Source organism: Streptomyces eurocidicus (genome assembly GCF_002891295.1).
Taxonomy (GTDB): Bacteria; Actinomycetota; Actinomycetes; order Streptomycetales; family Streptomycetaceae; genus Streptomyces; species Streptomyces eurocidicus.
Map to the genome: position 1 here is coordinate 169,790 of NZ_LGUI01000008.1, position 57,671 is coordinate 227,460.

The 57,671-nt window shown below is 73.3% G+C and carries 44 protein-coding genes and 5 pseudogenes (2 of these 49 running past the window's edge); 35 read left to right on the top strand and 14 right to left on the bottom strand.

From position 1 onward, the window contains the following. Positions 1-518, top strand: partial view of a tRNA pseudouridine(38-40) synthase TruA gene (gene truA, locus AF335_RS22880; protein WP_102920309.1) — the 3' portion only. It extends 337 nt beyond the left edge of the window; only the last 518 of its 855 coding nucleotides appear in the window; the start codon falls outside the window, past its left edge; it ends in the stop codon at positions 516-518. Positions 519-723: 205 nt separating this feature from the next. Here truA and AF335_RS22885 read toward each other — a convergent pair whose 3' ends face one another. Both AF335_RS22885 and AF335_RS22890 read right to left on the bottom strand, forming a co-directional pair. Continuing rightward, positions 724-2,853 (bottom strand): glycosyltransferase family 4 protein, encoded by a 2,130-nt coding sequence (locus AF335_RS22885; protein ID WP_102920310.1) that lies wholly within the window; start codon positions 2,851-2,853, stop codon positions 724-726. A gap of 162 nt (positions 2,854-3,015) precedes the next feature. Next, positions 3,016-5,214, bottom strand: coding sequence for a glycosyltransferase (locus AF335_RS22890; protein WP_102920311.1), 2,199 nt, complete (start codon positions 5,212-5,214; stop codon positions 3,016-3,018). A gap of 140 nt (positions 5,215-5,354) precedes the next feature. On the opposite strand from AF335_RS22890, the gene AF335_RS22895 reads away from it, so the two are divergent. Continuing rightward, a complete protein-coding gene (locus AF335_RS22895) occupies positions 5,355-6,137 on the top strand; it encodes a hypothetical protein (RefSeq protein ID WP_146045605.1) in 783 nt (260 codons plus the stop codon). Between the two features lie 198 nt (positions 6,138-6,335). Here AF335_RS22895 and AF335_RS22900 read toward each other — a convergent pair whose 3' ends face one another. Beyond that, complete coding sequence (locus AF335_RS22900) at positions 6,336-7,271, bottom strand: hypothetical protein (RefSeq protein ID WP_228773401.1); 936 nt, start codon at positions 7,269-7,271, stop codon at positions 6,336-6,338. A gap of 56 nt (positions 7,272-7,327) precedes the next feature. Between AF335_RS22900 and AF335_RS22905 the strand changes: the two genes are divergently transcribed. From AF335_RS22905 to glmM, 4 genes are all read left to right on the top strand, one after another. Next, positions 7,328-8,947 carry an ABC-F family ATP-binding cassette domain-containing protein gene (locus AF335_RS22905; protein WP_102920314.1) on the top strand — a complete coding sequence of 540 codons (1,620 nt, stop codon included), beginning with the start codon at positions 7,328-7,330 and terminating at the stop codon, positions 8,945-8,947. A gap of 500 nt (positions 8,948-9,447) precedes the next feature. Then, a complete protein-coding gene (rplM, locus tag AF335_RS22910; RefSeq protein ID WP_087927586.1) occupies positions 9,448-9,894 on the top strand; it encodes a 50S ribosomal protein L13 in 447 nt (148 codons plus the stop codon). A gap of 43 nt (positions 9,895-9,937) precedes the next feature. Next, entirely contained in the window at positions 9,938-10,453 is a 516-nt protein-coding gene (gene rpsI / locus AF335_RS22915) for a 30S ribosomal protein S9 (RefSeq protein WP_102920315.1), read from the top strand. Positions 10,454-10,643: 190 nt separating this feature from the next. Next, positions 10,644-12,002 (top strand): phosphoglucosamine mutase, encoded by a 1,359-nt coding sequence (gene glmM / locus AF335_RS22920; RefSeq protein WP_102920316.1) that lies wholly within the window; start codon positions 10,644-10,646, stop codon positions 12,000-12,002. A gap of 101 nt (positions 12,003-12,103) precedes the next feature. Here glmM and coaA read toward each other — a convergent pair whose 3' ends face one another. Further along, a complete protein-coding gene (coaA, locus tag AF335_RS22925) occupies positions 12,104-13,099 on the bottom strand; it encodes a type I pantothenate kinase (protein ID WP_102920317.1) in 996 nt (331 codons plus the stop codon). Positions 13,100-13,290: 191 nt separating this feature from the next. Here coaA and AF335_RS36450 point away from each other — a divergent pair, with 191 nt between their 5' ends. From AF335_RS36450 to AF335_RS22970, 9 genes are all read left to right on the top strand, one after another. Continuing rightward, complete coding sequence (locus tag AF335_RS36450; RefSeq protein WP_170127785.1) at positions 13,291-13,605, top strand: hypothetical protein; 315 nt, start codon at positions 13,291-13,293, stop codon at positions 13,603-13,605. Positions 13,606-13,652: 47 nt separating this feature from the next. Beyond that, positions 13,653-15,500: a glutamine--fructose-6-phosphate transaminase (isomerizing) gene (gene glmS, locus AF335_RS22935; RefSeq protein WP_102920319.1), complete on the top strand. Its 1,848-nt coding sequence runs from the start codon at positions 13,653-13,655 to the stop codon at positions 15,498-15,500. Further along, the gene (locus AF335_RS22940) at positions 15,497-15,865 is read left to right on the top strand and encodes a holo-ACP synthase (protein ID WP_102920320.1); all 369 of its coding nucleotides are present in this window, start codon (positions 15,497-15,499) and stop codon (positions 15,863-15,865) included. The genes glmS and AF335_RS22940 overlap by 4 nt, the downstream gene beginning before the upstream one ends. A 110-nt stretch (positions 15,866-15,975) precedes the next feature. Further along, positions 15,976-17,160: a helix-turn-helix domain-containing protein gene (locus tag AF335_RS22945; protein WP_102920321.1), complete on the top strand. Its 1,185-nt coding sequence runs from the start codon at positions 15,976-15,978 to the stop codon at positions 17,158-17,160. 239 nt (positions 17,161-17,399) lie between these two features. Further along, a complete protein-coding gene (locus tag AF335_RS22950; RefSeq protein WP_170127787.1) occupies positions 17,400-18,653 on the top strand; it encodes a helix-turn-helix domain-containing protein in 1,254 nt (417 codons plus the stop codon). Positions 18,654-18,953: 300 nt separating this feature from the next. Beyond that, positions 18,954-19,409, top strand: coding sequence for an ATP-binding protein (locus AF335_RS22955; RefSeq protein WP_102920323.1), 456 nt, complete (start codon positions 18,954-18,956; stop codon positions 19,407-19,409). Then, positions 19,406-20,536 carry an ATP-grasp peptide maturase system methyltransferase gene (gene tgmC, locus AF335_RS22960; RefSeq protein WP_102920324.1) on the top strand — a complete coding sequence of 377 codons (1,131 nt, stop codon included), beginning with the start codon at positions 19,406-19,408 and terminating at the stop codon, positions 20,534-20,536. Before AF335_RS22955 ends, tgmC begins: the two co-directional genes overlap by 4 nt. A gap of 60 nt (positions 20,537-20,596) precedes the next feature. Then, complete coding sequence (locus tag AF335_RS22965) at positions 20,597-21,556, top strand: helix-turn-helix domain-containing protein (RefSeq protein ID WP_102920325.1); 960 nt, start codon at positions 20,597-20,599, stop codon at positions 21,554-21,556. A 167-nt stretch (positions 21,557-21,723) separates the two neighbouring features. After that, positions 21,724-24,351, top strand: a complete 2,628-nt coding sequence (locus AF335_RS22970) for a serine protease (RefSeq protein ID WP_102920326.1) — start codon at positions 21,724-21,726, stop codon at positions 24,349-24,351. A 160-nt stretch (positions 24,352-24,511) separates the two neighbouring features. On the opposite strand, the gene AF335_RS22975 is transcribed toward AF335_RS22970, so the two are convergent. Then, entirely contained in the window at positions 24,512-25,960 is a 1,449-nt protein-coding gene (locus AF335_RS22975; RefSeq protein ID WP_102920327.1) for an NAD(P)H-hydrate dehydratase, read from the bottom strand. Between the two features lie 123 nt (positions 25,961-26,083). Here AF335_RS22975 and alr point away from each other — a divergent pair, with 123 nt between their 5' ends. From alr to tsaE, 3 genes and pseudogenes are all read left to right on the top strand, one after another. Further along, entirely contained in the window at positions 26,084-27,229 is a 1,146-nt protein-coding gene (gene alr, locus AF335_RS22980) for an alanine racemase (RefSeq protein WP_102920328.1), read from the top strand. Between the two features lie 72 nt (positions 27,230-27,301). Then, a pseudogene (locus tag AF335_RS22985) lies at positions 27,302-28,515 on the top strand (alpha/beta fold hydrolase). Between the two features lie 20 nt (positions 28,516-28,535). Beyond that, positions 28,536-29,096, top strand: coding sequence for a tRNA (adenosine(37)-N6)-threonylcarbamoyltransferase complex ATPase subunit type 1 TsaE (gene tsaE, locus AF335_RS22990; RefSeq protein ID WP_102920329.1), 561 nt, complete (start codon positions 28,536-28,538; stop codon positions 29,094-29,096). 638 nt (positions 29,097-29,734) lie between these two features. Here the strand turns inward: tsaE and AF335_RS23000 are convergent. Next, positions 29,735-30,316: a hypothetical protein gene (locus AF335_RS23000; RefSeq protein ID WP_102920331.1), complete on the bottom strand. Its 582-nt coding sequence runs from the start codon at positions 30,314-30,316 to the stop codon at positions 29,735-29,737. Between the two features lie 129 nt (positions 30,317-30,445). Between AF335_RS23000 and tsaB the strand changes: the two genes are divergently transcribed. From tsaB to AF335_RS23025, 5 genes and pseudogenes are all read left to right on the top strand, one after another. Beyond that, positions 30,446-31,114, top strand: coding sequence for a tRNA (adenosine(37)-N6)-threonylcarbamoyltransferase complex dimerization subunit type 1 TsaB (gene tsaB / locus AF335_RS23005; RefSeq protein ID WP_102920332.1), 669 nt, complete (start codon positions 30,446-30,448; stop codon positions 31,112-31,114). A 23-nt stretch (positions 31,115-31,137) separates the two neighbouring features. After that, a pseudogene (locus AF335_RS35880) lies at positions 31,138-31,278 on the top strand (ribosomal-protein-alanine N-acetyltransferase RimI); the annotation flags it as partial. A 148-nt stretch (positions 31,279-31,426) separates the two neighbouring features. Further along, positions 31,427-31,756: pseudogene (gene rimI / locus AF335_RS23015) on the top strand (ribosomal protein S18-alanine N-acetyltransferase); the annotation flags it as partial. After that, complete coding sequence (gene tsaD, locus AF335_RS23020; protein WP_102920333.1) at positions 31,740-32,873, top strand: tRNA (adenosine(37)-N6)-threonylcarbamoyltransferase complex transferase subunit TsaD; 1,134 nt, start codon at positions 31,740-31,742, stop codon at positions 32,871-32,873. The pseudogene rimI and the gene tsaD, both read left to right, overlap by 17 nt. Then, the gene (locus AF335_RS23025) at positions 32,870-33,511 is read left to right on the top strand and encodes a hypothetical protein (protein ID WP_102920334.1); all 642 of its coding nucleotides are present in this window, start codon (positions 32,870-32,872) and stop codon (positions 33,509-33,511) included. The genes tsaD and AF335_RS23025 overlap by 4 nt, the downstream gene beginning before the upstream one ends. A 390-nt stretch (positions 33,512-33,901) precedes the next feature. Here AF335_RS23025 and AF335_RS23030 read toward each other — a convergent pair whose 3' ends face one another. After that, on the bottom strand, positions 33,902-35,125 hold the full coding sequence (locus tag AF335_RS23030; protein ID WP_102920335.1) for a THUMP-like domain-containing protein: 1,224 nt from the start codon (positions 35,123-35,125) through the stop codon (positions 33,902-33,904). 71 nt (positions 35,126-35,196) lie between these two features. Here AF335_RS23030 and AF335_RS23035 point away from each other — a divergent pair, with 71 nt between their 5' ends. The 3 genes from AF335_RS23035 to groL all read left to right on the top strand — a co-directional run bounded on the left by AF335_RS23035 (position 35,197) and on the right by groL (position 38,581). Beyond that, a complete protein-coding gene (locus AF335_RS23035) occupies positions 35,197-36,114 on the top strand; it encodes a polysaccharide deacetylase family protein (protein ID WP_102920336.1) in 918 nt (305 codons plus the stop codon). Positions 36,115-36,517: 403 nt separating this feature from the next. Next, positions 36,518-36,826 carry a co-chaperone GroES gene (gene groES / locus AF335_RS23040; protein ID WP_087927613.1) on the top strand — a complete coding sequence of 103 codons (309 nt, stop codon included), beginning with the start codon at positions 36,518-36,520 and terminating at the stop codon, positions 36,824-36,826. A gap of 132 nt (positions 36,827-36,958) precedes the next feature. Next, on the top strand, positions 36,959-38,581 hold the full coding sequence (gene groL, locus AF335_RS23045; protein WP_102920337.1) for a chaperonin GroEL: 1,623 nt from the start codon (positions 36,959-36,961) through the stop codon (positions 38,579-38,581). Positions 38,582-38,663: 82 nt separating this feature from the next. On the opposite strand, the gene AF335_RS23050 is transcribed toward groL, so the two are convergent. Both AF335_RS23050 and AF335_RS23055 read right to left on the bottom strand, forming a co-directional pair. Next, positions 38,664-39,437 carry an SDR family NAD(P)-dependent oxidoreductase gene (locus AF335_RS23050; protein ID WP_102920338.1) on the bottom strand — a complete coding sequence of 258 codons (774 nt, stop codon included), beginning with the start codon at positions 39,435-39,437 and terminating at the stop codon, positions 38,664-38,666. Positions 39,438-39,508: 71 nt separating this feature from the next. Beyond that, entirely contained in the window at positions 39,509-40,216 is a 708-nt protein-coding gene (locus AF335_RS23055) for an MOSC domain-containing protein (RefSeq protein ID WP_102920339.1), read from the bottom strand. A gap of 88 nt (positions 40,217-40,304) precedes the next feature. On the opposite strand from AF335_RS23055, the gene AF335_RS23060 reads away from it, so the two are divergent. After that, positions 40,305-41,210: a LysR family transcriptional regulator gene (locus AF335_RS23060; protein WP_102920340.1), complete on the top strand. Its 906-nt coding sequence runs from the start codon at positions 40,305-40,307 to the stop codon at positions 41,208-41,210. Between the two features lie 153 nt (positions 41,211-41,363). Here AF335_RS23060 and AF335_RS23065 read toward each other — a convergent pair whose 3' ends face one another. After that, positions 41,364-41,675 (bottom strand): WhiB family transcriptional regulator, encoded by a 312-nt coding sequence (locus AF335_RS23065; protein WP_087927618.1) that lies wholly within the window; start codon positions 41,673-41,675, stop codon positions 41,364-41,366. Between the two features lie 452 nt (positions 41,676-42,127). Between AF335_RS23065 and AF335_RS23070 the strand changes: the two genes are divergently transcribed. The 4 genes from AF335_RS23070 (at position 42,128) to AF335_RS23085 (ending at position 46,570) form a co-directional block, all read left to right on the top strand. Then, positions 42,128-42,739 (top strand): response regulator transcription factor, encoded by a 612-nt coding sequence (locus AF335_RS23070; protein WP_003948568.1) that lies wholly within the window; start codon positions 42,128-42,130, stop codon positions 42,737-42,739. A 287-nt stretch (positions 42,740-43,026) separates the two neighbouring features. Then, on the top strand, positions 43,027-43,629 hold the full coding sequence (locus tag AF335_RS23075) for a sigma-70 family RNA polymerase sigma factor (protein ID WP_087927619.1): 603 nt from the start codon (positions 43,027-43,029) through the stop codon (positions 43,627-43,629). A gap of 203 nt (positions 43,630-43,832) precedes the next feature. Then, positions 43,833-45,335 (top strand): IMP dehydrogenase, encoded by a 1,503-nt coding sequence (guaB, locus tag AF335_RS23080; RefSeq protein ID WP_102920341.1) that lies wholly within the window; start codon positions 43,833-43,835, stop codon positions 45,333-45,335. 107 nt (positions 45,336-45,442) lie between these two features. Continuing rightward, positions 45,443-46,570, top strand: coding sequence for a GuaB3 family IMP dehydrogenase-related protein (locus AF335_RS23085; RefSeq protein ID WP_102920342.1), 1,128 nt, complete (start codon positions 45,443-45,445; stop codon positions 46,568-46,570). A gap of 80 nt (positions 46,571-46,650) precedes the next feature. On the opposite strand, the gene AF335_RS23090 is transcribed toward AF335_RS23085, so the two are convergent. Further along, positions 46,651-47,253, bottom strand: coding sequence for a hypothetical protein (locus AF335_RS23090; RefSeq protein WP_102920343.1), 603 nt, complete (start codon positions 47,251-47,253; stop codon positions 46,651-46,653). Between the two features lie 98 nt (positions 47,254-47,351). Here AF335_RS23090 and AF335_RS23095 point away from each other — a divergent pair, with 98 nt between their 5' ends. Continuing rightward, entirely contained in the window at positions 47,352-48,503 is a 1,152-nt protein-coding gene (locus AF335_RS23095) for a rod shape-determining protein (protein WP_102920344.1), read from the top strand. A 164-nt stretch (positions 48,504-48,667) separates the two neighbouring features. Here the strand turns inward: AF335_RS23095 and AF335_RS23100 are convergent, their stop codons facing one another. Then, the gene (locus tag AF335_RS23100) at positions 48,668-49,933 is read right to left on the bottom strand and encodes a nucleotide sugar dehydrogenase (protein WP_102920345.1); all 1,266 of its coding nucleotides are present in this window, start codon (positions 49,931-49,933) and stop codon (positions 48,668-48,670) included. A gap of 248 nt (positions 49,934-50,181) precedes the next feature. On the opposite strand from AF335_RS23100, the gene AF335_RS23105 reads away from it, so the two are divergent. After that, complete coding sequence (locus tag AF335_RS23105; RefSeq protein ID WP_102920346.1) at positions 50,182-51,888, top strand: glycerol-3-phosphate dehydrogenase/oxidase; 1,707 nt, start codon at positions 50,182-50,184, stop codon at positions 51,886-51,888. A gap of 45 nt (positions 51,889-51,933) precedes the next feature. Here AF335_RS23105 and AF335_RS23110 read toward each other — a convergent pair whose 3' ends face one another. After that, positions 51,934-53,136, bottom strand: a complete 1,203-nt coding sequence (locus tag AF335_RS23110) for a serine hydrolase domain-containing protein (protein ID WP_102920347.1) — start codon at positions 53,134-53,136, stop codon at positions 51,934-51,936. A gap of 115 nt (positions 53,137-53,251) precedes the next feature. Here AF335_RS23110 and AF335_RS23115 point away from each other — a divergent pair. Further along, a pseudogene (locus AF335_RS23115) lies at positions 53,252-54,517 on the top strand (serine/threonine-protein kinase); the annotation flags it as partial. Positions 54,518-54,713: 196 nt separating this feature from the next. Then, positions 54,714-57,582 (top strand): annotated as a pseudogene (locus tag AF335_RS36820) (protein kinase). A 1-nt stretch (position 57,583) separates the two neighbouring features. Here the strand turns inward: AF335_RS36820 and AF335_RS23125 are convergent. Continuing rightward, positions 57,584-57,671 carry the final stretch of a class I adenylate-forming enzyme family protein gene (locus tag AF335_RS23125; RefSeq protein WP_102920349.1) on the bottom strand. 1,493 nt of this gene lie beyond the right edge of the window, so the window shows 88 of its 1,581 coding nt (coding positions 1,494-1,581); its start codon lies off the right edge, out of view — the gene reads right to left on this strand; the stop codon is at positions 57,584-57,586.

A 57,671-nucleotide genomic window follows, 5' to 3' on the forward strand; every position in this document is an offset into this window, starting at 1 on the left:
TCAACGCGCGCTTCTCGGCGATCTGGCGCCGCTACGCCTACCGGGTCACGGACCACATCGGCGGTGTGGACCCGCTGCTGCGCGGTCATGTCCTGTGGCACGACTGGCCGTTGGACGTGGAAGCGATGAACTCCGCGTCCAGGGCGCTGCTCGGGGAGCACGACTTCGCCGCGTACTGCAAGAAGCGCGAGGGTGCGACGACCATCCGTACGCTCCAGCAGCTGAGTTGGGAGCGCGACGCGTCGGGCATCGTCACGGCGACCGTGCGCGCGGACGCCTTCTGCCACAACATGGTGCGTTCGCTGGTGGGCGCGCTGCTGTTCGTCGGCGACGGGCACCGGCCGGTGGACTGGCCGGGCAAGGTGCTGGCCGCGGGCGTGCGGGATTCGGCGGTGCACGTGGTGCGGCCGCACGGGCTGACGCTGGAGGAGGTCGGCTATCCGGCGGACTCCGAGCTCGCCGCGCGGAATCGCGAGGCGCGCAACCGCAGGACGCTGCCGGGCGCGGGCTGCTGCTGAGCGCTCCGCGGGAACTCCGGCGAGGCATCCGCGGATGCGTCGTGGCCGGTCGCGCCCACGCGGCGGAGCCGCACCATGTCGCAGCCCCGTGCCCCTTCGGGGCGCCACGAACCGCATCGGACTTCGCCGAGCCCGCTCAGGGGTGGAAAGAAGAAGCCGGGCGGGCCGCACACAGCGGCCCGCCCGGCTTTCGCTTTTCCGGCCGTCAGGACGCCGGGACGCTGATCGCGAGGTCGCTGTTGACCGTGAAGTACGGCTTCACGCCGTCGACCGTCGGATAGAGATCCGTCTTGTTGCGGTCGACGATGTCGCCGATCAGGCGGGCGATCTTGATGGGCTCGCCGTCCGGGGTCAGGCGCAGGGCCAGGTCCCAGATGGTGCCCTCGTCGCCGACGCTGCGGGCGGCGCGGACCTTGTCGTACGGCAGGCTGACCGTGAAGCTCGACTCGTCGACGACGGTGACCTCGGCCGTGATCTTCTCGGCGGTGTCCACGCGCGGCGTGCCGACCACGACGGGGTTGCTGTCGGCGGTGAACTCGGTGCCGTGCAGGGTGCCTTCGATCGTGACCGTGGTCTTGTCCTGGCGCACCGCGCGGGCCTCGGCGTGGGCGGTGCGGTGCCAGGCGCGCAGGGCGAGGAAGCCGTCGACCGTCGGGTAGGGCACCCACCAGGTGAAGGGGGCTCCGGTCAGGGGCTCCAGCTCCACCAGGCCGCGGCCCTCGGCGAGGTGCGAGACCACGCGGCGGCGGGCGCCGTCGTCGCCGCGGACGACGTGGAGGTCCCAGCGGCCCTCGCCGAGCTTGAGCTCGCGGCGGTCGAGGACGGCCGTCCAGGGGCCCTTGGGGTCGGCCGGCGCCCGGAGGGGCACCGCGACGGGCTTGCCTTCCTTGCGGCGGGTGACCGTCAGGGAGAGCTTGTCGCCGGAGAGGCCCTTGCGGTCGACGGAGACGACGATGTTGCCGGCGGCGTCGACGCGGCAGGAGGCGGTGCAGCGCAGCGGCTTGCGGACGATCTCCTTGAGGACGGCCTTGACCGGCGGGGTGGCCGGCTTGGCGACGCCCCGGCGGAGCGGCCGGAGGATCTTGCCTGCGGTGCGGCGCAGCATCTTCGACAGCGGTACGGGCGCGGGCTTGGGCTCGGCGTCGGCGGTGGTGCCGCTCGCGGGGGCCTTGGCCGGCTTGGCCGTGGCGCCGGTGTCGCCGCCGAGGCTCGCGATGAGCTCCTCGTAGCGGCGGGCGATGGCGTCCGGGTGGTAGCGCTCGGCGGAGACGAGGGCGGCCCGGCCCATGGTGCGCCGCAGCTCGTCGTCCTCGATGAGCTTCAGCAGGCCCTTGGCGATGGCGTCGCTGTCGAGGTTGGTGACGAGGAGGCCGTCGTGGCCGTCGCTGATGATCTCGCCGGGGCCGTGCGGGCAGTCGGTGGCGACGACGGGCACGCCACAGTTCATGGCCTCCACGATCGTCATGCCGAAGGACTCCTCGCGGGAGGTCACGGCGGCGATGGAGCCCTTGGCCCACTCGGTCTCGATGGGGGAGTGGGCGCCCATGAGGGTGATGTGGTCGTTGAGGCCGAGCTGGTCGATCTGCTCGCGGAGCTTGGCCTGCTGGGGGCCGCGGCCGTAGATGCGCAGCTTCCAGTCGGGGCGGGCGGCGGCCACGGTGGCCCACGCCTTGACCAGCAGGTCGTAGCGCTTGACGGGGATGAGGCGGCCGGCGGCGACGACCAGCTTGGCGCTGCCGTCGGAGGGCTCGACCTCGGAGGCCGGGACGCCGTTCGGCAGGGCGATCAGCTTGGTCTTGATGCCGGGGAAGTGCTCGCGGTGGGTCGCGGCGTCCGCGTCGGAGACGGCGGTGTGGGCGTCCAGGTGCGGGATCGCCCGGTCCTGGGCGACGCGGATGTTCGGCTCGTGGGTGCCGTAGATCCGGTGCTCCTGGCCGATCCTCAGATAGCGGTCCTGGCCGAACTCGGCGAGGTACATCACCAGGCCGGGGCGGGTGGCGATCACGACGTCGGCGTCGGTGCGGGCGAGGTGCTCCGCGACGCGCTTGTCGGTGAGGGCGCTGAAGTGCGCGCCCTTGGCCTCGACCGGCGGGATGTGGGTGCTGTCCTGCTGGAGCAGGGGGTTGTCCCGGTCGGCGCCGGTGTCGGCGCGCTGGTCGATCAGGTGGACCAGCTTGACCTTGCGGTCCAGGGGGAGTTTGGGCGTGCCGCCGGTGCGGTGGATCGACACGATCTCCACGTCGTGCCGGGCGGCGAGCGCGCCGGCGACGTTGAACGTGGAGCGGATCGTGCCGCCGATGCCGTAGGCGTTCTGCAACAGGAAAGAGATCTTCATGGCGGTGTCTGCGCGGCGCGTCTCGGGCGTCGCGTCCGTCCTTCCCCCTGGGCCTGGGTGTCCGGGTCGTCCCTCTGGGATCACCACGGGACTTGTCTACGTCGGGTGCGGTCCGATCCGTCGGTTAAGACCCTTGGGCGGGATTTCGGTTGCCTGCGAAGCCTACATTGTGGCTTGAGTCACATCCCGTACGTCAAGGGTGAGATCGTTCTCGGGATCGAACACGGGTCGTACGGCCACGGGGCCGCGGATCGCGTGCTCCAGGGTACGGGCGGGCTGCACGTCGGTGCGCTTGCGGTCCACGCTGTCGCCCGCGAGGCGGCCGAGCGGGACCAGCGGGCCGCCGGGGGAGAGCCGCAGCCGCAGCGGCCAGACGTCGCGCGCGGTGCCGCGCCGGCCGAGGAGGAGCGGGTAGGGCAGGGTCGCGCGCAGCCGCCAGGGGTCCTGGACGGCGGCCGGCAGCTCGATGTCGTAGGCGCTGTCCAGGGGCGACACGGCGACGAGCGTGACGGCGGTGCCCGGCGGCAGCGGGGCGGCCGCGCCGTACAGGGTGGCGGCGACCGTGAGGGAGTCCGCGCCGACGTGGATCATGTCGAGTTCGGCGTGTGCGGGCCGGTGCCAGGTGCGGAGCGTGAGGGAGCCCGCGGCGGTGGTGTAGGGCACCCAGGCGGTGACCTGTGCGGCGTCGGCGGCCAGGGCGAGGTTCAGCAGCCGGGCCTGTTCGACGAGCGTGCTGCGGACGCGGGCGCGCGTGCGGTCGTCGGCGCGCTCGACGTAGAAGTCCCAGCGGCCCTCGGCGAGCGGGGTGGCGGCCCGGTCGAGGACGGCGGTGTACGGGCCCCGGCCGGCCTCCGGGCGCCGGAGGGGCAGCTCGACGCGCTGTCCGGGCGCGGTGCCCTCGGTGCCGCGCAGCTGCGCCACGAGGGTCAGGTGTTCGCCGCCGAGCCCGGCGCGGGGCAGCCGGACGGCGAGTCCGCCGTCCGGGGTCGCGCGGGCGGCGGCCCGGGGGCGCAGCGGCTTGAGTGGCGTGGGGGCCGTGGGGAGCGGCGTGGGCGCGGGTGCAGGGGGTTCGGGCCTGCGGCGCAGCGGGCGGACGATGCGGGCGGCCGTGCGGCGCAGGGCGAGCGCGGGTGCGGGGGCGGCCTTGGGGTCGGCCGCGGGCCGGGGCGCGGGCGGCGGGGGCAGCAGCTCGGGGCGGAGCTCCCGGACGATCTGTTCGAAGCGCTCGGCGATGCGGTCCGGGGTGTAGTGGCGGGCGGTGGCGCGGGCGGCGGTGCCGAGGTCGGCGCGCCGGGCCGGGTCGTCGGCGAGCGCGGCGAGAGCGGTGGCGAGGGCCGCTTCGTCGGCCACGGGTACGAGGACGCCGTCGACCCCGTGGGTGATCAGTTCCCGGGGGCCCACGGGGCAGTCGGTGGAGATCACGGGGACACCGCAGTGCATGGCGTCGACGACGGTGAGGCCGAAGGACTCGGCGTCGGAGGCGGAGACGCCGATGGCGGCCTTGGCCCACTCGGTCTCGGTGGTGGGGTGCGGGCCCATCAGGAAGGCGCGGTCGCTCAGCCCGAGCGCTTCGACGAGGGCGCGCAGCCGGGCCCGGTCGGGGCCGCGCCCGTAGATCCGCAGGGACCAGCCGGGGCGCTCCGCGGACATTGCCGCGAAGGCGCGTATCAGTAGGTCGAAACGTTTCGCCGGGACGAGGCGGCCGACGCCGACGACGATCCGGGAGGTGCCGTCGGACGGTTCGACGTCGGGGGCGGGCACGACGTTGGGCAGGCACCGGACCAGGCGCGGGAGCCTGGGCAGCCGGGCCCGGTAGGCGGTGGCGTCCTGTTCGGTGACCGTGAGGAAGCCGTCCAGCCGGGCGATCGCCGTGTCGCGCGCGGCGCGGACCTCCGCGTCGTGGGCGTCGTATGTCAGGTGGTCGTGGGCCAGCCGCAGGAAGGCGGGCCCCGGGTTCTCCGGGCCGCCCCGGCGGTCGTCCGCGGCCCGGGCGAGGTAGCCGATCAGGCCGGGGCGGGTGGCGATCACCACGTCCGCGTCGGTGGCCTGGAGGTACTGGGTGATCCGGAGGTCGGCGAGGCGGGTGAACATCCGGGTCGAGCCCTCGGCGCCGGTCAGCACGGCGCTGGGCTGGTGCTGGAGCTCGTTGTCGTTCTCGGAGCCCGGCGCGTCCCGGCGGACGTCGATCAGGGACGTCAGCCGGACCCGGCGGTGCGGGGGCAGCCCGGGGGCGTCCGCGCTCCGGAAGACGGAGACGAGCTCCACCTCGTGCCGGGCGGCCAGCGCGCTCGCGAGGCCGGTGGTGGCGCGGACGGTGCCCCCGGCTCCGTAGGAGTCGTGGACGAGAAGCGCGATCTTCATGAGCGTGTGGACGGGCGGAGCTCCAGGAACGCCACGCCGACCCCTCCCCTGCCGGTTGTATCGGACAGCCGTTCAGAGGGTAACCGTGCTTCCGGGCGTGGCGAGCGGACGGACTCCGGGAGCGCTGGGAGGGTGGAAGCGTGAAGGCGATGGTGACGGTCTCCGCGGTCGTGGCCCTCGGGCTGACCGCCGGGTGCGGTGGCGGTGGCGGCGCGGACGGAACCGGCAGGTCCGGGCGTGCGGGCGGGGTCCGGGGCGAGGGAAAGGACGCGCGCGACGCCGTGCGGGTGCTCAGCCCGGCCCAGCTGAAGCACGTCGAGCTCGGGGCGCGCGAGGTGCCCGGCTTCCAGATCGAGAAGGCGGGCGAGAGCGCGGCGGGCGGCGGCCGGCCGGGCACGGACCGGGCGCCGTGCCGCCCGCTGGTCGACGTGCTGGGCTCGCAGCCGCGGCCCCGGCCGGCGGCGTCCGTGGTGAACACCTTCGCCAAGGCGGGGGAGGGCCTGGACTTCGAGGGTCTGATGGGCATGATCCGGGTCTCCACATACGCGCGGGACGGCGCGGCCGCCACGCTCCGGGGCCTCCGGTCGGCGGCCGAGGCGTGCGCCGACGGCTTCGGGATGCGTACGGGCGAGGGCGAGCCGCAGGAGTTCGCGTCGGTGCGGTCGCTGCCGGCGCCGGAGCTGGGGGACGAGGCGGTGGCGTACCGCCTGGAGAACGCGGCGGAGCGGGCCCCGAGCCTGATCACGGTGGTGCGGTCCGGCAGCACGCTGGCGATGTTCTTCGCGACGAGCCTGTCGGACCCGGAGGACGTGGAGATCCCGCCGGAGCTGGTGCGGGCGCAGGTGGCGAAGGTGGAGGGGGCGGAACGGAAGGCGCCTACGGTGGCGCCTCCGCCGGGGTCCGGGGGCCGGGGGAGGGGGTGAGGCGGGGGACAGTGTGGGGTAGGGGGTGCCGCTGCGCGGGGCTTTTTCCCCTACCCGCCCCTTCCCGAATGTCCTCAATCGCCGGACGGGCTGATTTCAGCCCGTCCGGCGATTGAGGACCGGGGTCCGGGGCGGAGCCCCGGTTCGGGAAGGGGCGGGGTGGGGACAAAGCCGCCCGCAGGGCACCCCCCCGCCGCCCTACGCCTGCTTCTGCCTGCCCGGGGTCGCGCTCGGGGCCGGGGACGCCACCGATGCCTTCGCCTGCTGGTCCGCTCTCGCCCTGATGCGGCGGAACGTGTAGTCCGCCACGTCCCGGCCCGCCGTCAGGGCCTCCTTGTCGTCCTCGCCGACGGCTTTCCCGCTGGTGTAGCCCGCCACCGTGAAGTACGCGTAGCGCCCCTCCGCGTTCGCCGTGAGGCGGCACGCCGCCCCGCGGCAGAAGTCCGGGGTGTCGTCGCCCGACAGGGAGGAGACGTTCCCCGTCGACTGCTCCTTCGCCTTGTCCGCCGCGGCCTTCGTGTCGAAGACGGCGACGCCGACCGTGACCGCGACCCCGTCCCGTACGTACGTCGCGCGCAGCAGCTCGCGGCAGCCGTTGTCGGTGAGGACGGAGCCGAGGCCGCCCTGGGTGGCCGAGGCGCAGTCCGTCGTGGTCGCCGTGGCCACGCGCTTGTACTTGCGCTTGTCGAGGACCGGCCTGGAGTGCGGGAAGAGCGTCTTCGTGCTCAGCGGCGCCTTGTCCTTCTCGGCGCTGGCTATGAACTCGCTCGGGTTCGGCGGGGGCGGCGGCGCGACCTTGGAGAAGGACGGCTCCGGGGACGCCTGGGCGCTCGGGGCGGCCGTCGTCTTCCCGCCGCCGCCCGAGGAGGCCACGGCCGTCGCCACGATCGCCGCGACGGCGCCCGCGGCCAGCACTCCGCCGCCCACGAAGAGCAGCCTGCGGCGCCGGCCCCGGTGGGCGGTGTCGTCCGCGAGCGCCGCCCAGTCGGGTGTCTGCGGCGCGCCGGTCGCCGCGCCGGGGACACCGGGCCCCCAGGGGGCGGGCGGCTGCGGCGGAGGCGGGCCCCACTGCGGCGGTATCGGCTGATGGGGATCCCCCGGGGCCCCCTGCGGCCCTCCCTGCCCAAAGCTCATGGCGTGCATCGTAATCGGGTTGGTCGGGGGCCCGGGCGGCGGCGACAATCCCTCTCATGGGACACGTGGACGCGGCACATCTGGAGTACTACCTTCCCGACGGACGGGTGTTGCTCGGCGACGTCTCGTTCCGGGTCGGGGAGGGCGCCGCGGTGGCCCTCGTCGGCGCGAACGGCGCGGGCAAGACGACCCTGCTCCGCCTGATCGCGGGCGAGCTCCAGCCGCATGGCGGCTCCGTTTCGGTCACGGGCGGCCTCGGTGTGATGCCGCAGTTCGTGGGGTCGGTCCGGGACGACCGCACGGTTCGCGACCTGCTGGTCTCCGTGGCCCAGCCGCGTATCCGGGAGGCCGCGAGGGCGGTCGACGAGGCCGAGGCCGCGATCATGGAGAGGGACGACGAGGCCGCGCAGATGGCGTACGCCCAGGCCCTCTCCGACTGGGCCGAGGCCCGGGGGTACGAGGCGGAGACCGTCTGGGACATCTGCACGACGGCCGCGCTCGGCGTCCCCTACGACAAGGCGCAGTGGCGCCAGGTCCGCACCCTCTCCGGCGGTGAGCAGAAGCGGCTGGTGCTGGAGTCGCTGCTGCGCGGTACGGACGAGGTGCTGCTGCTCGACGAGCCGGACAACTATCTGGACGTCCCCGGCAAGCGCTGGCTGGAGGAGAAGCTGCGCGAGACGAAGAAGACCGTCCTCTTCGTCTCCCACGACCGCGAGCTGCTGGCCCGTGCCGCCGAGAAGATCATCAGCGTCGAGCCCGGCCCGGCCGGCAGCGACGTCTGGGTGCACGGCGGCGGCTTCGCCACGTACCACGAGGCCCGTAAGGAGCGCTTCGCCCGTTTCGAGGAGCTGCGCCGCCGCTGGGACGAGAAGCACGTCCAGCTGAAGAAGCTGGTGATCAATCTGCGGCAGGCCGCCGCGGTCAGCCATGAGATGGCCTCCCGCTACGCCGCGGCCCAGACCCGGCTGCGGAAGTTCGAGGAGGCCGGGCCGCCGCCGGAGCCGCCGCGCGAGCAGGACATCCGGATGCGGCTGCGCGGCGGGCGCACCGGCGTGCGCGCCGTGACCTGCGAGGGGCTGGAGCTCACGGGGCTGATGAAGCCGTTCGACCTGGAGGTCTTCTACGGCGAGCGGGTCGCGGTCCTCGGCTCGAACGGCTCGGGGAAGTCCCACTTCCTGCGGCTGCTCGCCGGTGACGGCGTCGCGCACACGGGCGCCTGGAAGCTGGGCGCGCGGGTCGTGGCCGGGCACTTCGCCCAGACCCACGCCCACCCCGAGCTGCTGGGCCGCACGCTGGTCGACATCCTGTGGACGGAGCACGCGAAGGACCGGGGCGCCGCGATGTCCGTGCTGCGCCGGTACGAGCTGGAGAAGCAGGGCGACCAGCGCTTCGAGAAATTGTCGGGCGGCCAGCAGGCGCGCTTCCAGATCCTGCTCCTGGAGCTGGCCGGCACCACGGCCCTGCTCCTGGACGAGCCGACGGACAACCTTGACCTGGAGAGCGCGGAGGCGCTCCAGGAGGGGCTGGAGGCGTACGAGGGGACCGTGCTGGCCGTCACGCACGACCGCTGGTTCGCGCGGTCCTTCGACCGGTTCGTGGTCTTCGGCGCGGACGGGCTGGTGCGGGAGGTGCCGGAGCCGGTGTGGGACGAGGGCCGGGTGGCCCGTAAGCGGTAGGGCGGCGCGGGGGTCCTGCGGCGCGTCGGGGTGCTCTCGGGTGCGGCCGGGTGCCCCCCCCGGCGTCCGGGGCTCCCCTCCGGGGGCTCCCCTCCGGGGGCTCCCCTCCGGGGGCTCCCCGTAGTGCCCTGGGGCTCCCCTGCGGCGTCCGGGGTGCCTCCCCGTGGCGGCCGCGAGCGAGGGGAAAACCTTGCCCCCGCAGGTCAGCGCGGTGCCGCGGCCCGTGGGCTCGCCGCCCGAGGCGACTAGTGGGACCATGTTTTGACCCAGCCCGCACGCGGCCGGTACTCTACGAGTTCGTTATGCGTATTGGCTAGTCGTTCTCACGCGAGGGGCCCTTACGCTTGTCCGTCGGTCGACATTCCGCCGGTGCGTGTCCGGGTTGCGTCCCCGGACCGTCGCCAGGGTGGTCTGTCCGTCCGGAGGACCGTGTCAGGACCCGTCCCCTCAGCCCTCACGGGCCTGGGGAGACCCCACTCGAAGAAGCGAAGGCTACGACCGTGCGTACGTTCAGCCCCAAGCCCGGCGATGTCCAGCGCCAGTGGCACATCATTGACGCGCAGGACGTTGTCCTGGGCCGTCTGGCCTCTCAGGCCGCCAACCTCCTGCGTGGCAAGCACAAGCCCGTGTACGCCCCGCACATGGACATGGGTGACTTCGTCATCATCATCAACGCCGACAAGGTTCACCTGTCCGGCAACAAGAAGACCCAGAAGCTGGCGTACCGCCACTCCGGCTTCCCGGGTGGTCTCCGTGCCGTTCGTTACGACGAGCTGCTCGACAAGAGCCCCGAGAAGGCTGTCGAGAAGGCCATCAAGGGCATGGTTCCCAAGAACTCCCTCGGCCGTCAGATGCTCTCGAAGCTGAAGGTCTACTCGGGCAGCGAGCACCCGCACGCCGCCCAGCAGCCCGTCCCGTTCGAGATTACCCAGGTCAAGCAGGGCTAGTCCCGGCCACCGCCGACCAGACAGAAAGTATCTGAGGAGAATCGTGGCTGAGACCACCGCCGAGACCCCCGTCATCGACGACGAGGTTGGCGTCGAGGAGTACACCACCGAGACCGAGGTCGTCGAGTCGGAGTACACCTCCGAGTCGCTGGCTTCCCGTTTCGGTGACCCGCAGCCGGCCGCCGGCCTGGGCCGTCGCAAGAACGCCATCGCCCGCGTCCGGATCGTTCCGGGCTCCGGCAAGTGGAAGATCAACGGTCGCACCCTTGAGGACTACTTCCCCAACAAGGTGCACCAGCAGGAAGTCAACGAGCCCTTCAAGGTGCTCGAGCTCGACGACCGCTACGACGTCATCGCCCGCATCGCGGGTGGCGGCGTGTCCGGCCAGGCCGGCGCCCTGCGCCTCGGTGTGGCCCGCGCCCTGAACGAGGCGGACGTGGACAACAACCGCGGCCCGCTGAAGAAGGCCGGCTTCCTGAGCCGCGACGACCGCGCGGTCGAGCGCAAGAAGGCCGGTCTCAAGAAGGCCCGTAAGGCCCCGCAGTACAGCAAGCGCTAAACAAGCGGCTTCGCTGCTATTGCTCGAACGCCCCGGCGGCACGCTCCGTGCCCGCCGGGGCGTTCGGCTATCGGCGGCACGGGGCGTATACCTGGATGTATCCGGCTGCAACGCTCCGGTCCCGGACTCGACACCTTGATGTGCGGGGGCCCGCTCGCGGGACCCGTACCGCGTTTTTCGGAGGACACCAGTGGGACGACTCTTCGGTACGGACGGTGTGCGCGGCGTCGCCAACGCCGATCTGACGGCTGAGCTCGCGCTCGGCCTGTCGGTCGCCGCGGCGCATGTGCTCGCCGAGGCGGGTACGTTCGAGGGCCACCGCCCCGTGGCCGTCGTCGGGCGAGATCCGCGCGCGTCCGGGGAGTTCCTGGAGGCCGCCGTGGTGGCCGGGCTCGCCAGCGCCGGCGTCGACGTCCTGCGGGTGGGCGTGCTGCCCACGCCGGCCGTCGCGTACCTCACGGGGGCGCTCGGCGCGGACCTCGGCGTGATGCTCTCCGCGAGCCACAACGCCATGCCGGACAACGGTGTCAAGTTCTTCGCCCGCGGCGGTCACAAGCTCGCCGACGAGCTTGAGGACCGGATCGAGCAGACCTACCGCTCGCACGCCTCCGGCGAGCCCTGGGACCGGCCCACGGGCGCCGGCGTCGGCCGTGTCCGCGACTACGACCAGGGCTTCGACAACTACGTCGCCCACCTGATCGGCGTACTGCCCAACCGCCTCGACGGCCTCAAGGTCGTCATCGACGGCGCCCACGGCGCGGCCGCCCGGGTCTCCCCGGAGGCGTTCGCGCGGGCCGGCGCCGAGGTCGTCACGATCGGCACCGAGCCCGACGGTCTCAACATCAACCACGAGTGCGGCTCCACCCACCTGGAGAAGCTGCGGCACGCCGTCGTCGAGCACGGCGCGGACCTGGGCGTCGCCCACGACGGTGACGCCGACCGCTGCCTGGCCGTGGACGCCAAGGGCAACGAGGTCGACGGCGACCAGATCCTGGCCGTCCTGGCCCTCGCCATGCGCGAGTCCGGCGCGCTGCGCAAGAACACCGTCGTCGCCACCGTGATGTCCAACCTGGGCTTCAAGCTGGCCATGGAGCGCGAGGGCGTCGACTTCGTCGAGACCGCCGTCGGCGACCGCTACGTCCTGGAGGAGATGAAGGCCCACGGCTACGCCCTCGGCGGCGAGCAGTCCGGCCATGTCATCGTCCTCGACCACGCCACGACCGGCGACGGCACCCTGACCGGCCTGATGCTGGCCGCCCGGGTCTCCGCCACCGGCCGGTCCCTGGCCGACCTGGCCGGCGTCATGGAGCGGCTGCCGCAGGTCCTGATCAACGTCCGCGACGTCGACAAGACCCGGGTTACGTCCTCGCCCGAGCTCACCGAGGCCGTCGAGACCGCCGAGCGCGAGCTGGGCTCCACCGGCCGGGTGCTGCTGCGCTCCTCCGGCACCGAGCCGCTCGTCCGCGTCATGGTGGAGGCCGCCGACATCGAGCAGGCGCGCACGATCGCGCAGCGCCTCGCCGACGTCGTGAAGTCCGCCCTGGGGTAGCCCCGGGCTGTAACGACGCGCCGCCCCGCCCGGAACCGCTTCCGGGCGGGGCGGCGCGCGTGTGTGCCCGTGTTGTGTGCCCGCGTGTGTGCCCGCGGGCGTCAGAGCTTGCGCAGGGAGAGCCGCTGCACCTTGTGGTCGGGGCCCTTGCGCAGGATCAGGTTGGACCGGCCGCGCGTCGGCGCCACGTTCTCCAGCAGGTTGGGCTTGTTGATGGTCCGCCAGTTCCGGTGCGCGTAGTCCATGGCCTCCTCCTCGGAGACCTGGGTGTACCTGCGGAAGTACGAGTCGGGGTCCTGGAAGGCGGTCTTCCGGAGCTTTTTGAAGCGCTCGTAGTACCAGCGTTCGATGTCCTCGGCGCGGGCGTCCACGTACACGCTGAAGTCGAAGAAGTCGGCGAGCCCGACGCGGGTGCGGCCGTCGGTGCCCGGCAGCGCCGGCTGGAGGACGTTCAGGCCCTCGATGATCAGAATGTCCGGGCGGTGCACGGTCAGCCGCTCGCCGGGCACGATGTCGTAGATCAGGTGGGAGTAGACGGGCGCGGAGACCTCGTCGCGGCCCGCCTTCACATCCGCGACGAAGCGGGTCAGGGCGCGCCGGTCGTAGGACTCGGGGAAGCCCTTCCGCGACATCAGGCCGCGGCGGTGCAGCTCGGCGTTGGGCAGCAGGAAGCCGTCCGTGGTGACCAGCTCCACGCGCGGGTGCTCGGGCCAGCGGGCCAGCAGTGCCTGGAGGAGACGGGCGGTGGTCGACTTGCCGACCGCGACGCTGCCCGCGACGCCTATGACGAAGGGGGTGCCCGGCTGCGAGCCGTGGCCCCGGTCGCCGGCCTCGCCGAGGAAGGTGTTCAGCGTGCCGCGCAGTTGGCTGGTCGCGCCGACGTAGAGGTTCAGCAGGCGGGACAGCGGCAGGTAGACGTCGCGGACCTCGTCGAGGTCGATCACGTCGCCGAGCCCGCGCAGCCGCTCGACCTCGTCGGCGGTCAGCGGCAGCGGGGTGTTCTCGCGCAGCGCGCTCCATTCCGTACGCGTCAGGTCCACGTACGGGGACGAGTCGGCGCGGCGGCGGTGCTGCGGCTGCTCTGTGGTGGTCGGCACGGGCCCATTGTGCGCGGGTGACGCTCAGTGCTCACTTCCGGGTGCTGGGTGAGGGCGTTCTTGTGCGGTTTGTGTGGCTCGTGCGGTTCCAGGCAACTCCAGAAGGTGAAGTTCCCCGAGGGCTCTGTACCTACTGGCCGGTCAGTACTAGCGTCCCTGCCTCCTGACCGCCGCACCATGCTGGGGACGCCGTGTTGGTCATCCTTACCGTCCGTGCCGCCGTACGCAGGCTCGTCTGCCGTGATCGCCGCCGCCCGGCGGCCCTACCGGGCTGCGCGGAAGGCCGCGCCCGCCCGCGCGGCGCCGTGCGCGGCCGCCGGCCCCGCGAGGACTTCGCCGCACAGGTGTGCGGTGAGCTGAGCGCGGAGCTGCCGGACGAGGACCTGGGCCAGGACCTCGACGACTGCCTGGACCGCTACGAGCTGGGCAGCAAGCCGCGCTGCGAGGAGGTCGAGTACCTGGAGCTGGTCCAGGAGGCCATCGACCGCATCGAACGGGGCCGTTGAGCCATTGGTGGCACCTCGGGCGGGGCCTGAGCCGTACGCTGCTGCGCATGTGCGGAATCGTTGGCTATGTGGGAGGGCAGTGCGCCCTCGACGTCGTATTGGCAGGGCTGCGGCGGCTGGAGTACCGCGGCTATGACTCGGCCGGGGTGGCGGTCCTGGCCGACGGCGGGCTCGCCTCGGCGAAGAAGGCGGGCAAGCTCGCCAACCTGGAGAAGGAACTCTCGGACCGGCCGCTGCCCTCCGGCCCCACGGGCATCGGCCATACCCGCTGGGCCACCCACGGCGGTCCCACCGACACCAACGCCCACCCGCACCTCGACAACGCGGGCCGGGTCGCGGTCGTCCACAACGGCATCATCGAGAACTTCGCGGAGCTGCGCGCGGAGCTCGCGGAGCGGGGCCACGGCCTGGAGTCCGAGACCGACACCGAGGTCGTCGCCCATCTGCTGGCGGAGTCCTTCTCCTCCTGCGGCGACCTCGCCGAGTCCATGCGGCAGGTGTGCCGCCGCCTGGAGGGCGCGTTCACGCTGGTCGCGGTGCACGCCGACGAGCCGGACGTGGTCGTCGGCGCCCGCCGCAACTCCCCGCTCGTGGTCGGCGTCGGCGACGGCGAGGCGTTCCTCGCCTCCGACGTCGCCGCCTTCATCGCGCACACCCGGGAGGCGATCGAGCTCGGCCAGGACCAGGTCGTCGAGGCCCGCCGGGACGGCGTCACCGTCACGGACTTCGACGGCGCGCCCGCCGACGTCCGCGCGTACCACGTGGACTGGGACGCCTCGGCCGCCGAGAAGGGCGGCTACGACTACTTCATGCTCAAGGAGATCGCCGAGCAGCCGAAGGCGGTCGCGGACACCCTGCTGGGCCGCATCGACGCGGCGGGGTCGCTGTCGCTGGACGAGGTGCGCATCCCCGCCTCCGTACTGCGCGAGGTCGACAAGGTCGTCATCGTGGCGTGCGGCACGGCGTACCACGCCGGGATGATCGCCAAGTACGCCATCGAGCACTGGACCCGCATTCCGTGCGAGACGGAGCTGGCGAGCGAGTTCCGCTACCGGGACCCGATCCTGGACCAGCGGACGCTGGTGATCGCCATCAGCCAGTCCGGCGAGACCATGGACACCCTGATGGCCCTGCGGCACGCCCGCGAGCAGGGCGCGAAGGTCCTCGCGATCTGCAACACGAACGGCTCGACGATCCCGAGGGAGTCGGACGCCGTCCTGTACACGCACGCGGGCCCCGAGGTCGCCGTGGCCTCCACGAAGGCGTTCCTCACCCAGCTGGTGGCCTGCTATCTGGTCGCCCTGTACCTGGGCCAGGTGCGCGGCACCAAGTGGGGCGACGAGATCGTCTCGGTGATCCGTGAGCTCTCCGAGATCGCCACGCAGGTGGAGGAGGTCCTGGAGACCATGGAGCCGGTGCGCGAGCTGGCCCGCTCCCTGGTCGACAAGAACACCGTCCTCTTCCTCGGCCGGCACGTCGGCTACCCCGTGGCCCTGGAGGGCGCCCTCAAGCTCAAGGAGCTGGCGTACATGCACGCCGAGGGCTTCGCGGCGGGCGAGCTCAAGCACGGCCCGATCGCCCTGATCGAGCACGACGTGCCCGTGGTCGTCGTCGTCCCGTCCCCCCGGGGCCGCTCGGTCCTGCACGACAAGATCGTCTCCAACATCCAGGAGATCCGCGCCCGGGGCGCCCGTACGATCGTCATCGCCGAGCGCGGCGACGAGGCGGTCCGCCCGTACGCCGACCACCTGATCGAGATCCCCGCGACGCCCGTCCTGCTCCAGCCGCTGGTCGCCACCGTGCCGCTGCAGGTCTTCGCCTGCGAGCTGGCCACGGCCCGCGGCAACGAGGTCGACCAGCCGCGCAACCTGGCGAAGTCGGTGACGGTCGAATGATCGTGGGAGTCGGCATCGACGTCGCCGAGATCGACCGCTTCGACGCGGCCCTCCGGCGCACCCCCGCCATGGCCGAACGCCTGTTCCTGGAACGCGAGCTGTACCTCCCGAGCGGTGAGCGCCGGGGCATCGCCTCCCTGGCGGCCCGCTTCGCCGCGAAGGAGGCTGTGGCCAAGGCGCTGGGTGCTCCGGGGAATCTGCTCTGGACGGACGCCGAGGTCACGACGGAGAGCAGCGGGCAGCCGCGGCTGGTGGTGACGGGGACGGTGGCTGCTCGGGCGAAGGAGCTGGGGGTGACGTCTTGGCATGTGTCGCTGAGCCATGACGCGGGGGTCGCTTCCGCTGTGGTGATCGCGGAGCGGTAGCGCGGGGCCGCGCGTGCCAGGGTGAACGGCCCACGCTGCGTGGGACGTTCACCCGTCCCTGTCACAGGGCAGGGGTACCGTTCTGGTGTCGAGTCAGAACGGAGCTCAGTATGCCCCCGTATTTCGGCGAACACACCGGCGCGCGGGTCGCGCACGCGCGCAAAGCGCGCCGGCTGACGCAGCGCGAGTTGGCCGACCTCTCGCACGTCTCCTACAGCACGCTCACCAAGGTGGAGCAGGGCGTCCTGCCGTCGAGCCCGTCGGTGACCGGAGCCCTGGCCCGGGCCCTCTCCGTGCCCGTCGCCGAGCTGACCGGGCAGCCGTATCTCGACGAGTTGCGCCATGAGCAGCTGGACGGCCTGATCCAGCCGATCCGCGAGGCGCTGAACATCTACGACCTCGGGCCCGACCCGGACGTGGCGCCCCGCCCCGTCGACGAGTTGGAGGCCCACGCCGAGAGGCTGTGCGCCTTGGTGCGCGTGGCGCACATCAAGCAGGTCGCGGCCGAGCTGCCCGGCCTGATCCACGAGGCGACGACCGCCGCGCACGCATCCGGCGGCGGGCCCCACTGGCGGGTGCTGGCCAGCACGTACCGCACGGCCTACGACGTGACGACCAAGCTCGGATTCTTCGACCTCTGCACGGTCGCGCTGGACCGGCTGGACTGGGCGGCCCAGCGCGCCTCGGACCCGGTCCTGGCCGGGATGCGGCAGTACTTGCGGGCCCTGGCCTATCTGCGCGCCGCCGACTACCGGACGGGCGAGCGGCTGGTGCGGCTGGGGATGGCCACCCTGGAGCAGGCGGACGCGGGCCGGGTGCGCGACGTGGTGACCGGGCAGCTCCACCTGGGCGCCGCCGTCCTGGCCGGCCGCGACAAGGACGAGGGCACCGCCGAGGGGCACCTCGACGAGGCGCGGCGCCTGGCGGAGCGGACGGGGGCGGCGGAGGAGGTGCACTGGCTCTCGTTCGGGCCGACGAACGTCGGCGTCCATCGCGTGAGCGTCCTCGCCGAGCTGGACCGTTACCCGGAGGCCCTGCGTGTGGCGGAGGAGACGCCGATCCCCAAGAACTGGCCCCCGTCGAGGCAGGCCCACCACTGCTCCGAGATGGCCCGCGCCCAGATGTGGACCGGCCGGACGGACGCCGCCTTCGGGAGCCTCCGACAGGCGCGCAAGCTGGCGCCGCAGCAGACGCGCTACCACCCGACGGTACGGGAGACGTATGCGGGGCTGGAGTCGGCGCGACGCCGGATGCCGGAATCGTTCGCCAACTTCGGGTCATGGCTGCGGGTGTGACGGTTGGGTGACGCGTGGGCCTGAGGGTATCGGTGAGGACTGATGGTTCCGGTCTTGCCGCAGCGCAGATGGAGAAGATGGGCGACGCCGTGGCGTGCCCTGCTGAGCGGTGCTGATTGCGATCGGGTGGTGTGCATTCGCCGATGCGACGAACGGCCCCCGAACCGGGGGCCGTTCGCCTTTCTCCCGGCTGTGCCGGGAGTACCGTTCCGAGTGTCGAAGTCAGAACGGAGCTCAGTATGCCCGACGAGATTGACAAGTACATCGGCGCGCGGATCGCGGAACGGCGCGCGGACCGGGGGCTCACTCAGCAAGGGCTGGCGATGCGGGCCCATGTCTCCAAGTCGCTGCTGTCGAAGGTGGAGTGTGGGCAGCGGCCCGCGTCGCCCGAGCTCGTCGCAGCTTGCGCGCGCGGCCTGGGTGTGATGCCCGCCGACCTGCTGGGGCAGCCCTACCTCGACGAGTTGCGGCGTGATCAGCTGGATCTGCTGATCCAGCCCATCAGGGAGGCTCTGAATGTGCACAACCTCGGCCACGACCCGAGCGTCCGGCCCCGCCCGCTGGAACAACTGGCCGACGATCGCGACCGTATCTGCCTGCTCGTACACGAGACCGATCTCCGGAAGGCCGCGGCGGATCTGCCCGCTCTGATGGTGGAGGCGATCGCCGTGGCCCACGCCACCGGCGATCCCCGGGCGTGGGCCCTGCTGGGCGGGCTGGACCGGGTGGCGTTCAACGTCGCGGCTAAGTTCGGGTTCCACGACCTTTCGCTCCTGGCCGCCGGCCGGGCGGAGTACGCGTGCGAGCGCGCTCAGGATCCTTCGCTGGCGGCGATGGCGAAGTGGATGCACGCCATCGCCTGCCTGCGCTCGGGCGAGTTCGCGACCGGCAAGCGCCTGCACGCGATGGGGGTCAGGTACGTGGAGGACGCCGCTGAAGGGCTTGAACGGGACGCGGTGATGGGGCAGATGAACCTGGCGGCCGCCCTGCTTGACGTCCGGTGCGGCGAGGCGGACGCGGCGCGGGGACATCTGGAGGAGGCCGAGCGGTTCGCGCGGCGCACCGGGGACGTGACACCGGCTCGCTGGCTCGGCTCCGACCCTCCCGAGGCCGTGGCGCCGGACCGGATCGGCTTCCGGGAGCGGGGCGTGCACTGGTACGTGTTCGGACCGACCAACGTGGCGGCGCACCGCATCTCCGCCCTGGCAGATCAGAACGACCACGCCCAGGCGGTGCGGGTCGGCCGTTCGCTCAAGATCCCCCAGGGGTGGCCCGCCATGCGGGCCGGGCAGGTGCACATCGACCTGGCGCGCTCGCACTTGTGGACGGGGCAGGACGACGCGGCGTTCCGCAGCCTGCTGGACGCCCAGCGCGTGGCCCCTCAGCAGACGCGCTATCACCCGCAGGTGAGGGAGACCGTCGTGCAGCTCCGGAAGCGCGAGCGGCAGAGCCGGGGGACCCTGGCGCACTTCGCCGAGTGGGTCGGCGTCTGACCCTGGAAGTCACGCCGGGAGGTTGCACAGATCGGTGCAACTTCCCGCGGCCGGGCGGCGGCAGGCTTGCGAGGTCAGCAAAGTCCCCCGCGACCGCGTGAACGGCCCGGGGGCGTGGCCCACGCTTACAAGGAGCGTCGACATGCGAGACCTTAGCCGCCGGATCACCCTCTGGGCGAGAGCCCATTTCGGCTTCAGGACGGAACGGGGAGCGGCACCCACGCCGGACGGCGTACCCGTACCGCGTCTGGTGATCGGGGCGCACGGGATCAACATGACGTACGGGACGGGGGAGGCCCGATGAGCGCGAGCCCCGGTGCCGTCGCCGTGCCCGTCCGGCAGGAGAACTACCGGATGGTCGCCCCCACCAGCCCCGCCACCGCCCGGCTCGCCCGGGACTTCGTCACGGCCGCCCTCGTCGCGGCGGAGCGGCGGCCGCTGATCGAGGATGCCCGGATCTGCGTGTCCGACGCCGTGGCGAACGTCGTGCGGCACGCGCGCGTGCCCGAACTCAGCGTCGAGATGACCGTCGACGAGGAGTGCGTCGTCGTGGCCGTACGGGACGACGACCCCGCCCGGCCGCCGTGGCCGCGCGGCCCGCAGTCCGCGGGGGAAGGCGGCCGGGGGCTCGGCCTCGTACGGCGGCTGGCGCACGCGTCGGGGGTGACGTGGGTGTGGGACGGGCTGGACCTCGTGGGCAAGCGGGTGTGGTTCGAGCTGCGTGACGGCGGGAGAGAACGGAGCGACCAGGCATGACTGACCCCCAGAGCTCGGAACACCTACGGGCCGGCCTAGGGCGGCAGCTGTCCGAGCGCGGCGTGCTGCGATCCTCCGCGTGCGGAGCGGCGGTGCTGTCCGTCCCCCGTGAGGCGTTCCTCTCGCGCGGCTGGTTCGAGTACGAAGAAGGCGGTTGGTACCGGTCGGCATCCGCGGGCTCGGCCGCCGGACTCGCGAGGGTCTACGAGGACGACACCCTCGTGACCCAGGTGGCAGGGGGAGTCTTCCCTGATCAGGTCGACGGCCGCATCGCGTCGGTTCCCTCGTCGTCGTCCACCCTGCCGAGTCTGGTCGTGCGGATGCTCGAAGACCTGCGAGCCGCCGAGGGGACGCGGGTGCTGGAGATCGGTACGGGTACGGGCTACTCGACAGCCCTGCTGTGCCGTGTCGTCGGCGAGGGCGACGTGGTCACCGTGGACGTCGACGCGGAGGTGTCCGCCCGCGCCGGAGTGGCGCTGGCGAGTGCCGGATTCCGGCCCACCCGGGTGGTCGGCGACGGTCTGGCGGGGTACGAGGACGGTGGACCGTACGACCGAGTGATCGCTACCTGCGGTGTGCATACGGTGCTGGCCGACTGGCTGGCGCAGACTCGTCCCGGCGGGGAGGTGCTGGTCACGGTCGGCGGGTGGATGCACGCGTCCGAGCTCGTACGGCTCACCGTCACCGAGGACCACACCGCGACCGGCCGGTTCCTCGGCGGGCAGATCTCCTTCATGCTGGCCAGGCCGCAGTCGCCGCCGCCGCTGGGCATGCTGCCCGACCTCGGTGACGGCGACGAGCGTCCCGCCCGTACCACCCCGTCCGCCCTGGACGACTGGACCGCTCGTTTCGTCGCCCAGCTCGCCTGCCCCCGTGCGCAGCACATCACCCTTGACCGGGAAGGGCACACGGAACACGTACTCCTCGACGTGGCCGCCGGAGCCTGGGCGGCTCTGCGGGAAGAGGGCGGACGGTGGCTCGTGAGGCAGGGCGGGCCCGCGCGGCTCTGGGACGCGGTCGAGGAGCACCTCGGGCGCTGGCGGGCGGACGGCGCCCCCGGGCTGGAGCGCTTCGAGATCACCGTGACCCCCGACGAGCAGACCATCGCCTGGCCGACCGCCCGGTAAGAGCCCTGGTCGCCGCCTACGCTTGACCCTCCAGCCGAGGGAGACCCCAAGGTGGCGGACATGGACGACGACGCCCTCCATTCCATCGGCGAGCTGGCCCGGCTGACCGGGCTCACGGTCAAGACCATCCGGTTCTGGTCCGATGCCGGAGTGGTGCCGCCGACCGCCCGTACCCCCGCGGGCTACCGGCTCTACGGTCAGGAGGCGCTCGCCCGCCTCGGCCTCGTCAGGACGCTGCGCGACCTCGGCGTCGGGCTCGTGGACATCCGGCGTGTGCTGGAGCGCGAGATCACCGTCACCGAGGTCGCGGCGGCGCACGCCGAGGCGCTGGAGGTGCAGATCCGCACGTTGCGGCTGCGCCGGGCCGTGCTGAGAGCCGTCGCCGGACGCGGGGCCACACCTGAGGAGACGGAACTCATGCACAAGCTCGCGAATCTCTCGGACCGGGAACGCCGCCGCCTGATCCACGACTTCATCGACCACGCCTTCGAAGGCGTCGGCGCCGACGACGCGTTCATGACGGCGATGCGCGGCTCCGTACCCGTACTCCCGGACGACCCGGCCCCGGAGCAGGTCGCCGCCTGGGTGGAACTGGCCGAGCTCGTCCAGGACGACGGGTTCCGCGCCGGGATGCGGCGGGCCGCCGAGGATCAGGTCCGGGCCGCCGAGGAGGTCGGGCGGCCGGGCCCGGAGGAGACCCGGAAGCTGGCCGACATCATGCGGGCCCGGACGGACGCGGCCCGCGCGGCCGGGATCGACCCGGCGAGCGAGGAAGCCCGGCCCGTCGTCGACGAGCTCGTCCGGCGGAGCGCCGAGCTGTCCGGCCGCGAGGACGGGCCGGAGTACCGGGAGTGGCTGCTGGAGCGGCTGGAGATCGGCGATGACTCGCGGTACGAGCGGTACTGGCGGCTCGTCGCCGTCGTCAACGGCCGGCCGGAGACGCCCGGCATGGGCCCGGCCGTGAAGTGGCTGATCGCCGGGCTGCGGGCCAGTGGGGTCGGGGGGCGCGCCGAGGGGTGATCCGCCGACGGGGGTGGCGGGCGGAGTTTCCGATTCCGCCCGTCACCGGCCCGTCCCCCGCTTCCCGATCCGCCCCGCCGTCCCCCTCCGATCCCCCCACACCCGCCCCTGAACTGGCGTATCGTCAGCGCCGCGCTCAGTGAGGCGGAGGCCAGGAGGGAGCCGGTGTGCACCCGGCGAAGGAACGCATCGCGGCCGTGTTCGGCCGGGCCCAGGGCAGCGGCTATCTGCTCACGCCGAACCTGGTACTGACCGCCGCACACGTGATCGGGGACTGCGACACCCCACGGGTGATCGTCCCCGGCGGCACCGGCGTCGTCCGCTGCCGTACGGTCTGGGCGCGCGACGACAGCCGCCGCTGCGACGCCGCGCTGCTGCTCGCCGAGCGGGACCTCGTCGACGCGGGCACCGCCGCCGCCTTCGAGCCGCTCGTCTGGGGCCGCGCCTACGACCTGCGGGCCTGGCCCGGCGCCCAGGCCGTCGGCTTTCCGCGGGTCCAGCGGGACGGGGACGACGAGCTCGACACCGAGCAGATCGTCGGCACCTTCAAGCCGGGCAGCAATCTCATCGGCGGCAGACACGTGCTCGACAGCGAGCACGCCGCTCCCGAGCCGCCCGGTGACGGCGGTTCGCCGTGGGCGGGCATGTCCGGCTCCGCCGTCTTCGTCGACGGGCTCCTCGCCGGCGTCGTGTGCGCCGACCCCGGCGGCTGGCGGCACGGGCGCCTCACCGTGACCCCCTCGGCCACCCTGTGGTCGCACTTCCGGTTCCTCAGCGAGTGCCTGCTCGCGGGCCATAAACCGGAATCGCGTTCCCTCACCTCGCACCGGCAGCTGGAGGTCGAGGTGTTCGAGAGCCGGTTGCGGGACTACGTCGTCGAGAAGGCCGGCGCGCTGACCATCATCGGCCTCACCCTCTCCGACGGCGAGGGCGAGACCTGGCCGCTCGACGCCGCGTACCTCAGCCTCGAACTGGCCGGCCCCGGCGACCCGGCGGCGGGCCAGGACTTCGCGCCGCCCCTCGGGGACCCGGCGGCACCCGCCCGGCCCGTACCCTCGCCGCGGCGCGCCGAGGAGGCCCTGGCCGGGCAGCGGCGCGTCCTGCTGCGCGGCGCGGCCGGGTCGGGCAAGACGACCCTCCTCCAGTGGCTGGCCACGGTCACCGCCCGGGGCGACCTGCCGCCCGGCCTCGGCCACCTCAGCGGCTGCATGCCGCTCACCCTCCCGCTGCGGACCCTCATACGGCAGGGTGAACTCCCGCAGCCCGAGGAGTTCCTGGCCGCCGCGGCCCGGCCGCTGGCCGGACTGCCGGCCGCGCAGGGCTGGGTGACCCGCCGGCTGGCCGAGGGCACCGCGCTGCTCCTGATCGACGGCGTGGACGAGGTCCCCGAGGCCGACCGCCGGCGCACCCTGGGCTGGCTGAAGGACCTCCTGGCCGCGTACCCCGACGCGCGCTACGTCATCACCACCCGGCCCTCCGCCGTACGGGAGGGCTGGCTGGCGGACGCCGGTTTCACGGAGCTGGAGCTTCAGCCGATGAGCCGGGCCGACGTCGCGGCCTTCATCGACCGCTGGCACACCGCCGCCGGGCAGGAGCACGACGCGCGGCTACGGGCCTTCCGCGACTCCCTGACCGCCGCGGTCGTCACCAAGCGCGACCTGGGCCGGCTGGCCACCAACCCTCTGATGTGCGCGCTGATCTGCGCCCTCAACCGCTCCCGGCGCGGCTATCTGCCGCACGGCCGGATGGAGCTCTACCGGGCCGCGCTGGAGCTCCTCCTGATCCGCCGGGACCGGGAGCGCGACATCGTCGTCGGCCTGGAGGGGCCGGAGCTGGAACAGGCCCAGACCGCGCTCCTCCAGAAGATCGCGTACTGGCTGATCCGTAACGGCCGTTCCGAGCTGGAGTGGGACCGGGCCGTGGAGATCCTCGAACGCGCCCTCCCGGCGATGCCCGCCGTCGCGGCGCGCGGCAGCGCGGAGGAGATCCTGCGCCATCTGGTGCTGCGCAGCGGGCTGTTGCGGCAGCCCACCAGCGAGACGCTGGACTTCATCCACCGTACGTTCCAGGACTACCTGGGCGCCCAGGCCGCCGTCGACGACTGGGACTTCGACCTCCTCGTCAACCACGCCCACGACGACCAGTGGGAGGACGTCCTCCGGATGGCCGTCGGCCACGCCGCGCCGCGCGTCCGCGCCGAGCTGCTCCGCAAGCTGCTGGAGCGCGGCGAGCGCGAGGAGGCCGACCGGTACCGGCTGCACCTGCTGGCGGCCGCCTGTCTGGAACAGGCGACGGAGGTCGACGCGGAGATCCGCACCCGGGTCGAGAAGGCGGCGGCGGAGCTGGTGCCGCCGCGGGACCAGGAGGCGGCGAAGGCGCTGGCGACCGCGGGACAGGTGGTGCTGGACCTGCTGCCGGGGCCGGAGGGGCTCGACGACGTGGTCGCCCACGCGGTGGTCGTGGCGGCGACGACGGTGGCGGACGACCGGGCTATTCCGTTGCTGGCGCGGTACGCGACGCATCCGTCCTTGCGGGTGCGGGCGCAGTTGGTGTGGTCGTGGGACCGGTTTGAGACCGAGCACTACGCGGAGGCGGTGATCGCGAGGCTCGCGTACGCGGATGAGGGGGAGGGGGAACTGCTGTTTCTTGTGAAGTCGCGGGAACAACAGGCTGTTCTGGACCGGCTGGGAGGCGACCGCAAGGTGGTTCAGCAGGCAGACGCCGCCCAGAGCGCGCTCAGAGGCCGCTGGGTGTATCAGCGGGCGGGGTATCCGGCCGGAGACGTCATGGATTGATGTCGAGGATGCGCACTTACAGGCCCTCTGCTGCTGCGACCTCCGCGAGACGGTCTCGGGCGCCTGCGGGGATGCGGATGTTGGCGTCAGCCATGGGTTCGGTCCTCCCATGCGATTGCCGCGCCAGCTTATGGGTGCGCACCCGTACCCATAAGGCTTCTCACTCGTACGAGTGCCCCGTCACCTCCCCCCAAGCCCCCGCCAGCGCCTCCGCCACCCCCGACGCCGTCAGCGGTGCCCCGCCCAGTGAGCGCGCCGCCAGCCCGTGCAGATACGCCCCCACCGACGCCGCGTCCAGCCCCCGCAGGCCCGCCGCGAGGAGGGAGCCCGTGACGCCGGAGAGGACGTCGCCGCTGCCCGCCGTCGCCAGCCAGGGCGTTCCCGTGGGGTTCACCCGCACCGCCGTCCGGCCGGGGGCCGCGACGACCGTCGTCGAGCCCTTCAGCAGGGCCGTCGCGCCGAAGCGGGCGGCGAGCTCGCGGGCGGCGGACAGGCGGGCGGACTCGACGCGGGAGCGGCTGACGCCCAGCAGGGCGGCGGCCTCGCCCGCGTGCGGGGTCAGGACGGTCTCCGCGCCCCGCGCCCGTACCGCCGCCTCCGGCAGCAGCCGCAGGCCGTCCGCGTCGACCAGGACCGGGACGTCCGAGGCGAGGACGTCGTCCAGGGCCCGGCGGGCCGCCGCGTCGTCGCCCACGCCGGGGCCGACCACCCACGCCTGGACGCGGCCGGCCTTCGACGGCGGGCCCTCCGAGACGAGGGTCTCGGGGAAGCGGGAGACCACCGCCTCCGCCGCCGGGCCCGCGTAGCGGACCGCGCCCGCGCCGCCGTGCAGGGCGCCCGCCACGGCCAGGACGGCCGCGCCGGGGTAGCGGGCCGAACCGGCCACCACGCCGACCACGCCCCGCCGGTACTTGTCGCTCTCCGCCGCCGGACGCGGCAGCAGCGCCGCGACGTCCGCGTGCTGGAGCGCCTCGGCCTCGGGCCTGCGCGGCAGGTGCGGCCCCAGGCCGATGTCGATCAGGCGGAGCGCCCCCGCCCGCTCCCGGGCCGGGTCGATGAGCAGGCCCGGCTTGTACGCGCCGAAGGTCACCGTCGCGTCCGCGCGGACCGTCGCCCCGCGCACCTCGCCGCTGTCCGCGTCGACCCCGCTGGGCAGGTCCACGGCGAGGACCAGCGCGCCCTCGGCGGCCGCCACCAGGGCCTCCGCCTCCGGGCGCAGCCCGCCCCGGCCGCCGATGCCGACGATCCCGTCCACGACCAGGTCCGCGCGGCGCACCGCCCGGTCGCCCTCCTCGGCCGACGCGACCCGCCCGCCCGCCGCCCGCAGCGCGGCCAGCCCGCCCTGGTGCGTCCGCTCCGGGGCGAGGAGCACCGCCGTCACCCCGGCGCCCCGGCGCGCCAGGCGCGCGCCGGCGTAGAGCGCGTCCCCGCCGTTGTCACCGCTGCCGACGAGCAGCGCCACCCGTGCCCCGTACGTACGCCCCAGCAGGTCCGCGCAGGCCGCCGCCAGCCCGGCGGCGGCGCGCTGCATCAGGGCGCCCTGGGGGAGCTGTGCCATGAGCGCGCGCTCGGCGGCCCGTACGGTCTCGACGCTGTAGGCGGTCCTCATGGGTCCCAGTGTCACCGCCGGGCCCCGGGCCCGCCCCTGAAATGACGGAGTCGTCCCCTGAGCCGGGGCCCCCGGCGCCCCGCCCCTCACGCCCATCCCGGAGGTCCTGAGACACTGACGGGGATGAACGAGACTCCGATGCGCGCCCGTGCCCTGGTCGACCTGGCCGCCCTGCGGGCCAACGTACGCGTGCTGCGCGCCCGCGCGCCCCAGGCGCAGCTGATGGCCGTGGTCAAGGCGGACGCGTACGGCCACGGCGCGGTGCCGTGCGCCCGCGCCGCCCGCCGGGCCGGTGCCGCCTGGGTCGGCACGGCCACCCCGCAGGAGGCGCTCGCGCTGCGCGCGGCCGGGGACGAGGGCCGGCTGCTGTGCTGGCTGTGGACCCCGGGCGGGCCCTGGCGGGAGGCGATCGAGGCCGACGTCGACGTCACCGTGAGCGGTGTGTGGGCCGTCGAGGAGATCCGGGCGGCCGCCCGGGCGGCGGGCCGGCCCGCCCGCGTCCAGCTGAAGATCGACACCGGTCTGGGCCGTAACGGCTGCCAGCCCGACGACTGGCCGGAACTGATCGCCGCCGCCCGCGCCGCCGAGGACGAGGGCGTCCTGCGCGTCACCGGCGTGTGGTCGCACTTCGCGTGCGCGGACGAGCCCGGTCACCCTTCCATCCAGGCGCAGCTGGGGGTCTTCCGGGACGCGCTGGCCTACGCCGAGGGCCAGGGGATCGAGCCGGAGGTGCGGCACATAGCCAACTCCCCGGCCATGCTCACGCTGCCGGAGACCCACTTCGACCTGGTGCGGACCGGCGTCGCGATCTACGGCGTCTCGCCGGCCCCCGAGATCGGCACCCCGCAGGAGCTGGGGCTGCGCCCGGTCATGACGCTGTCCGCCTCCCTGGCGTCCGTGAAGCGGGTGCCGGGCGGGCACGGTGTCTCGTACGGGCATCACTACATCACCCCGGGACCCACTACTCTCGCCCTGGTTCCCGTCGGCTACGCGGACGGGATCCCGCGCGCCGGGTCCGGCACCGGGCCGGTGCTGATCGGCGGGAAGTGGCGGACGGCCGCCGGCCGGGTGGCCATGGACCAGTTCGTGGTCGACCTCGGTGGCGACACGGCCCGGGTCGGCGACGAGGCGGTGCTGTTCGGACCGGGCGACCGGGGCGAGCCGACCGCCGAGGACTGGGCGCGGGCCACCGGGACCATCGCGTACGAGGTCGTGACACGCATCTCGAACCGGGTTCCGCGCGTCTATGTCGGTGAGGACGCCGACTAGGGTCCCGGCGGCGAGTACGGACGTGAACGAGAGCGTGAACCGGCAACGGAGCTAGGACACGGGGGTCACGGAATGAGCGACAGCGCGAACACGGGCGGGGAGGCGGCGGCCGCGGCGGCCGCACTCACGGCCACGGGGGCCGTCCCGGCCGGCTGGCGGCGGGGGCGGGCGCCGCGGGCGCGGCGCTCGGCGTGGTGGCCGCCGGAGCCGCCGTCGGGGTGGCCGTGGAGCGGCTCACCGTGGGGCGCGGGATACGCCGTAAGGCCCGCCTCGCGCTGGACGCCGCCGGGCCGTACGGGACGCTGCGCGGCACGCCCGGCACCGCGGTCGCCGAGGACGGCACCCGGATCGCCTACGAGGTCGACGAGGTCTGCCCGGAGCCCGCCAAGCGGTTCCTCGGGCGCCGCCCCGCGCCGCCCGTCACCGTGATCTTCAGCCATGGCTACTGCCTCCAGCAGGACGCCTGGCACTTCCAGCGCGCCGCCCTGCGCGGCGCCGTCCGCGCCGTCTTCTGGGACCAGCGCAGCCACGGCCGCTCGGAGCGCGCCCGCACCCCCGGCGTCTCCATCGACCTCCTCGGCCGCGACCTCAAGGCCGTCATCGACGCCGCCGCGCCCGAGGGGCCGCTGGTGCTGGTGGGGCACTCGATGGGCGGCATGACGATGATGGCGCTCGCCGCCCAGTACCCCGAGCTGATCGCCGAGCGCGTCGTCGGCGCCGCCTTCATCGGCACGTCCGCCGGGGGGATGGCCGAGAACACCTACGGTCTCCCGGCCGTCGGGATGAGCGTGGTGCGGCGCGTCCTGCCGGGCGCGCTCAAGCTGATGTCCGCGCAGCCGGAGCTGGTCGAGAAGGGGCGGAAGGCCACCGCCGAGCTCATCGGCGGGATCATCAAGCGCTACTCCTTCGGTTCGAAGGACGTGGATCCGGCCGTGGCGCGGTTCGGCGAGCGGCTGATCGAGGCCACCCCGGTCGACGTCGTCGCCGCCTTCTACCCGGTCTTCGCCGAGCACGAGAAGAAGGCGGCGCTGCGCGCCTTCGACCACCGGCCCGTGCTCGTCCTCGCCGGCGACCGGGACATGGTCACGCCGTACGAGCACAGCGAGGCCATCGCGGAGGCCCTGCCCGCCGCCCGGCTGGTGTGCGTACCGGGCGCGGGTCACATGGTGATGCTGGAGCGGCCCGGAACGGTCGACGACCACCTGGCCGAACTGCTGGCGGCGGCCGGCGCGAGCGGCGCGCAGGCGGGGTTGCGGCACGCGGCCGGAGCGCGTCGGCGGGGCTGAGCCCCGTACCATCGGCGGGTATGAACGCCGTCCCGAACGCCCGGCCTGACGCCGCAGCCACCGTCGCCACCGCCATCTCCACCACCTCCGCCCAGGTCACCGTCAAGTCCGCCGAGGGCATGCGGGACTTGGGCCGCCGGCTCGCCGCCCTGCTGCGCCCCGGCGACCTGCTGCTCCTCACGGGCGAGCTGGGTGCCGGCAAGACGACCCTGACGCGCGGGCTCGGCGAGGGCCTCGGCGTGCGGGGCGCCGTCACGTCCCCGACGTTCGTGATCGCCCGCGCCCACCCGCCGCTCGGCGACGGCCCGGCCCTGGTCCACGTCGACGCCTACCGGCTGAACGGCGGCCTCGACGAGATGGAGGACCTCGACCTCGACGTCTCGCTGCCGGAGTCGGTGATCGTCGTGGAGTGGGGCGACGGCAAGGTCGAGGAGCTGTCCGAGGACCGGCTGCACATCGTCATCGAGCGCGCGGAGGGCGCGGACGGGCTCGCGCTGGACGAGGCCGACGACGTCCGCACGGTGACCCTGGCGGGCGTGGGCCCGCGCTGGGCGGGTGTGGATCTCACCGCGCTGGCGTGACAGGGGTGAGCCCCGGGGCGTGCGGGGTCTCCGCGCGCCTCCCCCGTATTCCGACAAGCCGTCGGCAAGATGTTGCGCGGGTGGTATCGGGCGTGGTCACATGGAGGCAGAGACATGGTTAGGTCTACCTAACCTTGCCCCAGCTGCCCCAGGAGGCGCCCATGTCGGCCCATGAGCCTGCTGCCGAGCCTGTCGCCGCGACCGATGAGAACCGCCGCGAGAACCGCCGCCCCGAGGGTCCGGGCGGGCTTCCGGCGATGTCGATGCGGGATCTTCTGGCGGCTTGTGCGGCGGCGGACGCGGTGTCCACGCCGCCTCGGGCGCCTCGGGCGCCGGAGGCGCCGGTTCCGGGGGATGAGCGGGATGCGGCGTAGCGGGGATTAGCTCGTACGGGGGTAAGGACGGCGGGGGTGCGGGCCGCTGCGCGGGGCTTGTTCCCCACCCCGCCCCTTCCCGCTGTATCCGATGTGCGGCTCCGCCGCGTGGCGGGGGCTCCGCCCCCGGACCTCCTTTTCCGCGCTCCGCGCGGTGTCCTCAAGCGCCGGACGGGCTGATTTCAGCCCGTCCGGGGGCACCTCCCAGCGGTAGCTGGGGGAGTTTGAGGACATTCGGGAAGGGGCGGGTAGGGGAAAACGTCCCTACGGGACCACAACCACCCGCGCCCCGTTCACCGCCACATTCCACAGCGCCAGACCATCCGCCGGACGCTCCCGGATCCCGCCCGTCTTCTTCGCCGTCGTCGACGGATTCGGCGAAGACCCGTCCACGGCGGCACTGAACCCGAACACGACCCCGTTCGCATCGCGGTGGAACCGCACGATGTGCTCGACCGGGATCCCGTCCGAGCCCGTCCCCGTGGGGTCGCGGGAAGTGACCTTGTACGGGCCGACCGGGGGGTTCACCGCGCTGGGGGCGACCTCGAAGGTCCGGGTGGGCTTGCCGTCGGCGCCGACCAGCCAGACCCGCTTCTGCGCGAGGGCGTAGACGACGCGGGCGCCGGTGCCGGAGTGCTCGGGGAGCGCCGTCGCGGCCTCCTTCTCCTTGGCCGCCTTGTCCTGGGACGCCGCGTCCTGGCCCTGCCCTTGCTCCTTGCCGGACGGCGAGGAAGCGGACGCGTGGGGGCGGTCGGGCGCGGCCTCGGCCTGGAAGGCGAGGAAGCCGACGCCGCCCAGCGCCGCGGCGGTGAGCGCGGCCACGATGATCCCCGAACTGCGTGCCACGGCTGCGCACCCTTTCGTCCTGCGTACGGCTATGCGGCTGACCGTAGCACCCGCGTACGCCCCCGCCGCGCGCTCGGCGCGGGCGGGCGCGGGCACCGCCCGCCCCATGGCGAGCCGTAGGCTGTCAGTGTGCTGCTGCTCGCTCTTGATACCGCCACTCCCGCCGTCACCGTCGCCCTTCACGACGGCGACGAAGTCATCGCCGAATCGCGTCAGGTGGACGCCCGCAGGCACGGTGAGCTGCTGCTCCCGGCCGTCGACCGGGTGCTCGGCGAGGCCGGCCGCACGCTGGACGCCGTCACCGGCATCGTCGTCGGCGTCGGCCCCGGCCCCTACACCGGCCTGCGCGTCGGCATCGTGACCGCCGCGACCTTCGGCGCCGCGCTGTCCGTCCCCGTGCACGGCCTGTGCTCCCTGGACGGCATCGCCTACGCCGCCGGGCGGGCCGGGCTGGAGGGCGAATTCGTCGTCGCGACGGACGCCCGCCGCAAGGAGGTCTACTGGGCCCGGTACGCCGACGCCCGTACCCGGGTCACCGAGCCCGCCGTGGACCGCCCCGCCGACCTCACCGAGCCCCTCGCCGGCCTCACCGCCATCGGCGCGGGCGCCGTGCTCTACCCCGACGCCTTCACGGACGTCCGGGCCGACATGCCCGAGCACCAGTACGCGGGCGCGCTGGCCTCCCTCGCCGCCGAGCGGCTCCGCACGGGCGGCGAGTTCCTGCCCGACACACCGCTGTACCTGCGCCGCCCGGACGCCAAGGTGCCGGCCAACTACAAGGTGGTCACCCCGCAGTGACCGGCACCGTGCGGATCCGCGAGATGCGCTGGTGGGACATCGCGCCGGTGCTGGAGCTGGAGCGCGCGCTGTTCCCGGACGACGCCTGGTCGAAGGGCCTGTTCTGGTCCGAGCTGGCACACGCGCGCGGCGCGGGCGCCAACCGCCGGTACGTGGTGGCCGAGTGGACCGACCCGGCCGCCGTGCCCGACGCCGCCCCCGGCCCGGCCGAGGGCGGCGCCCCGGGCGCCGGCCCGGGGCGTGGCGGGCCGCCATGTGAGCGCCACCGACGAGCCGACGGGCGCGGGCGCGTCCGGCGCGGGCCCCGGCAGCCGGATCGTCGGGTACGCCGGCCTCGCCGCGATCGACGGCACCGGGGACGTCCAGACCATCGCCGTCGCCTACGACCACTGGGGCACCGGCCTCGGCGCCCGCCTGCTCACCGAGCTCCTCACCACCGCGACCGCCTTCGAGTGCCGCGAGGTGCTCCTGGAGGTCCGGGTGGACAACACCCGCGCCCAGCGGCTCTACGAACGCTTCGGCTTCGAACCCGTCGGCGTCCGCCGTGGCTACTACCAGCCCGGTAACGTCGACGCCCTCGTCATGCGCCTCACCGACCCCGACTCGGCAGTGCGAGGTACCACCCATGGCCCTGAGAGCTGATGAACCACTTGTCCTAGGCATCGAGACCTCCTGCGACGAGACGGGCGTCGGCATCGTCCGCGGCCACACCCTCCTCGCCGACGCCGTCGCCTCCAGCGTCGACGAGCACGCCCGCTTCGGCGGGGTCGTCCCGGAGGTCGCGAGCCGCGCGCACCTGGAGGCGATGGTCCCCACCATCGAGCGGGCGCTGAAGGAGGCGGGCGTCCGCGCGCGCGACCTCGACGGCGTCGCCGTCACGGCCGGCCCCGGCCTCGCGGGCGCCCTGCTCGTCGGCGTCGCGGCGGCCAAGGCGTACGCGTACGCCCTCGGCAAGCCCCTCTACGGCGTCAACCACCTCGCCTCGCACATCTGTGTGGACCAGCTGGAGCACGGCGCGCTGCCCGAGCCGACCATGGCCCTGCTGGTCAGCGGCGGCCACTCCGCGCTGCTGCTGGCCCCCGACATCACCTCCGACGTCCGCCCCCTGGGCTCGACGATCGACGACGCCGCGGGCGAGGCGTTCGACAAGGTCGCCCGCGTCCTGCACCTCGGCTTCCCCGGCGGCCCCGTCATCGACCGCTACGCCCGCGAGGGCGACCCCGCCGCGATCCGCTTCCCGCGCGGCCTGACCGGCTCCCGCGACCCCGTCTACGACTTCTCCTTCTCCGGCCTCAAGACCGCCGTCGCCCGCTGGATCGAGGCCCGGCGGGCGGCCGGCGAGGAGGTCCCGGTCGCGGACGTCGCCGCGTCCTTCCAGGAGGCCGTCGTCGACGTCCTCACCCGGAAGGCCGTACGGGCCTGCGCGGACAACGGCGTCGACCACCTCATGATCGGCGGTGGCGTCGCCGCCAACACCCGGCTGCGGGCCCTGGCCGCCCGCCGCTGCGAGGACGCGGGCATCACCCTGCGGGTGCCCCGCCCGAAGCTGTGCACGGACAACGGCGCCATGGTCGCGGCGCTGGGCGCGGAGATGATGGCCCGGGGCCGCACGGCGTCCTCGTGGGGCCTGTCGGCCGACTCCTCGCTGCCGGTGACGGAGACGCATGTACCGGCGCCCCAGGGCTCCCACGGCTCCCACGGCCTCCACACGCACGACCACGTCCATGAACTGAGCAAGAAGAACCTCTACGACTCGTGAACGCCCTGCCGCCACCCCCTCCTCCCGCTCACATACGCACCTGGCCCGACCGCCCGGCCCTGCTCGCCGACCGGGCCCGCGCCATCGGCGGGCTCGTCCACGCCCAACTGGCCCCGCGGCGGCTGCTGCTCCTGTGGCTGCTCACCGCCCTGACGGTCCTCGGCTGGGTGTTCGCCGTGCTGGGCCTCGAAGCCGTCGCGGACGGCGGCACGGTCCGGTACCTCCACGCGGCCGCCTTCCTCGCCCTGGCCGGCTGCGCGGCCGTGCCCTCGGTCCTCGGCATCGCCTCGGGCCTCCGCAAGGACCGCCGCGCCCGCGAACGCCTGCGCCTGTGGACGTCCCTGGACCGCGACCCGTACGGCGACCAGGTGTACCGGGCGGCGGGCCTGACCTGGTTCTGGCTGCTGATGTCGCTGCTGCCGGCGGCGGTCGCCGCGGTCGTCGCCTGCGCGTACGTGGCGGAGGTGTTCGCACGGCCGCCGGGGGAGACCGCCGGGACGACGTACGCCTACGCGGTGGGCTTCACGGCACCGCTGGCGGCGGCGGGCGCGCAGGGCGTGGGGAAGGCGCTGGCGCACCGGCGGTGGGCGCGGGGGATGGCGGAAGCCGCGGCCGGGACGGGCCCCCGCCACGGCTGAGCCGGGCGGAGGGACGCCGACCGGGTTCCGTCCCAGGGCCTTTCTGCCGGCCTTTCCGCCGGCCTTTCCCGCTGCCGGGTCATCACCCCGGCCGGCCTCCTCCTGCGGCCCGGTCTCATTCCCCGGGCGGCTTCCTCCCGCGGTTTCCGCGGTTTCCGCGGCTCCCGCGACCGGATGCCGCGCGGGCGGGCCCTTTCCGCGTGGTGTCCCATTCGGGTGAGCGGGCTCCGGGGCGGGGAGTGCCGCGCGCACGGGAGAGCGCCGCCCGGGCCCTCGGCGCCGCCCTCGGTGTCATGAGCGCCGCGCGCGTGCCGGTGCCCCACGCGGCAACCCCCGTCGGCCGGTCACCGGCACCTAGGGCTACGGGCGCGTGGCCACCGGCACCGAGCGCTACGCGCGCGCCGGGTGTCCCAGCAGCATCGTCGGGGCGCCGGCCACCCGCGTGAGCAGGATCGTGCAGGAGTTCGTGCCGTCGAGCTTGAGCTTCTTGCGGAGCTCCTCCGGCTCCACCGCCGAGCCGCGCTTCTTCACGGTCACGACGCCCACCTTCCGCTCGCGCAGCAGCGCCTTGAGCTTCTTCAGGTTGAAGGGCAGGACGTCGGTGATCTCGTACGCCGTCGCGAACGGCGTCTCCACCAGGCGGTCCGAGGTCACATACGCGATCGTCTCGTCGATCAGCCCGCCCGCCACCCGCTCCGCGACGTCCGCGACCAGGTGCGCGCGGATCACCGCGCCGTCCGGCTCGTAGAGATAGCGGCCCACGGGGCGGACGGCCGGGTCGGGGAGTCCCGCGCCCACCAGTGTGTGCGCCCCCGGCAGCAGCGTCGCGCGGCGGGCGCCCGGCGTCGTGCCGAACCACAGCACGGCCTCCTTGACGTCGCCGCCGTCCGAGATCCACTCGGCCTCGGCCGCTTCCGGGACGGCCTCGTGGGGGACGCCGGGGGCGATCTTGAGGGCGGCGTGCGGTGCCTTCAGGGCCGCTCCCACCGCCCAGGAGAGCGGCGGCGAATACGCCTCGGGGTCGAAGATCCGGCCCCGGCCGCCGCGCCGCGCCGGGTCGACGAAGACCGCGTCGTACCCGGCGGTGCCGATCTCCGCGACATCCGCGCAGCGCACCTCGATCAGCTCCGCGAGCCCCAGCGCCTCGGCGTTGGCCCGGGCGACCTCGCAGGTCAGCGGGGACCGGTCGACGGCCAGGACCCGGATGCCCAGCCGGGCCAGGGCCAGCGCGTCGCCGCCGATGCCACAGCACAGATCGGCCACCGAGCGGATCCCGAGCGCGGCGAGGCGGGCCGCGCGGTACTCGGCCACGGACTTCCGGGTGGACTGCTCCACGCCGTCCGGGGTGAAGAACATGCGGTACGCGTCGTCGGCGCCGAACTTCGCGACCGCCCGCTGCCGCAGCCGGGCCTGGCCGAGGGCCGCCGAGACCAGCTCGGCGGGGTGCTCCCGGCGCAGCCGGGTCGCCGTGGCGAGCTCCCGCGCGGGGTCGTGGTCGCGGAGCCCCGCGAGGAGCCGCCGGCCCTCGTCGGTGCGGAGGGCGGCGAAGGCGTCGAGTCCGGCGGCGGTGAGTTCGGCGGCGGTCTGCGTGTTCGGTGCGGGCACGTGTCCCATTCTCGCCGACCGGGTGCCCCGGGACGGGCCGTCGGCGAGAGCGTCACTCGAATACATGAACAACAATCGGAATGGTGAGCCCCTCCATATCCGGCCTCCGGGCCTCTCGCCGCCGTTTCCGCACCACCGGCCCCGCCTGTGCCGCGGCCCTGCTCCTGGCCGGGCTGCTCGCGGGCTGCTCGTCCGGGTCGTCCTCCGGCCCGGACAAGGCGGCCGGCTCGCCCTCCGCCCGTACCGGCACGGGCACGGGCGCGGCCTCGCCGGGCGCGGCCGCGCCGGACCCGGAGACGTACCGCCGCTGGGGCCTCGACAAGCCGCTCGCCGCGCCCCCGAAGCCGCCCTCGGCGAAGCTGACGGACGGGATGCGGCCGGGGGACGCGCCCAAGGTCGTCAAGCGGGTGCCCACCCAGGACAAGGTCGTCTTCGTGACCTTCGACGACGGGGCCGAGAAGGACCCCGCGTTCGTGCGGATGGCCAAGGACCTCAAGCTGCCGTTCTCGATGTTCCTCACCGACGACATCGCCCGCGCGGGCAGCGGCTACGACTACTTCGAGCGGCTGCGGGGCGAGGCGGGCGCCGACGGGAAGCGCAACGGCGTCCACAACCACACCCTGTCGCACCCCAACCTCCGCACCCTGTCGCCGGAGGCCCAGCGCCGGGAGGTGTGCGGGCAGCAGGAGGCGCTGGAGAAGCGGTTCGGCAGCCGCCCGCCGCTCTTCCGGCCGCCTTACGGCAACTACAACGACGCGACGCTGACGGCGGCGGGCGGCTGCGGGGTGAAGGCGGTCGTGCTGTGGGAGGCGACGATGCAGATCAACGACATGCGCTACGCGGACGGCGGCAAGCTGCGCGCGGGCGACATCGTGCTGGCGCACTTCCGGGGCCCGCAGGAGCTCAAGGGCACGTCCATGACCCAGCACGTCACCAACATGCTGCGCAGCATCCAGCGGCAGGGGTTCACGGTGGCCCGCCTGGAGGACTACGTGTAGGGCCGTGCGCGCGGGGCGGCACCGTGGGAGCCATACGAAGAATCCGGAGGATTACGACCCCCGGCCCGCGGGCAGATCCACCTCTGCGCCGGGACGCCGGGGCGCGCCGCCCCGGCCGGGCGGAACACCGTGCGCGGACACCGCGCGACGCGGGCGGGCCCGCTCCGGTCCCACCGTCCGGGGGTGTACCCCCAGGGGTGAAACCGCGAGCTCGCCGCACGGCGAATTGGCACTCCGCTTGACCGAGTGCTAACCGCGTCATAGTCTCGGCTCCGTTGGCACTCTCCATCGGTGAGTGCCAGCCACAGCGACGGGCAGGATCCGGCACCCGCGACGACGGATGCTCCTGGTCGCCACCTCAGACAGATAACCCCGTGAGATCTCCGAAGGGGGAGGTCGGATCGTGACGACCACCAGCTCCAAGGTTGCCATCAAGCCGCTCGAGGACCGCATTGTGGTCCAGCCGCTCGACGCCGAGCAGACCACGGCCTCGGGCCTGGTCATTCCGGACACCGCCAAGGAGAAGCCCCAGGAGGGCGTCGTCCTGGCCGTGGGCCCGGGCCGCTTCGAGGAGGGCAACCGCCTTCCGCTCGACGTCTCCGTCGGCGATGTCGTGCTCTACAGCAAGTACGGCGGCACCGAGGTGAAGTACAACGGCGAGGAGTACCTCGTCCTCTCGGCTCGCGACGTTCTCGCGATCATCGAGAAGTGAGCCGGGGGTCCGGGGGTCGCTCCCCGGGCCGGTACTTGCACCCCGTTTGATGTGATCTGTGCCCTGGTCCCCGTGTCATTTCGACAATTGGGCACCAGGGCGCAGTTCGTTTGAGAGGACTTGAAGCAACTCATGGCGAAGATCCTGAAGTTCGACGAGGATGCCCGTCGCGCCCTCGAGCGTGGCGTCAACAAGCTGGCCGACACGGTCAAGGTGACGATCGGCCCCAAGGGCCGCAACGTCGTCATCGACAAGAAGTTCGGTGCCCCGACCATCACCAACGACGGTGTCACCATCGCGCGTGAGGTCGAGCTCGACGACCCGTACGAGAACCTCGGCGCCCAGCTCGTCAAGGAGGTGGCGACCAAGACCAACGACATCGCGGGCGACGGCACCACCACCGCCACCGTGCTGGCCCAGGCGCTGGTCCGCGAGGGTCTGCGCAACGTCGCCGCCGGCGCCTCCCCGGCTTCCCTGAAGAAGGGCATCGACGCCGCGGTCAAGGCCGTCTCCGACGAGCTGCTCGCGACCGCCCGTCCGATCGAGGACAAGTCCGACATCGCCGCCGTCGCCGCCCTGTCCGCCCAGGACAAGCAGGTCGGCGAGCTCATCGCCGAGGCGATGGACAAGGTCGGCAAGGACGGCGTCATCACCGTCGAGGAGTCGAACACCTTCGGCCTGGAGCTCGACTTCACCGAGGGCATGGCCTTCGACAAGGGTTACCTGTCCCCCTACATGGTGACCGACCAGGAGCGTATGGAGGCCGTCCTCGACGACCCGTACATCCTGATCCACCAGGGCAAGATCGCCTCGATCCAGGACCTGCTGCCGCTGCTGGAGAAGGTCATCCAGGCCGGCGCCAGCAAGCCGCTGCTGATCATCGCCGAGGACGTCGAGGGCGAGGCGCTCTCCACCCTCGTCGTCAACAAGATCCGTGGCACCTTCAACGCCGTGGCCGTCAAGGCCCCCGGCTTCGGTGACCGCCGCAAGGCGATGCTCGGCGACATGGCCACCCTCACCGGTGCCACCGTCATCGCCGAGGAGGTCGGCCTCAAGCTCGACCAGGCCGGTCTGGACGTGCTGGGCACCGCCCGCCGCGTGACGATCACCAAGGACGACACCACCATCGTCGACGGTGGCGGCAACCACGACGACGTCGTCGGCCGCGTCGCCCAGATCAAGGCCGAGATCGAGTCCACGGACTCCGACTGGGACCGCGAGAAGCTCCAGGAGCGCCTCGCCAAGCTCGCCGGTGGCGTCTGCGTCATCCGCGTGGGTGCGGCCACCGAGGTCGAGCTCAAGGAGAAGAAGCACCGTCTGGAGGACGCCATCTCCGCGACCCGCGCCGCGGTCGAGGAGGGCATCGTCTCCGGTGGTGGCTCCGCGCTCGTCCACGCCGTCAAGGTCCTCGAGGGCAACCTCGACAAGACCGGCGACGAGGCCACCGGTGTCGCCGTGGTCCGCCGCGCCGCCGTCGAGCCGCTGCGCTGGATCGCCGAGAACGCCGGCCTTGAGGGCTACGTCATCACCTCGAAGGTCGCCGAGCTCGACAAGGGCCAGGGCTTCAACGCCGCGACCGGCGAGTACGGCGACCTGGTGAAGGCCGGCGTCATCGACCCGGTCAAGGTCACCCGATCCGCCCTGGAGAACGCCGCCTCCATCGCCTCCCTGCTGCTCACGACCGAGACCCTGGTCGTCGAGAAGCCGGCCGAGGAGGAGGCCGAGGCCGGTCACGGTCACGGCCACGCCCACTAGTTACGGCTCTCCGGCCGCAGCCGCACCGAGGCCCGGCGCCCCTTCGGGGGTGCCGGGCCTCGGCCGTGCCCGGGCGCTCCCGCTACTTCGGTCCGTACTTACGGCCCGTCGTGGACGACGCCCGCGACACGACCCGGTGCGGCGCCAGCTTCATCAGACCCGTGATCGCCTTGTACCGGGGGTCGGGCACGGACAGCGTCTTGCCGTGCCCCAGGTCCCGCAGCGCCGCCCCGACCAGCTTGTCCGCGTCCAGCCACAGCCAGCCGGGCACGTTGTCGGTGCCCATGCCGGCCCGCTCGTGGAACTCCGTCCGGACGAATCCGGGGCACAGGACCATCAGCCGCACCCCGCTGCCCGCCAGGTCCCGCGCGACGCCCTGGGTGAACTGCACCACCCACGCCTTGCTCGCCCCGTACGTGCCGCGCGGCACGAAGGCCGCCACCGAGGCGACGTTGATGACCGCGCCCCGGCGGCGCTCGCGCATCGCCTCGGTGGCCGCCGCCGTCAGCCGCAGCACCGCCTCGCAGTGCACCTTGAGCATCTTCAGCTCGTCGGCCATGGAGACCTCGAGGAAGCGGCCCTTGTTGCCGAAGCCCGCGTTGTTGACCAGCAGGTGCACCGGGCGGGCCGGGTCACGGAGCCGGGCCTCTACCGCCTCGATGCCCTTGTCCTCGGAAAGGTCGGCGGCGAGCACCTCCACCTCCACGCCGTGCCGGTCGTGGAGTTCGGTCGCCTGCTCGCCGAGCCGCTGCTCGTTGCGGGCCACCAGCACCAGGTCATGGCCCTCGCCCGCCAGCCGGCGGGCGAACGCGGCGCCGATCCCGGCGGTCGCGCCTGTGATCAATACAGTCGTCATACCGGCACGGTAGAGCCCGGCGGCGGCATGTGTACCGCCGCGGTGCCCATGGGGTGGATCTTCGGCCAACGTCAGGCGCTCGCCCGGTAGGCCAGCGCCTTCTCCCGGGTCTTCTCGGGGAGCGCGTCACCAGCAGCCAAAACATCGGGCAGCAGGTCCCGTTCCGTGGTGCTCGCGCGGAACAGGAAGGAGACCGTGACGGAGTGCGCGGGACGGTGGACCACCGTGACGGGATCACCCGCACGGACCTCCCCGGGGGCGATCACCCGAAGGTAGGCCCCCGGCACGGCGGCCTGGGTGAAGCGCTTCATCCAGCCCCGCTCGCCCAGCCAGTCGGCGAACATCCGGCAGGGGATGCGGGGCGAGGTCACCTCCAGCACCAGATCGGGGCCGACGCGCCAGCGCTCGCCGACGAGCGCGCCGCTGACGTCGATCCCCCGGGTGGTGAAGTTCTCGCCGAAGGTCCCGTCGGGCAGTGCGCGGTCCAGCTCGCGCTGCCAGCGGTCGAGGTCCTCGCGGGCGTACGCGTAGACGGCCTGGTCGTCGCCGCCGTGCAGATGCAGGTGGGTGATGTTGTCGCCGGCGAGCCCGCTGCCGCCCACGCCCCGGGGACCGGGCGCCGCCACGGCGACGGGTCCGTCCACCGGGCGCTTGTCGATGCCGGTGCCCAGGCCGGCCGTGAAGCCGCCGAGCTCGGCGGTCGTGGCGCGGCCGACGTTCACGGACAGGAGCGAGGGGGCGAGCGAGGGGGAAGCGGTGGGGGCGGAAGGCGAGGTCATGGGTGAAGGCTAGGGGAGCCCCCTACAGGCCCTCAAAGGCATTCGCCGTCATTTCGGCCCGGGCCCAAGGTGGTCTTATGCTCAAGACATGATCGAGGCTCGTCATCTGAGGGTGCTGCGCGCGGTGGCCGCCACCGGTTCGTTCTCGGCCGCGGCCCGTGAGCTGGGCTGCACCCAGCCCGCCGTCAGCCAGCAGATGAAGGCCCTGGAGCAGTCCGCGGGCACCCCGCTGCTGATCCGCACGGGCCGGGAGATGCGGCTGACCCAGGCCGGCGAGGCCCTGGTGCGGCACGCCTCCGGGATCCTGGCCGGGCTGACCGCCGCCGAGGAGGAGGTCGCGGCGATCGCCGGGCTGCGGGCCGGGCGGGTGCGGATGGTGTCCTTCCCCAGCGGCAGCTCGACGCTGGTGCCCGGCGCGCTGGCACAGATGCGGGCCGCGCACCCGGGTACCCGGGTCTCCCTGGTGGAGGCCGAGCCGCCGCGCTCGGTGGAGATGCTGCGCGAGGGCGACTGCGAGATCACGCTGGCCTTCCGCTATCCCGACGCGCGGGGCTCGGACCCGGCCGCGGAGTGGGAGGACCTGGTCGTACGCCCGCTGCTGACCGACCGTCTCGTGGGCGTGGTGCCGGAGGGGCACCGGCTCGCGGGTGCCGAGCGGATCGGGATGGCCGAGCTGGCCGACGAGTCGTGGATCGCGGGCTGCCCGCGCTGCCGGCGGCACCTGGTGGAGGTGTGCGAGAGCACCGGCTTCACCCCGCGGATCGACTTCGCGACCGATGACTACCCATCGGTGTTCGGGCTGGTCGGGGCGGGGCTCGGGGTCGCGGTGATGCCCGAGCTGGCGCTGGCGGCGGTCCGGCCGAAGGGTGCCCGGACGGTACCGGTCGAGCCGGTGGTGCAGCGCGAGATCGTGGCCCTCACCCTGCCGGACCTGGCCAGGGTGCCGGCGGTCGCGGCGATGCTGGACGAACTGGTGGCGGCGGCCGCGCGCTAGCGGCTGCCCGCCCGGCGGCTCCGGTGGGGTCCGTCGCGGGTTCCCGGCGGCTGAGCTGGCTCGGCGAAGTCCGGCAGCACCCCGAAGGGGCGCGGGGAACCGCGCGACCAGCCACGACGCACCCGCGGATGACGCCGGAGTCCCAGCGGAGCGCTAGGCGCCGGTCGTGCTCACGGCGATGACCCGGTGTCGCGCGCGGCCCATGAGCTCCTCACGCTCGTCCTCGGTCAGGCCGCCCCACACGCCGTAGGGCTCCCGTACGGCCAGGGCGTGCGCCGCGCACTCGGCCCGCACCGGGCAGCGCATGCACACCTCCTTGGCCGAGGTCTCGCGGGCGCTGCGGGCCGCGCCGCGCTCGCCCTCGGGATGGAAGAACAGGGAGCTGTCGACCCCGCGGCAGGCGGCCAGGAGCTGCCAGTCCCACAGGTCGGCGTTGGGACCGGGAAGGCGGGAGAAATCTGCCATTGCTATCCCCTCGAAGCGATCCGCCGGGGCGACCCGCCGGAGGATCCGGCGTGAGTGACCCGGTGCGAGCGATCAGATGCGGACGCACTACCTGTGTCCTTACAACCGCCAAACAAGCGGATGTAAATATGACTGATTGCGAATCTAGTCATAGACACCAGCAAATGGGAAGAAAAACTGCTCCGCGTGGGCAAATGGGGCATCGCTTGCGCGCCGGGAAGGGCGCCCCCAATGCGCCCTGCTCCGTGTCCGCGCCCTCACGTAGAGTGCCGAAGGTGGCCGACCGAGCCCGTAACTCTTTCGGGTGACCGTCGTTGAGAGGGCGGAGGCGGTTGACGGATGAAGCAGTCGGGCAGGTGTCCGAACTGACCCGAGAGTCGTCGATCGCACAGGTGACGATCAGTACCAGCCTGGAGGCTCAAGGTGACGCGCATCAGCTGCGGAGGACGGTCATGACATCCGTCCTCGTCTGCGACGATTCCCCGCTTGCCCGAGAGGCGCTCCGCCGTGCGGTGGCGACCGTGCCCGGCGTCGAGCGTGTGACGACGGCGGCCAACGGCGAGGAAGTCCTCCGCCGCTGGGGCGCCGATCGTTCGGACCTCATTCTGATGGACGTACGGATGCCCGGACTCGGCGGTGTGGAGACGGTGCGCCGGCTGCTCTCCGCGGACCCGGGCGCCCGCATCATCATGCTCACGGTCGCCGAGGACCTCGACGGTGTCGCGCTCGCGGTCGCCGCCGGGGCGCGGGGCTATCTGCACAAGGACGCCTCGCGCGCCGAGCTGCGGGCCACCGTGACACAGGCCCTCGCCGACCCGACGTGGCGGCTCGCCCCGCGCCGGCTGCGGTCGGCGGAGATGGGGGCGGCCCCCACGCTCACCGCGCGGGAGATCCAGGTCCTCGAAGGAATGAGCCACGGTCGGTCCAACGCGGAGATCGGCCGTGAGCTCTTTCTCTCCGAGGACACGGTGAAGACCCACGCGCGGCGCCTGTTCAAGAAGTTGGGTGCATCGGACCGGGCGCACGCCGTGGCGCTCGGATTCCGCTGGGGCCTGGTCCGCTAGGCGCCTGACGTGCAGCGCAGCGGGGGAGTGCGGGACCCCGCCCGTCGCGCGGCGGGCGGGGCGGAGCACTGCGGCCGTCCGGTCCGCTGCACGTTTCCCCCGCGCTGCCGCATCCTTGGAGTATGGAGTTCCTCGGGGACGGCTCGGTCGGGCGTGATGGGAGGGCGCGGGAGATGACTGCCGGCGCACCCGCTCACAACGCATCGGTACAGGACTACGGACGGGACCACGGACGGGAGAGCGGACTCGGTGCCGCGGAAAGTCCGGTTTCAAGGCACCATGGACCGATGCGCGACGACGATACGACGGGACCCCCCGCGGCCACCGCCCCCGGGGAGATCGGCGCTCTCGTCGCCCGCGCGGTCGAGGGCGACCGGAGGGCCACGCACGATCTGCTGGCCCTGGTCCACCCCCTCGCGCTGCGCTACTGCCGCACCCGGCTCTCCCGGCTCCCGGGTGACGCCCGCCACTTCGTGGACGACCTCGCGCAGGAGGTCTGCCTCGCCGTGCTCTGCGCCCTGCCGCGCTACCGCGACACCGGGCGCCCCTTCGAGGCTTTCGTCGTGGCCATCGCCGCGCACAAGGTCGCCGATCTCCAGCGGGCCGCCATGCGGCACCCCGGCTCCACGGCCGTCCCCTCGGACGAGATGCCGGAGCAGCCGGACGACTCGCTCGGTCCCGAGGAGCGCGCGCTGCTCAGCAGTGACGCCGAGTGGGCCAAGAAACTGCTGGCCAATCTCCCGGAGAACCAGCGCGAGCTGGTCCTGCTGCGGGTCGCCATCGGGATGACGGCGGAGGAGACGGGCCAGATGCTCGGCATGTCGCCGGGTGCCGTGCGGGTCGCCCAGCACCGGGCGCTCAGCAGGCTCCGGGCGCTCGCCGAGCAGTGATCCGGCACGGTGACCCGTGCGGTGGCCGGAGGCGTTCCGCCCCCTGATCCGTGCGGTGATCCGTGCGGGTGCCGGGGCCGGAGCGCGGGCTGTTTGGTGTGAACGTCCAAGTGATGCGGGACTCAGCCGTCGTGGAATGGGACACGTGTCGCGGCCGTTAGCATGGGAGTCCGCGCTGGGGCAAGACCATTTGGGAAGGTGTCATGACTGACAACGTCGACGGAATGCCCGGGAAATTCGCGATGCTCGGTCTGACTTATGACGACGTCCTGCTGCTGCCGGGCGCTTCGGAGGTCCTGCCGAACGCCGTCGACACCTCCTCCCGGGTCTCGCGCAACGTCCGGGTGAACATCCCGCTGCTCTCCGCGGCGATGGACAAGGTCACCGAGGCGCGCATGGCCATCGCCATGGCCCGGCAGGGCGGCGCCGGCGTGCTGCACCGCAATCTCTCCATCGAGGACCAGGCCAACCAGGTCGACCTGGTCAAGCGCTCCGAGTCCGGCATGGTCACGGACCCGATCACGGTCCGCCCGGACGCCACGCTCGCCGAGGCGGACGCGCTCTGCGCGAAGTTCCGCATCAGCGGCGTCCCGGTCACCGACGCCGCGGGCAAGCTGCTCGGCATCGTCACCAACCGCGACATGGCCTTCGAGTCCGACCGCAGCCGTCAGGTGCGCGAGGTCATGACGCCGATGCCGCTGGTCACGGGCAAGGTCGGGATCTCCGGCGAGGACGCCATCGAGCTGCTCCGCCGCCACAAGATCGAGAAGCTGCCGCTGGTCGACGACGCCGGTGTGCTCAAGGGCCTCATCACGGTCAAGGACTTCGTCAAGGCCGAGAAGTACCCGAACGCCGCCAAGGACTCCGAGGGCCGGCTGGTCGTCGGTGCCGCCGTGGGCGTCGGCGCGGAGGCGTACGAGCGCGCTCAGGCGCTCGTGGAGGCCGGTGCCGACTTCCTGGTCGTGGACAGCGCCCACGGCCACAGCCGCGGCATCCTCGACATGATCGCCAAGGTCAAGTCCAACATCGCCGTCGATGTCGTCGGCGGCAACGTCGCCACCCGCGACGGCGCCCAGGCGCTGATCGACGCCGGCTGCGACGGCGTCAAGGTCGGCGTCGGCCCGGGCTCGATCTGCACCACCCGCGTCGTCGCCGGCATCGGCGTCCCGCAGGTCACCGCCATCTACGAGGCCGCCCAGGCGTGTCACGCGGCCGGTGTGCCGCTGATCGGCGACGGTGGTCTGCAGTACTCCGGCGACATCGCCAAGGCGATCGCCGCCGGTGCCGACACGGTGATGCTCGGCTCGCTGCTCGCGGGCTGCGAGGAGTCGCCGGGCGAGATGGTCTTCATCAGCGGCAAGCAGTTCAAGTCCTACCGGGGCATGGGCTCGCTGGGCGCGATGCAGTCCCGCGGCCAGGCCCGTTCCTTCTCGAAGGACCGCTACTTCCAGGACAACGTCCTCTCCGAGGACAAGCTCGTCCCCGAGGGCATCGAGGGCCAGGTGCCCTACCGCGGCCCGCTGGCGTCCGTCGCCCACCAGCTCATCGGCGGTCTCCGCGCCTCCATGGGCTACGTCGGCTCGGCCAACGTCCAGGAGCTCAAGGACAAGGGCACCTTCGTCCGGATCACCTCGGCCGGGCTCAAGGAGAGCCACCCGCACGACATCCAGATGACCACCGAGGCGCCCAACTACTCCCGCCGGTAGTAGTCCGCGTTTCAAGCGCTTTACGGAGCCCGCGACCGCTCAGGCCGCGGGCTCCGCCGCGTCGGGGATACTGGATGCGGCAGGACGTAGAAGGAAAGGCCACACACGTGACTGAGATCGAGATCGGGCGCGGCAAGCGCGGCCGCCGGGCGTACGCGTTCGACGACATCGCCGTCGTCCCGAGTCGCCGTACCCGCGACCCCAAGGAGGTCTCGATCGCCTGGCAGATCGACGCCTACCGCTTCGAGCTGCCGTTCCTGGCCGCCCCGATGGACTCGGTCGTCTCGCCCGAGACCGCCATCCGCATCGGCGAGCTGGGCGGCCTGGGCGTGCTCAACCTCGAGGGTCTCTGGACCCGCTACGAGGACCCCGAGCCGCTGCTCGCGGAGATCGCCGAGCTGGACGAGACGGCGGCCACCAAGCGCCTCCAGGAGATCTACGCGGCTCCGATCAAGGAGGAGCTGATCGGGCAGCGCATCAAGGAGGTCCGCGACTCCGGTGTCGTGACCGCCGCCGCGCTCTCCCCGCAGCGCACCGCGCAGTTCTCCAAGGCCGTCGTCGACGCCGGCGTGGACATCTTCGTGATCCGTGGCACCACGGTCTCCGCCGAGCACGTCTCCGGCGCCGCCGAGCCGCTGAACCTGAAGCAGTTCATCTACGAGCTCGACGTCCCGGTCATCGTCGGCGGCTGCGCCACGTACACCGCCGCGCTGCACCTGATGCGCACCGGCGCCGCGGGCGTCCTCGTGGGCTTCGGCGGCGGCGCCGCCCACACCACCCGTAACGTCCTGGGCATCCAGGTCCCGATGGCGACCGCCGTCGCCGACGTGGCCGCCGCCCGCCGTGACTACATGGACGAGTCCGGCGGCCGTTACGTCCACGTCATCGCCGACGGCGGCGTGGGCTGGTCCGGCGACCTGCCGAAGGCCGTCGCCTGCGGCGCCGACGCCGTGATGATGGGCTCCCCGCTCGCCCGCGCCACCGACGCGCCGGGCCGCGGCTACCACTGGGGCATGGAGGCCGTCCACGAGGACGTGCCGCGCGGCAAGCGCATGAACCTGGGCACGGTCGGCACCACCGAGGAGATCCTCACCGGTCCCTCGCACACCCCCGACGGGTCGATGAACATGTTCGGCGCCCTGCGCCGCGCCATGGCGACCACGGGCTACAGCGAGCTCAAGGAGTTCCAGCGGGTCGAGGTGACGGTCGCGCCGTCGCAGCACGACAACCGCTGACCCCGTAGCGACGCGAAGGGCCCGGACCGCATCGCGGTCCGGGCCCTTCGCGCTGTCCCGGCGCCCCGGGAGAGCGGTGATCAGCCGGCGAGCTTGCGGGTCACCTGGAACGCACCCGCGCCGCCGAGGAAGTAGAAGAGCGCGTCGATGGGCTTCAGCATCTCCTTCCACGCGCGGTTCACCACGTCGAAGTGGTCGACGAGGACGTCGGTCAGCGAGATGTTCCCCCCGTCGGAGAGCGCCAGCGAGATGCCGAAGACCTGCCCGAGGTAGACACCGGCCGCGCCGAGGACCGCGCCGACGGCCGGCAGCGCGGGCGCCCGCCCGCCGACCTTGCCGAGGGCCAGGCCGATGAGCGCACCGGTCACCACGGCCATGTAACCGATCTGGGCGCCGTCGGTCGCCTTCAGGATGCCGCCGTACACCCCGGCGCCCACCAGCATCGCCACGACCGCGAGGATGACCGCGAGGCCCGGGTTGCCGCGGCGGACGGGCGCGGGCGGCGGCGGGTAGCCGCCGGGGGCGCCGTACGGGGCCTGGGGCGCACCGTAAGGCGGCTGGGGCTGGGCGTAGGGCTGCGGCTGCCCGTACTGCGGCTGAGGGCCGGGCTGTCCGTAAGGCTGCTGCGGCGGCTGCTGGCCGTACGGGTTCGGCTGCTGCGGCTGCTGCCAGGGCTGGCTCATGTGGGTTCCCCCGGGATAAGTGGTGCGGTGTCACCGACAGCGAGCACGCCGGTGTGAACTCCGTATAAAGGTTCGACCGTAAGGAATAATGGCAACTTATGGCGCAAAGCAAGTCGTTCAGCGGCAGGGACATGGGGATCGACCTCGGCACGGCGAACACGCTGGTGTACGTCCGGGGTAAGGGGGTAGTGCTCAACGAGCCATCGGTTGTCGCCGTCAACGCCGAGGACGGCAGTGTGCTGTCGGTGGGTTTCGAGGCCAAGGAGACGATCGGCCGCACCCCTTCGAACATCGTCGCGGTCCGCCCGCTGCGCGACGGCGTCATAGCCGACTTCGAGATAGCCGAACGCATGATGCGGCACTTCATCAAGAAGGTCCAGGGCAACCGCCGTTTCTCCCGCCCGCGCGTGGTCGTGTGCGTGCCCTCGGGCATCACGGGCGTCGAGCGGCGCGCCGTCATCGAGGCGGCTTCCCAGGCGGGGGCGCGTCAGGTGCACCTGGTCGAGGAGCCCATGGCGGCGGCCATCGGCGCCGGGCTGCCGGTCAGCGAGCCGACCGGCTGCATGGTCGTGGACGTCGGCGGCGGCACCACCGAGGTCGCGGTGATCTCGCTGGGCGGCATCGTCACGGCCCGCTCGGTGCGGACCGCCGGGGACGCCATGGACGCGGCGATCACCTCGTACGTGAAGAAGAAGTTCTCCCTCGCGATCGGTGAACGCACCGCCGAGGAGATCAAGATGAGCATCGGCTCGGCCTCCCCGACGGGCTCCTGGACGGCGGCCGGCCTGACCGCGCTCGCCAAGCAGCTGGAGAAGAACGACGGCCTGGAGGACACGGGCGACCCGGAGGAGACCCAGGGCCTGCTGCCCCCGGACCGCTTCACGATCCGCGGCCGCGACCAGGTGAGCGGCCTGCCCAAGACGCTGGAGCTGACGGCGGACGAGATCCGGCACGCGCTGACGGAGCCGGTCGACGCCATCGTCATGGCGGTCCGCCAGACCCTGGACGAGACCCCGCCGGAGCTCGCCGGCGACATCATGGACCGCGGCATCGTCCTCACGGGCGGCGGCGCGCTCCTGCGCGGCCTGGACGTCCGCCTGAGCCGGGAGCTCGACATCCCGGTCATCATCGCGGACGAGCCCCTGGACTGCGTGGCCGTCGGCACGGGCCGCTGCGTGGAGGACTTCGCGTCCCTGAAGACGGTCCTGGACGCCCAGCCGGGCCGGCTGCTGGGGACGGGGCGGCTGTAATTCGGCCCGGCCGGCGTTTGAGGCCACCGGGGTCCGGGGCGGAGCCCCGCCACGCGGCGGAGCCGCACATCGGATACAGCGGGAAGGGGCGGGGAGGGGAAGAGGCCCCGCGCAGCGGCATCCCGCCCCGCCCGGTCTCTCCGCCGGCCCCGCCCACCCCGCCGTCACAACCGGTGAGCCATCCCCGCCGGCGTAGCCCCCCGCGTGTCCAGCAGCAACTGCGCCTTCACCGCCAGCCCCTGCAGGTCGTACGTCCGGTGGTGCTGGAGCAGCACCGTCAGATCCGCCGCCGCGGCCGCCTCGTAGAGGCTGTCCGCCCGGGGCACCGGCCGCCCGAGCAGGTTCCACTGCGCCACGTACGGGTCGTGGTAGCTGAGCTGCGCGCCCAGCTCCATCAGCCGGGAGGCGATCTCGCGGGCGGGTGAGCCCTCCTGGTCGCCGGTGTCGGCCTTGTAGCTGACGCCGAGCAGGAGCACGCGCGCGCCGCGCGCCGACTTGCCGTGCTCGTTGAGGAGGGTGGCGCAGCGCTGGGTGACGTAGCGCGGCATCCGCCCGTTGACCTCCTGGGCGAGCTCGACCATGCGCAGCGGGTAGCCGAGGCTACGGCCCTTGTAGGAGAGGTAGTTGGGGTCCACGGGCACGCCGTGGCCGCCGACCCCGGGCCCCGGGCGGAACGCCTGGAAGCCGAACGGCTTGGTCTCGGCGCAGCGCACGACGTCCCACAGGTCGACGCCGATGTCGTGGCAGAAGACCGCCATCTCGTTGGCGAGGGCGATGTTGACGTGCCGGTAGTTGCTCTCCAGGACCCGGACGGCCTCGGCCTCGCGCGGCCCCCGGGCGCGGACGACCTTCTCGCAGATCCGTCCGTAGAACGTGGCGGCGGCCTCGGTGCAGGCCGGGGTGAGGCCCCCGATGACCTTGGGGATGGAGGCGTAGCCGTGCTGCCGGTCGCCGGGGTCGACCCGGCTGGGGGAGTAGGCGAGGTGGAAGTCGCGCCCGGCGCACAGCCCCGATCCGGACTCCAGCAGCGGACGCAGGTATTCCTCCGTGGCGCCGGGGTAGACGGCGGACTCCAGCAGCACCGTGGTGTGCGGGCGCAGCCGCCGTGCGAGCGCACCGGCCGCGGCGGCGACGGCGCCCAGGTCCAGGGCGCGGTCCTCGCCGAGCCGGGTGGGTACGCAGATCACGGCCGTACGGACCCGGCCGAGCTCGGCGTCCGCGGTCGTGGGGCGGAAGCCCGCCGCGAGCATGCGGCGGACGTCGGCGGCGGTGAGGCCGGCGCCCTCCGAGGGCAGGCGGCCGGCGCGGAGCTCGGCGACGGTGTGCGGGTCGGGGTCGTAGCCGATGGTTTCGATGCCGGCGGCGGTGGCTGCCTGGGCGAGGGGAAGACCGAGCCGCCCCAGTCCGATGACGGCGAGATCTGCGGGCATGGCGTGCCGGTCCTTCCCCGGAGAGCCGATCCCTGAACGAGTTAGTTCAGGTTAAGGGGATATATGACTGTTATTCGGGATTGTCACGGCGTGGCTCGCGACCACATGTCGCCGGTGCGGCCAAAGTGGCCGATCTGGGGCAGCATCGAAGGGGAACGTCTGCCTGCCCGTGCCCGCGCAGTGGGCGGCAGCGGCGTCGGTCGACGTCTTCGTGAACGGCAGCGAGAGCGGTCAAGCGGGAGGCAGCGGTGAGGACAGCGACACTCGGTCCGGCGGAGCGCGGTGCGGCGCTCGCCCGGATGGCGGAGCGGGAACTGGACATCCTGGTGGTCGGCGCCGGCGTCGTCGGCGCGGGCACCGCGCTCGACGCGGCCACCCGGGGGCTCACGACCGGGCTCGTCGAGGCGAGGGACTGGGCGGCGGGCACCTCCAGCCGGTCCAGCAAGCTCATCCACGGGGGTCTGCGCTATCTGGAGATGCTCGACTTCGCGCTCGTGCGCGAGGCGCTCAAGGAGCGCGGGCTGCTGCTGGAGCGCCTCGCGCCGCACCTGGTGAAGCCCGTGCCCTTCCTCTACCCCCTCCAGCACCGCGGCTGGGAGCGCGTCTACGCGGGCTCGGGCGTCGCCCTCTACGACGCCATGTCGGTCTCCTCGGGGCACGGGCGCGGCCTGCCCACCCACCGGCACCTCTCCCGCGGGCGGGCGCTGCGGGTCGCTCCCTGCCTCCGTAAGGACGCTCTGGTCGGCGCGCTGCAGTACTACGACGCCCAGATGGACGACGCCCGCTATGTGACGACCCTGGTGCGCACCGCCGCCGCCTACGGCGCGGACGCCGCCAACCGGGCGCGCGTGGTGGGCTTCCTCCGGGAGGGCGAACGGGTGGTCGGCGCCCGCGTCCTGGACGTCGAGCAGGGCGGCGAGTTCGAGATCCGGGCCCGGCAGATCGTCAACGCCACGGGCGTCTGGACCGACGACACCCAGAAGCTCATCGCCGAGCGCGGCCAGTTCCACGTACGGGCCTCCAAGGGCATCCACCTGGTCGTGCCCAAGGACCGCATCCACTCCACCACCGGGCTGATCCTGCGCACGGAGAAGAGCGTGCTCTTCGTGATTCCCTGGGGCAGGCACTGGATCATCGGCACCACGGACACCGACTGGGACCTGGACAAGGCGCACCCGGCCGCCTCCAGCGCGGACATCGACTATCTGCTGGAGCACGTCAACGAGGTGCTGGCCGTGCCGCTCACCCGCGACGACGTCCAGGGGGTGTACGCGGGGCTGCGCCCCCTCCTGGCCGGGGAATCGGACGCGACGAGCAAGCTCTCGCGCGAGCACACCGTGGCGCACCCCGTGCCCGGTCTGGTGGTCGTGGCGGGCGGCAAGTACACGACGTACCGGGTGATGGCGAAGGACGCGGTGGACGAGGCGGTGCACGGCCTCGCGCAGCGGGTCGCGGACTGCGTCACGGAGGACGTGCCGCTGGTGGGCGCCGAGGGCTACAAGGCGCTGTGGAACGGACGCGCCCAGATCGCCCAGCGCACCGGTCTGCACGTGGCCCGCGTCGAACACCTGCTCAACCGCTACGGCTCGATGGTCGACGAGGTGCTGTCCCTCGTCACCGACGACCCCTCCCTGGGCGAGCCGCTCACCGGCGCCGACGACTATCTGCGGGCCGAGGTCGTCTACGCCGCCTCGCACGAGGGCGCGCGCCATCTGGACGACGTCCTCACCCGCCGCACCCGGATCTCGATCGAGACCTTCGACCGGGGCACGCGCAGCGCGAGGGAGGCCGCCGGGCTGATGGCGCCGGTCCTGGGCTGGGACCAGGCGCAGATCGAGAAGGAGGTCCAGCACTACGAGAAGCGGGTGGAGGCGGAACGGGAGTCGCAGCGTCAGCCGGACGACCTGACGGCGGACGCGGCCCGGCTGGGGGCGCCGGACATCCAGCCGCTGTAAGGCCCGCGCCCCGCTTGTCCACACCCCCCCCACGCGGGGCACCCACTATCCACCTCCGCAGAACTCCTCCCCCAACAGCCTCCTCTCACCCCCGCCCGGACCTCCGTCACCGTTCACCCGATAACTCAGGATCCGCCCCCCACCCACCGTCCCCAGCACCCGTACATAAGACCCGTTGATCGCCCCGTCATGCCCCCACGCCGTGCGCCGGCACGGCAGCCGTACGGGGTAGAGCCCCATTCCGTACCGCCCCCGCGAGGCCGTCGTGTCCCGCATCAGACGGAGCTCCCGCGGGGGCAGCAGCTCACCCTTGAGCAGTGCGCCGAGGAGACGGTTGAGGTCGGGAAGGGTCGAGATCATCTCGCCGGCCGCGCCCGCCGCGGACGGGTTGAGCTCGGTGACGTCCAGGGAGCCGGTGTACGCGCGCCCGTGCGGCGAGGGCAGCCCCGTGCGCGTACCGGGAAAGCTGGTGCCGGTGAGGTGCAGCGGCTCGATGACGCGTCGCCGGGCCTCCGTCGCGTACGCGTGTCCGGTCACCTGGCGGATGACCATACCGAGCAGCAGATAGTCGGTGTTGGAGTAGCGGTAACGGGCGCCCGGTGGGGCGTACGGCGGATGGGCGAGGGCGGTTCGTGCCAGAGCGCCGGGATCGTGACTCTCGTAGCGGTGCGCGGCGAACCCCGTGCCGAAGAAGTCGCGGTGGAACGCGCGGTCGTCCGTGTACGAGAACAGCCCGCTGGTGTGGTTGAGGAGTTGACGGATGGTGATGTCGCCGTTATCGGTGTTTCTGATGGCGCCGTCGGCGAGGGCCGTGCCGTGAGCGTGGCTGTTCTCGCTGGTTTCGGCGTTGTCGCGCAGGAGCGCGGCGGTCCCCGCCGGGACATGGGCGGTGGCCGGGTCGTCCAGGCCCAGCCGCTGCTCGGCCACGAGTTGGAGCACGACGGTGGCGATGACCGTCTTGGTGATACTGCCGACGCGGAAGCGGTCCGTGAGGCCGATGCGCCGCCCGGTGCGGACATCGGAGACGCCCGCCGTGCGAAAACCGGCCACCCCATGAGCGTCCTGTGACAGCTTCGCCGCGCCGGGAACCGTCCCTCGCGAAACCAGGTCCTGTACAGGAGAGCGGACCGGCGCGCCGCCGGTGCCGCCGCCGCACGCCGTCCCGGTCAGCGCCATGACGGCGCAGGTCAGCCAGGCCAGCGCGAAGGCGGCCGGAGCCCGGCGCGGGGCGCCGGTATGCGTGGACATGGGCTCATCATCCACGGGTGCCACGGACCCTGGCCTTCCACCGGTCCGCGGATGAGAGACAATGGTGGCTCTGCCAGGGTGGGTTGGTCGCAGAGCTGATTGCCAGAGGGGACGCATGTCGGAGGCGGAGCAGACGCAGGGCACGGCAGGGCGCCTCCTGGCCGGGCGGTACCGCCTCGGGGACGTCCTCGGCCGGGGCGGCATGGGCACGGTCTGGCGGGCGACCGACGAGACCCTGGGCCGCACGGTCGCGGTGAAGGAACTGCGATTCCCGGCCAACATCGACGAGGACGAGAAGCGTCGTCTCATCACCCGGACGCTGCGCGAGGCGAAGGCCATCGCCCGGATCCGCAGCGCCGGCGCCGTGACCGTCTACGACGTGGTGCACGAGGACGACCGGCCGTGGATCGTCATGGAGCTCATCGAGGGCCGCTCGCTCGCCGACGTCATCCGCGAGGACGGTCCGCTCAAGTGGCGGCGGGCCGCCCAGGTCGGGCTGGAAGTGCTCGACGTGCTGGGCGCGGCGCACCGTCAGGGCATCCTGCACCGCGATGTGAAGCCGTCCAACGTGCTCATCGCCGAGGACGGCCGGGTCGTCCTCACCGACTTCGGCATCGCGCAGGTGGAGGGCGACCCCTCGGTCACCTCGACCGGCATGCTGGTGGGCGCCCCCTCGTACATATCCCCGGAGCGGGCGCGCGGTCACAAGCCCGGCCCCCCGGCGGACCTGTGGTCGCTGGGCGGTCTGCTCTACGCGGCCGTCGAGGGCGCCCCTCCGTACGACAAGGGGTCGGCCATAGCGACCCTCACGGCCGTGATGACGGAGCCGCTGGGCCCGCCGAAGAACGCGGGGCCGCTGGCGGAGGTCATGTACGGGCTGCTGGCGAAGGACCCCGAGAAGCGGCTGGACGAGGCGGGCGCGCGCGCCCTGCTGAACGGCGCGGTCAACGCCCCCGACGAGCGCCTGCCGAAGCCGCCCGCCCCGGACCTGGACGCGACGCAGGCCATCGCGGTGCCGGTGATCCCGGAGCGTCCGGCGCCCGGGAAGCCCTCGGCGGGCCCCGGGAGACCGGCCGCCGCCGCGCACTCCTCGAAGCCCGCGGCGAAGAACGCGGCCGGTTCCGGCGCCGCGTCGGGGCCGTCGTCGGCGAAGCCCGCACAGGGCGCCGGCCTGTCGGCCGCCGCGCACGCGTCCCACGGGCCCGCCCGCGGCGAGACGGCCGCCCGGCCCGGCGCGCCCGGTGCCGGCATCCACCGGGTGACGTGGGAGCGGGCCTCGGTCATGGAGGTCGTGCCGCGCCGCACGAAGGTGATCGCGGCGCTCGTCGTGCTGCTGATCGTCGTGGCCGTCATCCTGGCGTTCGCGCTGGGCGGCGGAGACTGAGCCGCGACGTACTGAGCCGTACGGGCCCGTAGGGGTGGGTTCGCCACGTATCGTGAGTTGTCGTGGACCGTGCGCAGCCGGGAGAAGCGTCGCAACAAGAGCCGCCCTCAGTGCCATAGGTGTGCGGCGAGGCGGAGACCGGTGCTGACGGGTGTTCGGGCGATGGGGTGGATCGCGCGCTTGGGGAGGCGTCGTGGACGACTACGCGGGACGGGTGCTCGCCGACCGCTATCGCCTTCCGCTGCCGCCGTCCGATGTCTTCGAGCTCGTAGAGACACGGGCGTTCGACATCTACAGCGGGCAGGAGGTCATCGTCCGGCAGGTGCCGCTGCCCGAGGTCGTCGAGGCGGAGGTCGTCGGCCTTGAAGGCGCTGCGGGCGCTGCGGGTGCTACGGGTGCCGGGGTCGCCGGGGCCCGCGCGACGGCCGGTGCCGGGGTCCCGGGCCGCGCCGGGCAGGGGGCCGCCGATCCGGCCGTGCGCCGCGCGCTGGCCGCCGCGACGGCGGCGGCGCGGATCCCCGACCACCCTCGGCTCGACCAGGTCTTCCACGTCTTCGCCGAGGCGGGCAGCCTATGGATCGTCAGCGAGCTGGTCTCCGCGCGTCCGCTCGCCGCGCTGCTCGCGGAGCGGACCCTCTCGCCGCACCGCGCCGCCGAGGTCGCCGCCGACGTCCTCACCGCGCTCAGGGCGCTGCACGCCCATGGCTGGACCCATCGGAACATCACCACCCGCACGGTTCTCATCTGTGACGACGGCCGCGCCATACTGACCGGCCTGGCGGCCGGCGCCGCCGAGGAGGCGCTCTGCGGCTACGACCCCGTACCGGAAGGCATGCCCTCGACGTCGGGCACGGCGCCGGGGCCGGGCACACCGGGGCCGGGCTCGCCCGGGGCGGGTACGTCCGGCCCGGGCGCGCGTACCGCCGCCGGGCCGGGGCCCGGTGGTGCCGGCAAGCCGTCCGGGGCCGGGTTCCCGGGCCGCGGGCGCGGGCGCTCCGCCGCGGGCGGCGCCGGACGGCCGGCGTCCGGTCCCGTGCCGCCGAGGACGGGTACGGCGCAGGGCGCCCCCGGCCGGGCCGTCCCCGGCCAGGCCCCGACCGGAAGGCCCGGGGCCGCGCCGGGCCGGCCGGGAGGGACACCGGGCGCGCCCGCCTACCGGGACCAGGGCGCCGCCGGTGGATTCCCGCCCGCGCCCGGTGCGCCGTCCGGAAACCGGCCGCCCCGCTCGGGGGCCGACGGGGGGGACGGCACACAGGACCCGCGCGCCGCGAGGGCCGGCGCCATCGCCGCGTATCGCGCGGGGGCCCGCGCCGCCGCACGAGCGGCCGTGGAGGGCTCCCCGACCACGTCCACGGGAGCGTCCACCTGGGGCGGTGGCAGCGCCTCCAGCGGCACCGCTCCCACGCCCTCGCCCTGGACGATGCCCCCGCCGTCCCGCGCCCACCGCCCCCGACCCCCGGCCGGCCCCGAGGCCGGGGACCCCCACGGGCCTTGGCGCCGCCCCGGCCCCGCAGGGCGGCACGCCCGCCGTCCCGCCCACCGGCCATGTCTCCGTCGACGTCCCCGCCCCGGCGGCCCCGTCCGGATCTGCCGGTCAGGCGGGTCCGTCCGGTCAGGCGGGTCCGCCCGGGCGGAGCGGCACATCAGGTCCGTCCGGCCAGGGCGCGGCGGCCGAGCGGTCCGGGCAGGGACAGGCGCCCGTCCCGTCCGCCCGCTGGGGCGGCGACGGTCAGCCCGCGGGCGGGCTCGCCGCCGAGCGGGCCCGGCAGGCGCGCATGGCCGTCGTCGGGGCCGTCACCGAGCGGTGGGCGCCGGAACAGGCATGGCCGGTGCGGGAGAGCTGGCAGCTGGCGCCCCCCGTCGGTCCCGCCGCCGACCTCTGGGCCCTGGGCGCCCTGCTCTTCCGCGTGGTGCAGGGCCACGCCCCGTACCCGGAGGAGAGCGTCGCCGAGCTCGTCCAGGTCGTGTGCGCCGAGCCGCCCGCGTACGCCGAGGAGTGCGGTGCGCTGCGGCCCGTCGTCGAATCGCTGATGCGCAAGGACCCCGCCGAGCGCCCCGAGTTCGAGGAGCTCCGGGGCTGGCTGCGGTCCCTGATCCGGTCGGCTCCGGAACCGGAGATCGGCAGCCGCACCGTCACCGTGCCCTCGATCGGGCCGAGCGTGCCCGCCGACCAGCACCGGCTGCCCGTCGTCCGCCGTAAGGGCGAACTGGTGCGCCGCAGACGGCCCCGCGCGGCCGCTCCCGCGGAGCCCTCCGGGGCGGCCTCCGCGCACGGCCGGCACAAGAGGTCCGCCAAGGACCAGGTGCAGCCGCGCGCCCGGGCCCATACGACAGGGCACCTCCAGGAGCAGCACGTCCGCACCCGGAGAGGCCCCCGCGGCCTGGGCCGGCTGATGCTCGGGATGATCCTGCTCCTCCTGATCGGCGCGGTGCTCTACGCCCTGCTGTTCATGCCGGGCGCGGACGAGAAGGCCGGTGCCGGGGCCGTCGAGGACACCCGCCCGGCCGGGGTGATGGGCGCGGCGCCCCGTGCCCCCGCCACGACGGGGGAGGCGGGCCGTCCCTCGCCCGCCGGACCGGCCGAGGTGCCCTCGGCCGAGGCCGACGGGGTGGCGAAGGGGTTCGCCCTCCGCCAGGACCCCAAGGGATTCACCCTGGCCGTCGCCAGGGACTGGCAGCGTCGCGGGGAGAACGACCGCGGCCAGGTCGTGTACACCGGCGGCGACTTCCAGCTGATCGTCGTGCCCGGCCGGGACCGGGCCTCGGAGTTCGGCACCGACCCGATGGCCTACCAGCAGAACCGGGAGCCCGAACTGGAGGCGTACCGCGCCTCCTCCTGGTCGGGCGCCTCCGGTCTGCGCAGCGTCGGCGTCGGCCGCATGGCGTCCGCGGAGGGCGCCTTCAACTGGAACGAGGGCGGCGGCCGCGAGGTCTACGTACGCAATTCCGCGATGCTCCTGAAGGGCGCCTACCACGTGCTCCAGGTCGTCGGCCCGAAGAACGAACAGCGCGCGGTGGACGGCTATTTCGACCAGGCCACCGCCACCTACCGGGTCCGCTGACTCAGCCCGCCCCGGGCCCGTAGCGCTCCCGCAGCTTGTATTTGAGGACCTTACGGAGCGTCTCGTTACGGGGCAGCGCGTCGACGAGC

What these genes read in the sequence shown, in the direction of transcription:
- AF335_RS23075 (WP_087927619.1), top strand. Translation starts at nt 43,027, where the DNA reads ATGCGCGACGACGATACGACGGGACCCCCCGCGGCCACCGCCCCCGGG.
- AF335_RS23050 (WP_102920338.1), bottom strand. Translation starts at nt 39,437, where the DNA reads ATGACGACTGTATTGATCACAGGCGCGACCGCCGGGATCGGCGCCGCG.
- groL (WP_102920337.1), top strand. Translation starts at nt 36,959, where the DNA reads ATGGCGAAGATCCTGAAGTTCGACGAGGATGCCCGTCGCGCCCTCGAG.
- AF335_RS23110 (WP_102920347.1), bottom strand. Translation starts at nt 53,136, where the DNA reads ATGTCCACGCATACCGGCGCCCCGCGCCGGGCTCCGGCCGCCTTCGCG.
- alr (WP_102920328.1), top strand. Translation starts at nt 26,084, where the DNA reads ATGAACGAGACTCCGATGCGCGCCCGTGCCCTGGTCGACCTGGCCGCC.
- AF335_RS23100 (WP_102920345.1), bottom strand. Translation starts at nt 49,933, where the DNA reads ATGCCCGCAGATCTCGCCGTCATCGGACTGGGGCGGCTCGGTCTTCCC.
- AF335_RS23065 (WP_087927618.1), bottom strand. Translation starts at nt 41,675, where the DNA reads ATGGCAGATTTCTCCCGCCTTCCCGGTCCCAACGCCGACCTGTGGGAC.
- AF335_RS23095 (WP_102920344.1), top strand. Translation starts at nt 47,352, where the DNA reads ATGGCGCAAAGCAAGTCGTTCAGCGGCAGGGACATGGGGATCGACCTC.
- guaB (WP_102920341.1), top strand. Translation starts at nt 43,833, where the DNA reads ATGACTGACAACGTCGACGGAATGCCCGGGAAATTCGCGATGCTCGGT.
- tgmC (WP_102920324.1), top strand. Translation starts at nt 19,406, where the DNA reads ATGACTGACCCCCAGAGCTCGGAACACCTACGGGCCGGCCTAGGGCGG.
- AF335_RS22900 (WP_228773401.1), bottom strand. Translation starts at nt 7,271, where the DNA reads ATGAGCTTTGGGCAGGGAGGGCCGCAGGGGGCCCCGGGGGATCCCCAT.
- AF335_RS22955 (WP_102920323.1), top strand. Translation starts at nt 18,954, where the DNA reads ATGAGCGCGAGCCCCGGTGCCGTCGCCGTGCCCGTCCGGCAGGAGAAC.
- AF335_RS22890 (WP_102920311.1), bottom strand. Translation starts at nt 5,214, where the DNA reads ATGAAGATCGCGCTTCTCGTCCACGACTCCTACGGAGCCGGGGGCACC.
- AF335_RS23030 (WP_102920335.1), bottom strand. Translation starts at nt 35,125, where the DNA reads ATGGGACACGTGCCCGCACCGAACACGCAGACCGCCGCCGAACTCACC.
- AF335_RS23035 (WP_102920336.1), top strand. Translation starts at nt 35,197, where the DNA reads ATGGTGAGCCCCTCCATATCCGGCCTCCGGGCCTCTCGCCGCCGTTTC.
- tsaE (WP_102920329.1), top strand. Translation starts at nt 28,536, where the DNA reads ATGAACGCCGTCCCGAACGCCCGGCCTGACGCCGCAGCCACCGTCGCC.
- AF335_RS22975 (WP_102920327.1), bottom strand. Translation starts at nt 25,960, where the DNA reads ATGAGGACCGCCTACAGCGTCGAGACCGTACGGGCCGCCGAGCGCGCG.
- AF335_RS22940 (WP_102920320.1), top strand. Translation starts at nt 15,497, where the DNA reads ATGATCGTGGGAGTCGGCATCGACGTCGCCGAGATCGACCGCTTCGAC.
- tsaD (WP_102920333.1), top strand. Translation starts at nt 31,740, where the DNA reads ATGGCCCTGAGAGCTGATGAACCACTTGTCCTAGGCATCGAGACCTCC.
- AF335_RS23090 (WP_102920343.1), bottom strand. Translation starts at nt 47,253, where the DNA reads ATGAGCCAGCCCTGGCAGCAGCCGCAGCAGCCGAACCCGTACGGCCAG.
- glmS (WP_102920319.1), top strand. Translation starts at nt 13,653, where the DNA reads ATGTGCGGAATCGTTGGCTATGTGGGAGGGCAGTGCGCCCTCGACGTC.
- AF335_RS22950 (WP_170127787.1), top strand. Translation starts at nt 17,400, where the DNA reads ATGCCCGACGAGATTGACAAGTACATCGGCGCGCGGATCGCGGAACGG.
- AF335_RS22885 (WP_102920310.1), bottom strand. Translation starts at nt 2,853, where the DNA reads ATGAAGATCTCTTTCCTGTTGCAGAACGCCTACGGCATCGGCGGCACG.
- AF335_RS22905 (WP_102920314.1), top strand. Translation starts at nt 7,328, where the DNA reads ATGGGACACGTGGACGCGGCACATCTGGAGTACTACCTTCCCGACGGA.
- AF335_RS22945 (WP_102920321.1), top strand. Translation starts at nt 15,976, where the DNA reads ATGCCCCCGTATTTCGGCGAACACACCGGCGCGCGGGTCGCGCACGCG.
- AF335_RS23055 (WP_102920339.1), bottom strand. Translation starts at nt 40,216, where the DNA reads ATGACCTCGCCTTCCGCCCCCACCGCTTCCCCCTCGCTCGCCCCCTCG.
- AF335_RS23070 (WP_003948568.1), top strand. Translation starts at nt 42,128, where the DNA reads ATGACATCCGTCCTCGTCTGCGACGATTCCCCGCTTGCCCGAGAGGCG.
- AF335_RS22965 (WP_102920325.1), top strand. Translation starts at nt 20,597, where the DNA reads ATGGACGACGACGCCCTCCATTCCATCGGCGAGCTGGCCCGGCTGACC.
- AF335_RS23060 (WP_102920340.1), top strand. Translation starts at nt 40,305, where the DNA reads ATGATCGAGGCTCGTCATCTGAGGGTGCTGCGCGCGGTGGCCGCCACC.